Source organism: Anaerobacillus alkalilacustris (assembly GCF_001866005.1).
GTDB classification, from domain to species: domain Bacteria; phylum Bacillota; class Bacilli; order Bacillales; family Anaerobacillaceae; genus Anaerobacillus; species Anaerobacillus alkalilacustris.
On sequence record NZ_MLQR01000029.1, the window covers coordinates 173,015 to 230,685 of the forward strand.

63 protein-coding genes and 1 pseudogene (2 of these 64 running past the window's edge) are annotated in these 57,671 nt (G+C 34.8%); 2 read left to right on the forward strand and 62 right to left on the reverse strand.

Annotated elements, in window-relative coordinates; translation table 11 throughout:
* From rseP to hslU, 46 genes are all read right to left on the reverse strand, one after another.
* A protein-coding gene (gene rseP / locus BKP37_RS11480; RefSeq protein WP_071309729.1) for an RIP metalloprotease RseP crosses the window boundary here: on the reverse strand, positions 1 to 17 show its beginning. Its footprint begins 1,240 nt before the window's first position; 17 of the gene's 1,257 nt are visible here — the first part of the coding sequence; it begins with the start codon at positions 15 to 17; its stop codon lies beyond the left edge, outside the window.
* Positions 18 to 70: 53 nt separating this feature from the next.
* Positions 71 to 1,222, reverse strand: a complete 1,152-nt coding sequence (dxr, locus tag BKP37_RS11485) for a 1-deoxy-D-xylulose-5-phosphate reductoisomerase (protein WP_071309730.1) — start codon at positions 1,220 to 1,222, stop codon at positions 71 to 73.
* A gap of 85 nt (positions 1,223 to 1,307) precedes the next feature.
* On the reverse strand, positions 1,308 to 2,099 hold the full coding sequence (locus BKP37_RS11490) for a phosphatidate cytidylyltransferase (RefSeq protein WP_071309731.1): 792 nt from the start codon (positions 2,097 to 2,099) through the stop codon (positions 1,308 to 1,310).
* A gap of 17 nt (positions 2,100 to 2,116) precedes the next feature.
* Complete coding sequence (locus tag BKP37_RS11495; RefSeq protein ID WP_071309732.1) at positions 2,117 to 2,884, reverse strand: undecaprenyl pyrophosphate synthase; 768 nt, start codon at positions 2,882 to 2,884, stop codon at positions 2,117 to 2,119.
* 463 nt (positions 2,885 to 3,347) lie between these two features.
* Positions 3,348 to 3,905, reverse strand: coding sequence for a ribosome recycling factor (gene frr, locus BKP37_RS11500; RefSeq protein WP_071309733.1), 558 nt, complete (start codon positions 3,903 to 3,905; stop codon positions 3,348 to 3,350).
* A gap of 2 nt (positions 3,906 to 3,907) precedes the next feature.
* Positions 3,908 to 4,630, reverse strand: coding sequence for a UMP kinase (gene pyrH / locus BKP37_RS11505; RefSeq protein ID WP_071309734.1), 723 nt, complete (start codon positions 4,628 to 4,630; stop codon positions 3,908 to 3,910).
* Positions 4,631 to 4,865: 235 nt separating this feature from the next.
* Positions 4,866 to 5,744, reverse strand: coding sequence for a translation elongation factor Ts (gene tsf / locus BKP37_RS11510; protein WP_071309735.1), 879 nt, complete (start codon positions 5,742 to 5,744; stop codon positions 4,866 to 4,868).
* Between the two features lie 175 nt (positions 5,745 to 5,919).
* A complete protein-coding gene (rpsB, locus tag BKP37_RS11515; RefSeq protein ID WP_071309736.1) occupies positions 5,920 to 6,618 on the reverse strand; it encodes a 30S ribosomal protein S2 in 699 nt (232 codons plus the stop codon).
* Between the two features lie 158 nt (positions 6,619 to 6,776).
* Entirely contained in the window at positions 6,777 to 7,277 is a 501-nt protein-coding gene (locus BKP37_RS11520) for a DUF6115 domain-containing protein (RefSeq protein WP_071309737.1), read from the reverse strand.
* A 416-nt stretch (positions 7,278 to 7,693) separates the two neighbouring features.
* Entirely contained in the window at positions 7,694 to 8,008 is a 315-nt protein-coding gene (locus tag BKP37_RS11525; protein WP_071309738.1) for a hypothetical protein, read from the reverse strand.
* A 391-nt stretch (positions 8,009 to 8,399) separates the two neighbouring features.
* Positions 8,400 to 9,773: a flagellar assembly protein A gene (locus BKP37_RS11530; RefSeq protein ID WP_071309739.1), complete on the reverse strand. Its 1,374-nt coding sequence runs from the start codon at positions 9,771 to 9,773 to the stop codon at positions 8,400 to 8,402.
* 63 nt (positions 9,774 to 9,836) lie between these two features.
* Complete coding sequence (locus BKP37_RS11535) at positions 9,837 to 10,607, reverse strand: FliA/WhiG family RNA polymerase sigma factor (protein ID WP_071309740.1); 771 nt, start codon at positions 10,605 to 10,607, stop codon at positions 9,837 to 9,839.
* Between the two features lie 11 nt (positions 10,608 to 10,618).
* Positions 10,619 to 10,933 (reverse strand): hypothetical protein, encoded by a 315-nt coding sequence (locus BKP37_RS11540; protein WP_071309741.1) that lies wholly within the window; start codon positions 10,931 to 10,933, stop codon positions 10,619 to 10,621.
* A complete protein-coding gene (locus tag BKP37_RS11545) occupies positions 10,933 to 11,421 on the reverse strand; it encodes a chemotaxis protein CheD (protein ID WP_071309742.1) in 489 nt (162 codons plus the stop codon). The genes BKP37_RS11540 and BKP37_RS11545 overlap by 1 nt, the downstream gene beginning before the upstream one ends.
* The gene (locus BKP37_RS11550; protein ID WP_071309743.1) at positions 11,414 to 12,055 is read right to left on the reverse strand and encodes a chemotaxis protein CheC; all 642 of its coding nucleotides are present in this window, start codon (positions 12,053 to 12,055) and stop codon (positions 11,414 to 11,416) included. Before BKP37_RS11550 ends, BKP37_RS11545 begins: the two co-directional genes overlap by 8 nt.
* Positions 12,055 to 12,534 carry a chemotaxis protein CheW gene (locus BKP37_RS11555; protein ID WP_071309744.1) on the reverse strand — a complete coding sequence of 160 codons (480 nt, stop codon included), beginning with the start codon at positions 12,532 to 12,534 and terminating at the stop codon, positions 12,055 to 12,057. The genes BKP37_RS11550 and BKP37_RS11555 overlap by 1 nt, the downstream gene beginning before the upstream one ends.
* 44 nt (positions 12,535 to 12,578) lie before the next feature.
* Positions 12,579 to 14,630 carry a chemotaxis protein CheA gene (locus tag BKP37_RS11560; protein ID WP_071309745.1) on the reverse strand — a complete coding sequence of 684 codons (2,052 nt, stop codon included), beginning with the start codon at positions 14,628 to 14,630 and terminating at the stop codon, positions 12,579 to 12,581.
* A 15-nt stretch (positions 14,631 to 14,645) separates the two neighbouring features.
* Positions 14,646 to 15,671 carry a protein-glutamate methylesterase/protein-glutamine glutaminase gene (locus BKP37_RS11565; RefSeq protein WP_071309937.1) on the reverse strand — a complete coding sequence of 342 codons (1,026 nt, stop codon included), beginning with the start codon at positions 15,669 to 15,671 and terminating at the stop codon, positions 14,646 to 14,648.
* Positions 15,672 to 15,720: 49 nt separating this feature from the next.
* Entirely contained in the window at positions 15,721 to 16,590 is an 870-nt protein-coding gene (locus BKP37_RS11570; protein WP_071309746.1) for a MinD/ParA family protein, read from the reverse strand.
* Positions 16,583 to 17,761: a flagellar biosynthesis GTPase FlhF gene (gene flhF, locus BKP37_RS11575; protein ID WP_071309747.1), complete on the reverse strand. Its 1,179-nt coding sequence runs from the start codon at positions 17,759 to 17,761 to the stop codon at positions 16,583 to 16,585. The genes BKP37_RS11570 and flhF overlap by 8 nt, the downstream gene beginning before the upstream one ends.
* The gene (gene flhA / locus BKP37_RS11580) at positions 17,761 to 19,797 is read right to left on the reverse strand and encodes a flagellar biosynthesis protein FlhA (protein ID WP_071309748.1); all 2,037 of its coding nucleotides are present in this window, start codon (positions 19,795 to 19,797) and stop codon (positions 17,761 to 17,763) included. Before flhA ends, flhF begins: the two co-directional genes overlap by 1 nt.
* A gap of 62 nt (positions 19,798 to 19,859) precedes the next feature.
* Positions 19,860 to 20,942, reverse strand: a complete 1,083-nt coding sequence (gene flhB, locus BKP37_RS11585) for a flagellar biosynthesis protein FlhB (protein ID WP_071309749.1) — start codon at positions 20,940 to 20,942, stop codon at positions 19,860 to 19,862.
* A 1-nt stretch (position 20,943) separates the two neighbouring features.
* Positions 20,944 to 21,720, reverse strand: coding sequence for a flagellar biosynthetic protein FliR (gene fliR / locus BKP37_RS11590; RefSeq protein WP_071309750.1), 777 nt, complete (start codon positions 21,718 to 21,720; stop codon positions 20,944 to 20,946).
* Complete coding sequence (gene fliQ / locus BKP37_RS11595) at positions 21,720 to 21,989, reverse strand: flagellar biosynthesis protein FliQ (protein WP_071309751.1); 270 nt, start codon at positions 21,987 to 21,989, stop codon at positions 21,720 to 21,722. Before fliQ ends, fliR begins: the two co-directional genes overlap by 1 nt.
* 14 nt (positions 21,990 to 22,003) lie before the next feature.
* Entirely contained in the window at positions 22,004 to 22,681 is a 678-nt protein-coding gene (fliP, locus tag BKP37_RS11600) for a flagellar type III secretion system pore protein FliP (RefSeq protein WP_071309752.1), read from the reverse strand.
* Entirely contained in the window at positions 22,678 to 23,388 is a 711-nt protein-coding gene (locus BKP37_RS11605) for a flagellar biosynthetic protein FliO (protein WP_071309753.1), read from the reverse strand. The genes fliP and BKP37_RS11605 overlap by 4 nt, the downstream gene beginning before the upstream one ends.
* 5 nt (positions 23,389 to 23,393) lie before the next feature.
* Positions 23,394 to 23,756, reverse strand: coding sequence for a response regulator (locus BKP37_RS11610; protein WP_139193122.1), 363 nt, complete (start codon positions 23,754 to 23,756; stop codon positions 23,394 to 23,396).
* A 31-nt stretch (positions 23,757 to 23,787) separates the two neighbouring features.
* Complete coding sequence (fliY, locus tag BKP37_RS11615) at positions 23,788 to 25,005, reverse strand: flagellar motor switch phosphatase FliY (RefSeq protein ID WP_071309755.1); 1,218 nt, start codon at positions 25,003 to 25,005, stop codon at positions 23,788 to 23,790.
* A complete protein-coding gene (gene fliM / locus BKP37_RS11620; protein WP_071309756.1) occupies positions 24,998 to 25,990 on the reverse strand; it encodes a flagellar motor switch protein FliM in 993 nt (330 codons plus the stop codon). Before fliM ends, fliY begins: the two co-directional genes overlap by 8 nt.
* A 224-nt stretch (positions 25,991 to 26,214) precedes the next feature.
* On the reverse strand, positions 26,215 to 26,646 hold the full coding sequence (gene fliL, locus BKP37_RS11625) for a flagellar basal body-associated protein FliL (protein WP_071309757.1): 432 nt from the start codon (positions 26,644 to 26,646) through the stop codon (positions 26,215 to 26,217).
* A gap of 1 nt (position 26,647) precedes the next feature.
* A complete protein-coding gene (locus BKP37_RS11630) occupies positions 26,648 to 26,866 on the reverse strand; it encodes a flagellar FlbD family protein (protein WP_071309758.1) in 219 nt (72 codons plus the stop codon).
* A 123-nt stretch (positions 26,867 to 26,989) separates the two neighbouring features.
* Entirely contained in the window at positions 26,990 to 28,219 is a 1,230-nt protein-coding gene (locus BKP37_RS11635) for a flagellar hook protein FlgE (protein ID WP_071309759.1), read from the reverse strand.
* Positions 28,220 to 28,287: 68 nt separating this feature from the next.
* A complete protein-coding gene (locus BKP37_RS11640; RefSeq protein ID WP_071309760.1) occupies positions 28,288 to 28,668 on the reverse strand; it encodes a TIGR02530 family flagellar biosynthesis protein in 381 nt (126 codons plus the stop codon).
* Positions 28,669 to 28,670: 2 nt separating this feature from the next.
* Complete coding sequence (gene flgD / locus BKP37_RS11645) at positions 28,671 to 29,147, reverse strand: flagellar hook assembly protein FlgD (RefSeq protein ID WP_071309761.1); 477 nt, start codon at positions 29,145 to 29,147, stop codon at positions 28,671 to 28,673.
* Between the two features lie 9 nt (positions 29,148 to 29,156).
* Positions 29,157 to 30,308 carry a flagellar hook-length control protein FliK gene (locus BKP37_RS11650; RefSeq protein WP_071309762.1) on the reverse strand — a complete coding sequence of 384 codons (1,152 nt, stop codon included), beginning with the start codon at positions 30,306 to 30,308 and terminating at the stop codon, positions 29,157 to 29,159.
* A gap of 26 nt (positions 30,309 to 30,334) precedes the next feature.
* Positions 30,335 to 30,916, reverse strand: a complete 582-nt coding sequence (locus BKP37_RS11655; protein ID WP_139193114.1) for a MotE family protein — start codon at positions 30,914 to 30,916, stop codon at positions 30,335 to 30,337.
* Positions 30,917 to 30,922: 6 nt separating this feature from the next.
* The gene (gene fliJ / locus BKP37_RS11660; protein ID WP_071309763.1) at positions 30,923 to 31,360 is read right to left on the reverse strand and encodes a flagellar export protein FliJ; all 438 of its coding nucleotides are present in this window, start codon (positions 31,358 to 31,360) and stop codon (positions 30,923 to 30,925) included.
* Positions 31,360 to 32,679 (reverse strand): flagellar protein export ATPase FliI, encoded by a 1,320-nt coding sequence (fliI, locus tag BKP37_RS11665; protein WP_071309764.1) that lies wholly within the window; start codon positions 32,677 to 32,679, stop codon positions 31,360 to 31,362. The genes fliJ and fliI overlap by 1 nt, the downstream gene beginning before the upstream one ends.
* Positions 32,666 to 33,445, reverse strand: a complete 780-nt coding sequence (fliH, locus tag BKP37_RS11670) for a flagellar assembly protein FliH (protein WP_245712515.1) — start codon at positions 33,443 to 33,445, stop codon at positions 32,666 to 32,668. The genes fliI and fliH overlap by 14 nt, the downstream gene beginning before the upstream one ends.
* A gap of 1 nt (position 33,446) precedes the next feature.
* Positions 33,447 to 34,460: a flagellar motor switch protein FliG gene (gene fliG / locus BKP37_RS11675; protein WP_071309766.1), complete on the reverse strand. Its 1,014-nt coding sequence runs from the start codon at positions 34,458 to 34,460 to the stop codon at positions 33,447 to 33,449.
* Between the two features lie 12 nt (positions 34,461 to 34,472).
* Positions 34,473 to 36,056 (reverse strand): flagellar basal-body MS-ring/collar protein FliF, encoded by a 1,584-nt coding sequence (fliF, locus tag BKP37_RS11680; RefSeq protein ID WP_071309767.1) that lies wholly within the window; start codon positions 36,054 to 36,056, stop codon positions 34,473 to 34,475.
* A gap of 290 nt (positions 36,057 to 36,346) precedes the next feature.
* Positions 36,347 to 36,619, reverse strand: coding sequence for a flagellar hook-basal body complex protein FliE (fliE, locus tag BKP37_RS11685; RefSeq protein ID WP_071309939.1), 273 nt, complete (start codon positions 36,617 to 36,619; stop codon positions 36,347 to 36,349).
* Between the two features lie 47 nt (positions 36,620 to 36,666).
* A complete protein-coding gene (gene flgC / locus BKP37_RS11690; protein ID WP_071309768.1) occupies positions 36,667 to 37,122 on the reverse strand; it encodes a flagellar basal body rod protein FlgC in 456 nt (151 codons plus the stop codon).
* Positions 37,123 to 37,124: 2 nt separating this feature from the next.
* Positions 37,125 to 37,529: a flagellar basal body rod protein FlgB gene (gene flgB / locus BKP37_RS11695; RefSeq protein WP_071309769.1), complete on the reverse strand. Its 405-nt coding sequence runs from the start codon at positions 37,527 to 37,529 to the stop codon at positions 37,125 to 37,127.
* A gap of 846 nt (positions 37,530 to 38,375) precedes the next feature.
* On the reverse strand, positions 38,376 to 39,155 hold the full coding sequence (gene codY, locus BKP37_RS11700) for a GTP-sensing pleiotropic transcriptional regulator CodY (protein WP_071309770.1): 780 nt from the start codon (positions 39,153 to 39,155) through the stop codon (positions 38,376 to 38,378).
* Between the two features lie 28 nt (positions 39,156 to 39,183).
* Positions 39,184 to 40,581, reverse strand: a complete 1,398-nt coding sequence (gene hslU, locus BKP37_RS11705; protein WP_071309771.1) for an ATP-dependent protease ATPase subunit HslU — start codon at positions 40,579 to 40,581, stop codon at positions 39,184 to 39,186.
* A 204-nt stretch (positions 40,582 to 40,785) separates the two neighbouring features.
* On the opposite strand from hslU, the pseudogene BKP37_RS19695 reads away from it, so the two are divergent.
* Positions 40,786 to 40,899, forward strand: a pseudogene (locus BKP37_RS19695) (IS4 family transposase); the annotation flags it as partial.
* Between the two features lie 135 nt (positions 40,900 to 41,034).
* On the forward strand, positions 41,035 to 42,150 hold the full coding sequence (locus BKP37_RS11710; protein WP_071309772.1) for an IS4 family transposase: 1,116 nt from the start codon (positions 41,035 to 41,037) through the stop codon (positions 42,148 to 42,150).
* A gap of 461 nt (positions 42,151 to 42,611) precedes the next feature.
* On the opposite strand, the gene hslV is transcribed toward BKP37_RS11710, so the two are convergent.
* The 16 genes from hslV to trmD form a co-directional block, all read right to left on the reverse strand.
* Positions 42,612 to 43,154, reverse strand: coding sequence for an ATP-dependent protease subunit HslV (gene hslV, locus BKP37_RS11715; protein ID WP_281243051.1), 543 nt, complete (start codon positions 43,152 to 43,154; stop codon positions 42,612 to 42,614).
* A 40-nt stretch (positions 43,155 to 43,194) separates the two neighbouring features.
* The gene (gene xerC / locus BKP37_RS11720) at positions 43,195 to 44,100 is read right to left on the reverse strand and encodes a tyrosine recombinase XerC (RefSeq protein ID WP_425424990.1); all 906 of its coding nucleotides are present in this window, start codon (positions 44,098 to 44,100) and stop codon (positions 43,195 to 43,197) included.
* A 61-nt stretch (positions 44,101 to 44,161) separates the two neighbouring features.
* A complete protein-coding gene (gene trmFO / locus BKP37_RS11725) occupies positions 44,162 to 45,469 on the reverse strand; it encodes an FADH(2)-oxidizing methylenetetrahydrofolate--tRNA-(uracil(54)-C(5))-methyltransferase TrmFO (RefSeq protein ID WP_071309774.1) in 1,308 nt (435 codons plus the stop codon).
* Positions 45,470 to 45,725: 256 nt separating this feature from the next.
* Complete coding sequence (topA, locus tag BKP37_RS11730) at positions 45,726 to 47,795, reverse strand: type I DNA topoisomerase (protein ID WP_071309775.1); 2,070 nt, start codon at positions 47,793 to 47,795, stop codon at positions 45,726 to 45,728.
* Positions 47,796 to 47,986: 191 nt separating this feature from the next.
* Positions 47,987 to 48,853 (reverse strand): DNA-processing protein DprA, encoded by an 867-nt coding sequence (dprA, locus tag BKP37_RS11735; protein WP_071309776.1) that lies wholly within the window; start codon positions 48,851 to 48,853, stop codon positions 47,987 to 47,989.
* A 58-nt stretch (positions 48,854 to 48,911) separates the two neighbouring features.
* Positions 48,912 to 49,817, reverse strand: coding sequence for a succinate--CoA ligase subunit alpha (sucD, locus tag BKP37_RS11740; protein ID WP_071309777.1), 906 nt, complete (start codon positions 49,815 to 49,817; stop codon positions 48,912 to 48,914).
* 18 nt (positions 49,818 to 49,835) lie between these two features.
* Positions 49,836 to 50,996, reverse strand: coding sequence for an ADP-forming succinate--CoA ligase subunit beta (gene sucC, locus BKP37_RS11745; RefSeq protein WP_071309778.1), 1,161 nt, complete (start codon positions 50,994 to 50,996; stop codon positions 49,836 to 49,838).
* Between the two features lie 779 nt (positions 50,997 to 51,775).
* Complete coding sequence (locus BKP37_RS11750; protein WP_084034675.1) at positions 51,776 to 52,018, reverse strand: DUF3905 domain-containing protein; 243 nt, start codon at positions 52,016 to 52,018, stop codon at positions 51,776 to 51,778.
* Positions 51,969 to 52,154 carry a hypothetical protein gene (locus tag BKP37_RS20130; RefSeq protein ID WP_071309780.1) on the reverse strand — a complete coding sequence of 62 codons (186 nt, stop codon included), beginning with the start codon at positions 52,152 to 52,154 and terminating at the stop codon, positions 51,969 to 51,971. Before BKP37_RS20130 ends, BKP37_RS11750 begins: the two co-directional genes overlap by 50 nt.
* Before the next feature lie 442 nt (positions 52,155 to 52,596).
* A complete protein-coding gene (locus BKP37_RS11760) occupies positions 52,597 to 52,881 on the reverse strand; it encodes an EscU/YscU/HrcU family type III secretion system export apparatus switch protein (RefSeq protein WP_071309781.1) in 285 nt (94 codons plus the stop codon).
* A complete protein-coding gene (locus BKP37_RS11765) occupies positions 52,878 to 54,194 on the reverse strand; it encodes a hypothetical protein (RefSeq protein ID WP_071309782.1) in 1,317 nt (438 codons plus the stop codon). The genes BKP37_RS11760 and BKP37_RS11765 overlap by 4 nt, the downstream gene beginning before the upstream one ends.
* Before the next feature lie 167 nt (positions 54,195 to 54,361).
* Positions 54,362 to 55,144 carry a ribonuclease HII gene (locus tag BKP37_RS11770; RefSeq protein ID WP_071309783.1) on the reverse strand — a complete coding sequence of 261 codons (783 nt, stop codon included), beginning with the start codon at positions 55,142 to 55,144 and terminating at the stop codon, positions 54,362 to 54,364.
* 398 nt (positions 55,145 to 55,542) lie between these two features.
* Positions 55,543 to 56,406, reverse strand: coding sequence for a ribosome biogenesis GTPase YlqF (ylqF, locus tag BKP37_RS11775; RefSeq protein ID WP_071309784.1), 864 nt, complete (start codon positions 56,404 to 56,406; stop codon positions 55,543 to 55,545).
* 12 nt (positions 56,407 to 56,418) lie between these two features.
* Complete coding sequence (gene lepB, locus BKP37_RS11780; protein WP_071309785.1) at positions 56,419 to 56,970, reverse strand: signal peptidase I; 552 nt, start codon at positions 56,968 to 56,970, stop codon at positions 56,419 to 56,421.
* A gap of 75 nt (positions 56,971 to 57,045) precedes the next feature.
* Complete coding sequence (rplS, locus tag BKP37_RS11785) at positions 57,046 to 57,390, reverse strand: 50S ribosomal protein L19 (protein WP_071309786.1); 345 nt, start codon at positions 57,388 to 57,390, stop codon at positions 57,046 to 57,048.
* Positions 57,391 to 57,524: 134 nt separating this feature from the next.
* On the reverse strand, positions 57,525 to 57,671 hold the 3' portion of the coding sequence (gene trmD, locus BKP37_RS11790) for a tRNA (guanosine(37)-N1)-methyltransferase TrmD (RefSeq protein ID WP_071309787.1). It continues 591 nt past the right edge of the window; 147 of the gene's 738 nt are visible here — the last part of the coding sequence; its start codon lies beyond the right edge, outside the window; the stop codon is at positions 57,525 to 57,527.

Sequence of the window (57,671 nt, forward strand, 5' to 3'; positions counted from 1 at the left end):
GAAATTAAGGTGTTCATCCTGATCACAACCTTTACATTTATTTCACAATGATCTTCTTCATTGCGATCTATTATTTAACCATTACATTTCGAACAAACTTTCTTGTTTCTTCATCAATTTCTTGGATGACTTCTAAAGTCGGAGATATAATATTTTGATGTTGAAGTAATGCCCGTTCGATAGCTTCTTCTATTTGCAGGAAAGAAATTTTACCATCTAAAAATAATGAAACGGCTTCTTCATTTGCTGCATTTAATACAACGGGCATGGTCCCACCAGACTTTCCTGCATCATAAGCAAAACGTAGACAGCGATATCGGTCAAACGATGGTTTAGCAAAATGTAATTTCCCCACATCCCATAGCTTTAAACGATTAGATTCTTGAAATTTAATTCTATTAGGATAGGTTAACGCATATTGGATTGGTACTTTCATATCCGGAGTACCTAATTGAGCAATGACACTACTATCTACAAACTCCACCATAGAATGTATGATACTTTCTTTGTGAAGAATGACCTCAATTTTATCATAGGGAATCTGAAACAACCAAAAGGCTTCTATAACCTCAAGACCCTTGTTCATCATCGTTGCTGAATCAATGGTTATTTTTGCTCCCATTGACCAATTAGGATGATTTAGTGCGTCTTTAACAGTAACATCTTTCAACTCGGAGCGATCTCTATCTCGAAAACTACCGCCTGAGGCAGTAAGAATTAACTTCTCAACCTCTACTAGATTTTCTTGCTGTAAACATTGAAAAATAGCTGAATGTTCACTATCAATTGGTAAAAGCTGAACGTTGTATTTTTTTGCCTCGCTCGTTACAATATGTCCTGCAGTAACTAAGGTTTCTTTGTTAGCAATGGCAATCGTCTTACCTGCTTTAATAGCAGATAATGTAGGTTTTAACCCTACACTACCAAGTACAGCATTTACTAAAATATTAGCATCATTATTCGCTGCTACCTCTTCTAAACCTTCTGCCCCATAAAGTAACTGTACATCCTTTGGTATTTCTTTAAGAAGTTTATCGTAATCATCTTTAAATTGTACGGATACAAGCTTAGGCTTAAACTCATGTATTTGCTTTAAGCCCAAATCGATATTCTTTCCAATCGATAGCGCTTCAAGACTAAACTTGTCCGGGTGTTTTCTTATCACCTCTAATGTCTGGGTTCCTATTGAACCAGTTGACCCTAACAAACTTATTTTTTTCATTTATATACTCCTCATAACATTGTAATAGACAATCATATATTTATGTATTGTTTACTTATTAAAAATGAAATGTTTAGCCAAATTATTATATAAAATGGAATAAATATAGTATTGGCATAACAAATATTAAGCTATCAAAGCGGTCTAAAATGCCACCGTGACCTGGTAGAATATTGCCAGAATCCTTTACAGAATAATGTCTTTTTAATGCAGACTCAACTAGATCACCCAATTGTCCAACAATCGAAACAACTATGCTTATTAAGAGAACTGTAAATAAAGAATCAAAAATAGGAACAAGCCAATTAAAAATTAGACCAACTGCTAGAGCACATCCAATTCCACCGATTGAACCTTCAATCGTTTTTTTAGGACTAATATCAGGCCACAATTTTCTCTTTCCAATTGCTCTCCCAAAGAAGTAGGCTCCAGTATCTGTTGCCCATATTAAAAATAAAATAAAAAACACAAGCCATAACCCAAGTTCTGCAAGTCTAGTTTCAATCAAAAAGTGAAAACCAAATCCAACATAAACAGAAGAAATAATAACAAAGCCAACTTCATCAAACGTATAAGAGTTTTTGCTAATAACAGTTATTGCTAAAAAAATTAGAATAAAAGATAAAAACAATTCAGTTCTATTAATGTGAGGAATGTATGGTTCTATCCATTGATTTGGTACTAGGAGTACCCACATGAATAACAAACTTAATATACCCATAATTGAATATGGGGAGATATGCTTCATTCTTAACAATTCTATCATCGCAATTGAGGCTAATAGCATAATAAATAGTGTAAATGGTAACCCACCTATGATTATTAACAATATAAACGCTAAGCCAGCAATAACCCCTGTAATAATTCTCTCTTTCATTAGTATATTGCTCCTTTCTATATACCCCCAAAACGCCGAATTCGTTGCTGATACACATGAAGTGCTTCTAAAAAGTGTTCTTCTGAAAAATCTGGCCAAAGTATATCAGTAAACCAAAACTCAGTATAGGCAAGTTGCCATAACATAAAGTTACTAAGACGAATCTCTCCACTCGTTCGTATTAATAAGTCAGGATCTCTCAGTTCTTCTGTCATTAAATATTTTGAAACAAGCTCATGGTTTATAGAGTTTAGATCTAGATGACCACTTGCAGCTTCTTTGGCTATATTTTGTATAGCAAAAACGATTTCATCCCGACTCCCATAATTCAGCGCAAAATTTAAGATTAAACCAGTATTGCTTTTTGTTTGTTCAACTGCTTTTTCGATTGCTTGAATTGTATGGTTAGGGAGATTGTTCATACAGCCCATAAAACGGATCTGTACATTTTCCTCGATAAGTTTTGGTAACTCTACACTTAAATAACGTTCAGGTAACCGCATTAAAAAATCGACTTCATTTTTCGGTCGTTTCCAATTTTCGGTAGAAAAAGCATATAAAGTTAAAACTTCTATTCCTAATTGATTTGCTTTTTTAACAATTTTATTAATTACATTCATACCTTCACGGTGTCCAGCAATACGAGGTAAACCTCTTTTTTTAGCCCAACGGCCGTTGCCGTCCATTATTATCGCTACGTGCTTAGGTATATTTTCTAAATTTTTATTATCTGCCTTATTCTCTTTTTTTGATTTTACCTTCCAGTATGAGAACTTTTCAAGCATGTTCTTGTCCCCCAATAGAATACGTAATTCACGTCGCAAGTCATCCTTGCTAAATTTTTATACTTCCTAACGTGCTAGAAAAACATATATATTACTAAATCAAACACCTTAACAATTGTATATGATAAGCAAATATATCACAATGTTAATTGTAACCTAAGCTTGAAAAAAATTGACCTATGTAATAAGTGACAAAAAATTACTTCCAAAACTGAATAATGAAAAAATGTGAAGGTAGTTACCACTTAAGGTCAAGAATAAAGCACCTTTTCACAAATTGAATGATAAAAAACAACTAGATGTATATACAGATTTAATTACCATTCTTGAACGAAACGAAAGAAAATATAATCACTTCATAAAAATATTTCTTCAAGCCAAGTTAATTTTCATAAAGGTGTAAAAAAAACCCCCTGATTATGATAGAGGGTCTATTCATTATTCTATTTTACATTGAAAAAGTTTACACTTCCATGATTTCTTTTTCTTTATTAGCTGCAACTTCATCAATTTTTACAATTTCTTTATCAGTTAACTTTTGAACATCTTCAGTACTACGGCGTAACTCGTCTTCTGTAAGCTCACCATCTTTCTGAAGTTTCTTTAAATCGTCGTTTGCATCGCGACGAACATTTCGAATGGCAACCTTTGCATCTTCTGCAGATTTTTTTACTAATTTCACTAGTTCGCGTCGTCTTTCTTCAGTTAATGGTGGAATTGTAATACGGATAACTGAACCATCGTTAGACGGACTTAACCCTAGGTCAGATTTTTGGATAGCTCTCTCCACATCTGCTAATGCAGATTTGTCGTAAGGCTGTATTAATAATAACCTGGCTTCTGGTACAGTAATTGAAGCTAATTGGTTTAATGGTGTAGATGCACCGTAATAATCTACATGAATTTTATCCAAAATTGATGGGTTAGCACGGCCTGCACGTAATGTAGAAAGTTCACGACGTAGTGCTTCAATTGCCTTATTCATTTTTTCTTCAGAAAGCTTTAAAACTTCTTTACTCATTTTTAATTCCCCCTCACAATTGTACCAATATTTTCACCAAGAACGGCGCGTTTAATATTACCTTCTTCCATAATCGAAAACACAATAAGTGGGATGTCATTATCCATACATAAAGATGATGCCGTAGAATCCATTACCGCTAATCCCTCTTTTAGTACATCTAAATATGTTAATGTATCATATTTTTTAGCATTTGCATCAATTGACGGATCAGCACTATATACACCATCAACTTTATTTTTTGCCATTAAAATAACTTCTGCTTCGATTTCAGCAGCTCTTAGTGCAGCAGTAGTATCAGTTGAGAAATATGGGTTTCCTGTTCCTCCTGCAAAAATAACAACACGATTTTTTTCTAGGTGACGAATCGCCTTTCTTCTTATGTAAGGTTCAGCAACCTGTCTCATTTCAATTGACGTTTGAACTCTTGTGGGAACGTCTATATTCTCTAAACTATCCTGTAACGCTAAGGAATTCATTACTGTAGCAAGCATCCCCATGTAATCTGCGGTTGCCCGATCCATTCCTTTTGCACTCCCAGCCATTCCACGCCAAATATTTCCACCACCAACTATAATGGCAACTTCAACATCTAATGAAACAATTTCTTTAATTTGTTGAGCGATTGATTGAATAACTGTTGGATCAATTCCATATCCTTGTTCTCCAGCGAGGGCTTCACCGCTTAACTTTAGTACGATTCTTTTATATTTAGGTTTTTCCATGTTAACCTCCAGTGCGTTATATAAAGCTTAATAACAATAGTTTTGGAACTTACAACCCAACTAATTGTTATTTTTATTTATTCTACCTTTAAAGGCAATTTGTCCCTCACCAAAACTTACAGCTCCTGTAATTTTAGGTGAGGGAGGAATTTAATTACCTAATTTAACAGAGAATAAAAAATTATCAATAGGCTATTTGGAAAAAGGGACACCTAGTGCCCCTTAAATAGCTAGCTTACTTTTTAACTTGATTCATTACTTCTTCAGCAAAGTTTTCTTCACGTTTCTCCATACCTTCGCCTACTTCATAACGAACAAATGATTTAACCGTAGCACCTTTATTTGCAACATACTTACCAACCTTTTGATCTCCATCTTTTACAAATGGTTGATCTAATAGACAAATATCTTCAAAATATTTACTTAAACGCCCTTCTACCATTTTAGCAACGATATTTTCAGGTTTACCTTCATTTAAAGCTTGTTGAGTTAAAACTTCACGTTCACGAACTACTTCTTCTTCAGAAACTTGATCACGTGAAACGTAAAGTGGATTAATTGCAGCTACATGCATTGCTACGTCTTTAGCTAATTCTTCATCATTTTTACCTTCAAGAACTGTTAATACACCAATTCTTCCACCCATGTGTAAATATGCACCGAATGCATCATTATCAGTTTTTTCTACGATTTCAAATCGACGTAATGAAAGCTTTTCACCAATTTTTGCGATTTGTGTATTAATGTACTCTTGTAAAGTAGTTTCTTCATACGCTTGTCCTAAAGCTTCCTCTACTGTTGCTGGTGATTTAGAAAGAATACTTTGCGCTACATTAGCAACTAGCGCTTTAAAGTTTTCATTTTTTGCAACAAAGTCTGTTTCAGAGTTAACTTCAACAATCACAGCTTTATTCCCTTGAACTTCAACAAAAGTTAAACCTTCAGCTGCAATTCGGTCTGCTTTTTTCGCAGCCTTTGCAATACCCTTCTCACGAAGAAGGTCAATTGCTTTTTCCATATCCCCTTCAGTCTCTGTTAATGCTTTTTTACAATCCATCATACCTGCACCTGTTCTTTCGCGCAGTTCTTTAACCATACTTGCAGTAATTGCCATTTTATTTCCTCCTTAAATTATGTACATAAAAACTTGCATACTAAGTTTCCCATCTACTTAGTATTAACATTTTTTTACATTTTTAACTAGATTTTTTAAAGTAACAAAAGTAAAAAAAGTAAAAAAGGTGCTAAAGGGTAAGACCCTTTACCACCCTTTTTAGAGCAAAATGAAATTAAGCAGATGTTTCTTCGCCTTGGTTAGCTTCAATAATAGCATCTGCAATTTTTGCAGTAAGTAATTTTACCGCACGGATTGCATCATCATTACCAGGAATTACGTAATCAATTTCATCAGGATCACAGTTTGTATCAACGATTGCAACAATCGGAATGTTCAATTTACGAGCTTCCGCAATAGCAATACGCTCTTTGCGTGGATCAATAATGAATAAAGCATCAGGAATACCTTTCATATCTTTAATTCCACCAAGGAATTTTTCAAGACGTTCCATTTCCTTTTTAAGAATGATTACTTCTTTTTTAGGAAGAACTTCGAAAGTACCATCTTCTTGCATTTGCTCTAATTGCTTTAAACGAGAAATACGCTTTTGGATTGTTTCGAAGTTTGTTAGTGTACCACCTAACCAACGTTGGTTGATAAAGTACATTCCACAACGTTCTGCTTCTTCTTTTACTGAGTCTTGTGCTTGTTTTTTTGTACCAACAAATAGTACTTTACCACCTTGTGCAGCCAAGTCTCTTACGAAGTAGTAAGCTTCCTCAACTTTTTTGACCGTCTTTTGAAGATCAATAATATAAATTCCGTTTCTTTCGGTGAAGATGTAGCGATCCATTTTAGGGTTCCAACGGCGAGTTTGGTGACCGAAGTGAACTCCTGCTTCTAGTAATTGTTTCATAGAGATTACGCCCATTCTTCACACCTCCTTTTTGGTTTTATTTTTCCTCCGTTCGCATCCTCTTTAAGTAAGACTACACTGTAGCACCTTTACTTAAATTAACGAACGTGTGTGATTAACACCGAGATTTACTATACCATAATCATTTTTTTATATCAAGTCACTAGACAATTTTATTTATGAAATTTTAATAATAACTCTACCTCACCATCTCCCATATTTAACTTTTTAGCAATTTCCTTTGATGTATAGCCTTGTTTCGCGAACGACAGTACCTTTGCTGTATTCGATTGTTCTAAGCTATCTTCAGTAACGCTAACTAATGGTGGAGTATATGCATCATCTTCTTCTATAACTTTTTGCAACACATTTTTCTGAATATGTGGTGCCGAACTATTTACATGTAAATCATCTTTGTAATCATTTGACTTTATTGTCAGTTCACTTACTCCCTTTGTTATTCTTTTGCGCTCAATATCGCTAAGCAACTTTTCATTTTCTTCCTTCATTTCTGTTGTATAAGATATTAATAAATCTTCTATTTCTCGTTTGATCGACTCTAGTTCGTTTGTTTCAGTCAAGTCTTTTTTTGAATTTGTCTTTTGTATTAAAACAATTATAAGATAAAAGGAAACTAAGTGTAATAAGAAGCTAACTGCTAGTAAATATGCCATTTTGTTACCCCTTTACTGTTAATATAGAAAAACGTAAGCACCTTGCTATCCTAATTAAAGCAATTGTGCTTCTGCGTTTTCTAGCGTAGCTCTGAAGACTTTCTCGAAGCTGTGTTTTTGCGACGAGTAACCGCAGGAGCAAATCTGCATGAAGCTAATCAACGAAGGCTTTCAAGAGGTATTTGAAGTCCGTTGCTTGTCTAAAGTGATCGAGCTCGTACGCTGCTTGCGCTAAACATCTTTCTAGCTTCAAAAGTTTATACTTTTCTTATCTTGTAAAATCAAAGGAATTGACCATTTCGGACAATTCCTCCTGTACATAAACATATAATTAGACAGCTTTTCTATCGTAATTTCATTTATTCCAATAAACGAACTAAACATAAAGTAACGTGTTAAAGTTGGAAAAATAATAATTAACAAGACAAGTCTACAAAATTCCCTTTAAACGGATGTTTTGCAAGCGCGAGATCTTGATTATCACTTTTTTGTTTTTCTCCATTTTTCACATTCACAGAGTTATTACCACTTTCTTCGTCATTATGTATATGCTTTGGGTCACACTCTGTAGTTTCATATACTTGTTTTCGTTTTTTTTCGTCCTCTTTGTTTTGTTCCATAGAGATATGATCTTGGGCTACTTGAGCTCTTTGCTGAAGTTGATCTTGAATTTTCCCAACGTTTTGTGACCTAGGAATAGATACCTGCATTTCAACAGCTCTTAAACTCATGGAAATTACCTCCGTTTCTTTTTCGGCATGTCGTCCGCATTAGAAAAGCGCAAGGCTCTGGAGCTATACAGCCTCCAACTTCAAAAACTTTATACTTTCCTTGCAAGAAAAGCGCAAGCGCCTTGGTCACGAGCAGCTGCTCCTGTGCCACTCCGTTTGCTCAAGAGCATTTGTTTTCCGTGCGACGAGTAACCGCAGGAGCAAAGTAGCCTGGAGCATATTCAAGAAGTAATCCAAGAAGACATTGAAGTCAGTAACTTGACTGAAGTAACCGAGCTCGGCTGCTCGCGCTAGACAGTTTCCAGTTAGAAATTTATAAATTTTGAAACTATAAAAAAAACTTATCTAACATGTAGTGTTATCATACAAATCGGATAGAGTAGAAAATAGGTTAAACATGCGTCACCACAATCTCACCATTATCAATATGTACTTTTACAGATTTAAAAACAGTGATTATTTTTCTTCGATATTTACCAAAATGTAAATCAACATTAGGATAAATCTGTTGTTCAACAATCACCGAAGACTCTTCTTCGCTTGAAAATAAGTCTTCAAGTTCCTCAAGTTTCTCTTTTGCTTCTAACATTAGTTCAGTTGTAGAATTAATTGTATTACGTACTCGTAACTTTGTTATTTTTTCAATTGTAGAAAGAGATGATTTTATTTCTTTCTCTGTTAACTTCTCCAATAGTATAGTAAGCTTATTTAAATCATCTTCAGCTTTCTTTAAATTATTAGTATAGACCTTTTCTTTCTCCATAATTTCTTGTTGTACACCTAAATAAAGGGTTGTACGTGTATTATGGGCATTTCCAACTTCTTTAGCCACAATCCGCTTACCAGCTGAAATATCGCCACCAACAATATTCCCTTTCCCTTTTTGACAGAATACGCTACCATTAGCCATTATTTTACTATGCAAAATAGACTGTGTAACATGAACGTCACCCTCTACCTCAACTATGCCTTGATTAATAAAAGACGTATGAAGATCACCCTTTGCCTTAATTAAACCTTTCCCCTGCCCAACAATTCCGGTTGATACAAAAATAGACCCTTCTGATAAAAGGATTGCATTCTCGACAGTACCATGGATTTTAATATCTCCTTTTGACTTAATCTCAAATCCTGCAGGCACATTCCCTCTTATGATGACACTACCTATAAATGAAATATTACCTACCTTTAAATCTAAGTCTCCATTTACTTCATATACAGGGTAAACGTGAATAACCTTATTTTCAATCGACATTTGTCCATCGATCATTGAAAATAACCGTAATCCTTCATCATCGATACGAGTATTTTTTCCTACACGTAACCTGAAGTCCTTGCCTGGCTTTGGGAGTAGTTCCTCTCCAAATACGTTCATACCTGCCGTTCCACTCGTAGCTGTTATTTTTTCACCAATTAATTGTCCATGAGTAACCGAAGGAATATTTATGACTTGTTTTAAATCCACATTATGTAAATCTTTTACCGATTTTATTTCATTATCATTTGGTAAAATAGGCTTTAAAATAGCATCTTTTCCATTAATCGGACTTAGCCCCTCTGCTATGACTACTGGGCAAGTGATTTCATTTGCTGCAATTTTTGTAAGGAATTCTTTTTTTATACCAAATACTATACCATGTTCCATAATAAAACCTAAGATATCATTCTCTGTTATTACGCTGTTTTCGTTAATACGTACTTTTTGTAGTAGAGTGGCTTTTAATTTATCATTATCCAACTGAATTTCAAAATACTCGTCAAGCATTTAGATCTATTCTCCTTTATCAAGGCCTAACCATAAAAGAAAAATGAAAAAGCACATTAATATTTATTTAATATGTGATTTCTTGTTGAAGACTTGTTTTAATCGAAAAAGAGCTTTTGAATGAATTTGAGAAATTCTAGATGTTGAGAGACCTAAAATATGTCCAATTTCTGTTAATGTTAGTTCTTCAAAATAAAATAAACTAATAACAAGTTGCTCATTTTCATTTAAACTTCCAATAATTGTAACAAGTTCTTCGTGCATATTTTTTCTAAGTATTTGCTCTTCTGGTGTTAATGTGCTCTTATCTATTAGGGTATTTTTAAACGTTTCCTCACGCTCGGTATCATTTGTTTTTTCGTCAATTGATAATAAATTAGCAACGAAACTTTCATTCATAACTTGTAAAACTTCTTCCTCTGAAATCTCCAGAGTTTCAGCTACTTCCTTAGCAGTTACATAACGGCCATATTTTTGCTCCAATTTTTCAATCGTTATTTCTACTTTTTTTGTACGTTCCCTTAAAGATCGGGGTAACCAGTCTTCTTGTCTAAGTCCGTCAATAATTGAACCGCGGATTCGAAAAGAAGCATATGTATCAAATTTCAGTTCACGTGTGTAATCAAATTTTTCTAGTGCGTCATATAAACCCATCAGAGCATGACTTTTGAGGTCTTCTTTATTCACATTTTTGGGAAGGCCTACTGAAATTCTTTGAACGTGATAATCTACTAGGGGCATATATATACGAATAAGCTCATCACAAGCTTCAGTATCCCGTTCTTCCAACCATTTTTTCCAAATATACTCATCTCTTTGTTTGGTTTGAGGCATTTTCATCCTCCTTAATCATTTATAAGATCTTTGACATGTCGGCTTACTTTTTTAATCTCTTCTTCGGTATAGCCTTCGATAATTGTATCTTTTCCTATGTGGCTACCTTCTATTTGATTTTTTTCTTCATACTCTAACTTTATCCCTTTTGAAGCAATTAACCATATCCATCGAAAGAAATAAGTTACAATAAAAATGAAGAAAAAAGCATAGGTAGCTCGAACAAAAGAAGTTATCATCGTATTTGAGGTCACTGATCCTATAAATACAAATAAAAACGCAATAACACTAAAGATAATATTAATTACCCATGATCCGATAAACATTATATTTCTGAAACTCCTTGACTTACAGTCCGAATTGATAGTTTGCTAGTCTCTGGATCAAATTCAATAGTTCTCCCACTAGATCCACCAACATCTTCTGCAATAATATTAATTCTTAACTCCTTTAGCTTTTCTCTAACAGCATCTACATTTCGTGGACCTATTCTCATCATTTCACTTGATGTTGTAAACTTAAACATTTGTGATCCCCCTGCGAGCTTTGCACGGAAACGTGTAGGCTTTGCACCTTGCTTTACTAATTTTTCTACCAATACATCTAAAGCTGTATCTGCATATTTTGCTTTATTCATAGATACAGCTTTACCGATTGATGAAACAGGAAGCATAATATGCGCCATTCCACAAATTTTTGTTACCTCATCATAAATGACAACTCCCACACACGATCCAAGGCCTGAAGTACGAATTTTTTGAGGTGATTTAGCTACATTTAGATCAGCCATTCCAACTTTAATAACTTCATTCATCAATTGGTACCCCTAAAGCATGAAAGATTTTTTCGTATGAATCAGGGTCTGGTAATAAAAAGAAATGACCTTTTGTTTTATGTGAGCTTTCATCAACAATTTCCAAAATTTCCGTTTCTATTACAATGGCATAATCGCCTACTTGGGATAGTTCTAACAAACCGTAACTTAATATAGCTATTGCCATATCTACACTTAATGCTGGAACTGAAGGCTGTAATGTAAGCTTTGTAAAATCAGAAAGTGCAGATAAATACGAGCCTGCTAAAATATTTCCTACTTCTTGCAAAGCAGATAAACCTAATTCGGGATATGGTGGATGATTCAAGTTAAAATTTTTATCTACAATTAATTGTTGAATTAACGTATTTGCTTCATTTACCGGAAGCATAAAAAACATATTTCCTGGTACTTCCCCTTCAATTCTCAAATAAATAGCTGCAACTACGTTTTCTGAACCACCAACTAATTCAGTTATCTCATTAAATGACACAAGTCTAACAGCAGGAACCTTCATATCAATCGTCTTATTTAGAAGGTTTGATAAAGCTGTTGCCGCATGGCCAGCACCGATATTTCCAACTTCCTTTAATATATCTAGATGATAATCTTTAATTCGATTAACTAAATCCATTACGTAGTAGCCTCGAGCGATTTTAGTTCTTTAATTTCTTTAGGGTTTAGAACTTTATCTAAATTCAATAAGATAAGAAGGCGCTTGTCCAATTTGGCTACTCCTCGAAGGTAATCAGCTTCAATACCTCCGACTACTTCTGGTGGTGGTTCTACAATGTTAGTTGGAATGTCCACAACATCATTTGCCGCATCGACAATCAAACCAACTTCCATTTCTCCGACAGCTACAATAATAATTCTCGTACTATCTGTTGTTTCAATCTCTTCGATATCAAATCTATTTCTTAGGTTGATAATAGGAGTAACTACACCTCTTAGGTTTATTACCCCTTTTACAAAGTCTGGTGTTCTAGGAACTCTTGTAATATGTTGAATTCTTTCAATTGAGCGTACTTGACTAACCTCAACACCATATTCTTCATCCTTTAGTTGAAAAACAATAACTTTTATTTCATTCACTAAGCTCTCTTCATTCATTTGTTAAACCTCCTTCGTTTCCATTTAACATAAACAACAACATGTTATTTAATTAATGCATTACAATCAACAATTAAGGCAACCTGACCATCCCCTAAAATTGTAGCACCTGATATAGCAAAAACATTTGTTAAATAGTTTCCTAATGATTTAAGAACAATTTCTTGTTGTCCAATAAATGATTCGACTACTAACCCTGCCATCTTTTCACCTTTACGAACAATTACAACCGAATGGTAAGATTCTTCTTCACGTGTGATTGGAACCTCAAAAAAGTCTGTTAAATTTATTAACGGAACAACGCTTCCTCTAAAGTCGATTACTTTTTGATTATGAGCCCTCAGGATATCCTCTTCTTTCACTATCGCTGTTTCAATAATTGAAGATAATGGAATTGCGTATTTTTCATTTTGGACTTCAACTAACATGACTGAAATAATAGAAAGAGTTAATGGTAGTTGGATAGAAAAAGTCGTTCCTTCTCCTAAACTCGAATCAACAGAAACGTTTCCACCTAATGACTCAATTTTACTTTTAACAACATCTAAACCGACACCTCGACCTGATACATCTGTAATTTGATCAGCTGTACTTAAACCTGAAGAGAAAAGCAGTTCATAAACTTGTTTATCGGTTAAATTCTTTTCATTTTCTTTAGTAACTACTCCGCTTGCTATTGCTTTCTTTAAAACTTTTTCTCTATTAATACCAGCACCATTATCAGCTACCTCTATAAAAACATGGTTACCACTATGATACGCTTTTAAGGTAATGTTCCCCTCTTCACTTTTGCCAACACTTAATCGTTTTTCAGGGTTTTCTATTCCATGGTCAATTGAATTTCTTAACAAGTGAACGAGTGGGTCACCAATTTCATCAATTACAGTACGATCGAGCTCTGTCTCAGCACCGATAATTTCCAAATTCACTTTCTTCTTTAAATCTTTTGCTAAACCACGAACCATTCTCGGGAAACGGTTAAATACCTGTTCAACGGGTACCATTCTCATATTTAGTATAATATTTTGTAAGTCACCAGAAATTCTTGACATATGCTCAACAGTTTCTGTTAACTCGCCACTATTAAGATCACGTGCTATTTGTTCTAACCTACCACGATCAATGACAAGTTCTTCAAATAAATTCATCAATATATCAAGTCTTTCAATATTTACACGTATTGTTTTACTTGGAGAATTATTTGATTTCTCTTCTTTAGTAGGTGTTTGATCATCCTGCTCTACTGAGAGAACTGTCTCTTCATTTATTGAATTGTTATCAGTATCTACAGAAATAAGATCATTAGAAGCTTCAATAGAGTACGAATTTAAATCAACTTTTAACACATCAACAGTCTCGACTTCAGAAACCTTTAGAATACGATTTTTCACTTCATTCTCAGATACTTTTGTAATAAGAGTGACTGTAAAATCACGTTCAAAATTCTCTTCTTCAAGCGCTTCGACAGTTGGTGTCGATTTAATAATTTCTCCGATTTGCTCTAACACTTCAAAGACCATGAATACACGAGCTGCTTTTAAAATACAATCTTCTCTCAAGGATATATTTACTTGATTTGCGCTAAAGTCTTGCTCGATTGCCTGGGAGATAACAGTAACCTCGAAGTCGTCATATGACTCCGTTACTTTAGGCTTCTCCATTGTTAGTTCTTTAGTTGAAGCTGTTTCTTTTAAAGCAATTTCACTATCAAAATCTTTTCCCTTTTCAATCTTTTCTAATTTGGCTACTACTTTAGTAACATCACGTTTTCCATCGCCACCATTTGCAATAGATAAAACCATATCTTCTAGATCGTCAACAGCTTCAAAAACAACATCTAAAATATCACTTGTTACTATGATTTTATTATTTCTAACGCCATCAAGAACGTTCTCCATAATATGAGTTAAGCTAGCTAGATCCTCATAGCCCATCGTAGCAGCCATTCCTTTTAACGTATGAGCAGAACGAAAGATTTCATTAACAATATTCACATTTTTTGGGTCATTTTCGAGTTTTAATAAGTTGTCATTCATGGCTTGTAAATGTTCTTTACTTTCATCAATAAACATATCTAAATATTGATTTCTTTCCACGAGATATGCCCTCCTCTACCTACAGTATTTTTGTATGGTTTGTGCAATTTCATCTAGATGTACAATTTCGTCTATTTTATTTGTTTTTATTACAGACCTCGGCATTCCATAGACGATTGCTGTTTCTTCTGCTTCTGCTATTGCAACAACATTTCTACTTTCTTTTAACTTTAATAGTCCTTTTGTCCCATCGGAGCCCATACCGGTCATTATGACAGTTACAGTCGAATAATCTTTAATTTCTGCTATAGAATTCAACATAGTATCAACTGATGGTCGATGTCCATTTTCAGGTGGAGATTGATCTAACTTAATCGCGAGTGATGTACCAATACACCTTACTTTTAAATGGTATCCTCCAGGTGCAATATAGGCAATACCTTTTTTAACAACTTCACCATCTTCTGCCTCTTTCACGATAAGTTTCGACAATCGATTTAGGCGTTCAGCGAGAGATTTTGTGAAACCAACTGGCATATGCTGAACAATTAGAATAGGTGCATTGATATCGGCAGGCAAATCTGCTAAAACTTTTTGTAATGCCTTTGGCCCACCAGTAGATGTACCTATTGCAACTATTTTCTTATCTAGCAACTTTTTAGAGGAGTTATTAACTAAATGATCTTTCCTTACTATTAAATCTTTTTTCTTTTCCTGAGTTGTTGATAATAATTTAGATAATTTTACACTCGCAGCTAAATGTATTTTTTCAATAAGCTCATTTTGTACTTTATATAGATCAAGGGAAATTGCACCTGAGGGCTTTGCTATAAAATCGAGTGCTCCATAAGACATAGCAAGCACTGTATTTTCAGCACCTTCTTTTGTCGTACTACTTACCATGATCACTGGTTTGGGTGTTGACTTCATGATCTGTTGTAAAGCCTCTAACCCATTCATCACTGGCATTTCGACATCTAGGGTCACCACATCCGGATCGTGTATGCGAACTTTTTCGATAGCATCTGCTCCATTACGTGCTGTTGCAATAACTTTGATTCGGTTGTCCTCTTCTAACATGTCCGTTAACATTTTTCTCATGAATGCGGAGTCATCTACAATGAGTGCTCGAATCAAGTTATACACCCCCTTATTTATCTAGAAAGTATTTTTTAAATTTATTTAGAAACATTTGAAACGGTTCCTTCTTTTCTTCAAATGTATTTTCTCCTATATAGTCATTGGCAATTTTAATTACCGCCTTACTAGGCTTACTATCAGGTGAATAAAGTGAAAAAGGAACTTGAGCCTTTACGGCTTTAAGAACAATTGGGTCATTAGGAATAATCCCTAATAATGAAATATCCTTCTGCAAAAATTGTCCAGATACAACCTTTAAATTTTCAAATGTCTTTTTACCTTCTGAATTAGATTCTGCTCGATTTACTAAAACCGAAACAGGAATGTTTTGATCTTTTAATTGTATATACTTCAACATCGCATAAGCATCAGTAACCGAAGTAGGCTCTGGTGTGGTAACGACAATGACTTCAGTAGCTGATAAAATAAAGTTAAACCTATCTTTTGTAGCTCCTGCTCCCATATCAAAGATAATATAATCGAACTCTCCATTAATTAATTCTAACTGCTGCAGAAATCTAGATAGCTTTCTTGGGTTTAATTGAAACATAGAAGAAAGCCCAGTTCCACCTGCAATAAATGAAAGGTTGTTAGACCCTTCTTCTATTATATCCCAGATGGATAGCTCATGTTCTATCATATCAACGAATGTATATTTGCTAGAAAACCCCATCAAAATATCAGCATTGGCCATACCGATATCTAAATCAAATAAAATAACTTTTTTTCCAGCTTTTTTTAATTGAAGGGCAAAGTTTAAGCTAAAGTTAGATTTTCCAACTCCACCTTTACCACTAACAACTGCTATTACTTTTGTACCCCTCTTTCCGTCACTAGCCATATGCAGCATTCGACGTAAATTATTTGCTTGATCATTCATAGTCATCAACCTCGAGTATACTATTTACTATTTCTTTAGCTGAAGCTTCAACAATATCATCTGGAACACTTTGACCATTTGTAATATAGGATACGCCTACTTTATTTTCATGGATTAAATTAATCATTGCTCCTCTTGAAAATGTTTCATCTTTTTTAGTAAAAACAATTTTGTTAATATTTATTTTGGAAAATTGTTCGAAGATTGTAACCATGTCACGATACTTAGAAGTTAATGATAACACTAAGTAAGTTTCCATTTCTTCGTCAAAATCTATCACTTTTTTTAATTCATTAATATACAGTTCATTCAAATAATTTCTTCCTGCAGAATCAACCAAAACTACGTCATAATCAGATAATTTTTCTTTTGCATTTTTAAAATCTTCTACAGTATATGCTACTTCAATTGGGACATTTAATATCTTAGCATACGTTTTTAGTTGCTCAATTGCAGCAATACGAAAGGTATCAGTTGTAATAAATGCAACTCGCTTATGATGTTTTAATACACAATAGGCAGCAATTTTAGCAATTGTGGTTGTTTTTCCAACACCAGTAGGACCTACTAAATTTAAATACTTTTTATTAAATGTAAATCCACCCATCTCTTTCCAATCTACAGTTTCCGTTAATATTTCTTTAGTCCAATTTATTACTTCATCCTTCGTATAGTGTTCCTGATCTAATACATACCATTTTTTTAATAATTTTTTCATCACTTCTATCCGAAGGTTAGGGACAACATCTTGATCAATTAATAGCTGATTGACATATCTTATCGGTTCAGGATAATCATCGAATTGAGTAACAATAGAACTAGATATTCCATTAACAATATTTTTTAATTCTTTTACTTCATTTGCTAATGACTCTTCTTTATGTGAAGGCGAGTGTATACTCTCCTGTTTCTCTTCGTTATTTATTGACTTAAATGGAGTTTTTGGACTAGTATTGTGCGACGGTGTATTCCTCTTAGGTAAAGTCCTACCCACTTGCGGTGCAGTATCAACTGCAGCAATAACTTCAATATTTTTCTTCGTAAAGAAACCCAAAAAACCACCTGTTTCAATTTCTTTTGAGTTTAAAATAACTGCATCGCTACCTAATTCAAGACGGATTTTCTTCATTGCCTCTGCCATTGAATTAGCAACAAACTTTTTCACCTTCATTATACGTTCACCACCCCTACACTTTGAACCTCGATGGTTGGCTCTAATTCATTATAAGATAAAACAGGAACATGAGGTAAATATCTCTCAACTAAATGTCTAATATACATTCTAACAGCTGGAGAGCATAATAAAATTGGCATCTGTCCCATTTCACTCATTCGTTCTACCTCATATATAATGGCATCAACCACGGATTGAGAATCGTTAGGATCCATAGCTAGGAAATTCCCATGTTCTGTTTGTTGAACACCTTCAGCAACAATTTTTTCTACTGACCCACTCACAGTAATAACATAAAGTGGATCATTAACATTCGTATATTGCTTTGTTATTTGCCTTGATAGAGCTTGTCTTACATATTCCGTTATTAAATCGGTATCTTTTGTCATCTGTCCGTAGTCAGCTAAAGTTTCAAAGATCGTTGGTAAGTTACGAATCGATACTTTTTCTTTTAACAAATTAGCTAATACCTTCTGTACTTCTCCAACTGAGAGAGGGTTTGGTGTAACATCATCTACTAACGTTGGATAGGCTTCTTTTAAGTGATCAACTAACTGCTTTGTTTCCTGACGTCCAATTAGTTCATGGGCATGACGTTTAATAACTTCTGTTAAATGAGTCGATACTACTGAAGGAGGATCAACAACTGTATATCCAGATAACTCCGCTTGTTCCTTCATATCCTCACCAATCCATAGAGCGGGCATACCAAAAGCTGGTTCCATTGTATCAATTCCAACGATGCTCTCATCGTCAACCCCAGGGCTCATTGCCATAAAATGATCTAATAATAATTCGCCTTTAGCTACTTCATTACCTTTTATTTTAATGCAATATTCATTTGGTTGTAATTGAATATTGTCTCGTATTCGAATAACAGGAACTATTAAACCTAATTCTAATGCTAATTGTCTCCTTATCATAACAACTCGGTCTAATAAATCCCCGCCCTGATTAGCGTCTGCTAGAGGGATAAGCCCATACCCGAATTCAAATTCTATTGGATCAACTTGTAGAAGATTTACAACACTTTCTGGAGATTTCATATCCTCTTGAGTATCCTCGCTACTAGCAACTTCGTCAATTTGCTCCAGTCTCTTATCATTAGATTTCAGTAGAAAGTAACCACCTATAATTAATAGAGCAGCGACCGGTGTAGTTAATCCAAGGTTTATAGGAGTAAAGAAACCTAGTAAAGCTATAGTTCCACCTGCTATATATAACATCTTTGGATAAGCAAGTAATTGTCTTGATATATCATCTCCTAAATTACCTTCAGAAGCGGCACGAGTAACAACTATTCCGGTAGCAGTTGAAATTAATAGGGCTGGAATTTGACTCACCAGGCCATCACCAACAGTTAAAAGGGTATATTTTGAGGCTGAGGTAGTTAGATCTAACCCCTGTTGCATCATACCAATAATAAGACCAAAAATAATATTAATAATGACAATAACAATTCCAGCTATTGCATCCCCTTTAACGAATTTACTCGCACCATCCATCGCACCGTAAAAGTCAGCTTCTCTCTCGATCTTTAAACGACGCTCTTTAGCTTCTGTATCTGAAATCATCCCTGCATTTAAATCAGCATCAATACTCATCTGCTTTCCTGGCATAGCATCTAATGTAAATCGAGCACCAACTTCAGAAACACGCTCTGCCCCTTTTGTTATTACAACGAATTGAATAATAATTAATATTAAAAAAACAACAAAACCAACTAAAGCATTTCCACCAACAACGAAAGAACCAAACGTGTCGATAACATTACCTGCTTCACCTTTTCCTAAAATCGAACGAGTAGTAGATACATTTAGACCTAAGCGAAATAATGTTACAAGTAATAAAAGAGTAGGAAAAATTGAAAATTGGAGTGGTTCCTTCGTGTTCATTGCAACCAAAATGATAAGTAAGGCAAGAGAAATATTTATTATAATTAAAAAATCCAACATGACAGGTGGCAATGGAATAATTAGCATAACAACGATTAAAATTACTCCAAGTAATACACTTAAATCTCTTACTGACATTGGTTTCTCTCCTTCTTATCTTCAAAAATTACTAAAATATTAAGATCTATTCAGATAAACTATTAAACTTTGTTTTTTATACGGTATACATATGCTAAAACCTCTGCAACTGCCTTAAATAAATCTTCTGGCACTTGATCGCCAATATCAGCTTGATCGTATAAGGCTCTAGCTAGTGGTCTATTTTCGACTGTAATAATCTCATGATGTTTCGCGATTGCTTTTATTTTTTGGGCTAAAAAATCAACCCCTTTTGCAACTACAACTGGTGCATCCATTTTATCGCCGTCATATTTCAGAGCGATCGCATAATGAGTAGGATTTGTAATAACTACATCGGCTTTTGGTACTTCTTGCATCATCCGCTTCATCGCCATTTGCCGTTGTTTTTCTTTTATTTTTGATTTAATTAGAGGGTCTCCCTCTGTTTTTTTGTATTCATCTTTAATATCTTGCTTTGACATTTTAATGTTCTTTTCATGATCATAACGTTGGTACATATAATCTAAAACCGCTAAAAATATTAACAAAATTGAAACCGCAACACCCATTGTTACAGTTAAACTCCCAACAAAAACTAACGAGTCAGCAATAGGAACTAACGATAAAAATAAAATTTGATCAATACTATACCACAGTATTGTAAATGTAACTAATCCAACAAGACATATTTTTAAAAGAGACTTTAATAACTCTACTATCGCTCTAATCGAATAAATCCTTTTAAATCCTTGTATTGGGTTTAACTTACTAAGTTTCATCTTTATTGCTTCAGGTGCAAAAAGAAAACCGACCTGTAGATAATTACTAAGTATTCCTGCTAACATTGCTATTAGCATAATCGGTGCAACAATCATAACCGCCTGTGTTGTTAATTCAAGAAATAAACTTTCTACATTTTCACTTGATAGAGTATATAACAAATATTCTTGGAACATATATTGAGTAAATATAAAAATTCTTTTTCCAACATAGTCACCTAGTAGCCACAAAATAATAAAAACTAACAATAAAATTATAGCTGTATTTATATCAGTACTTTTAGCAACTTGTCCTTTTTTTCTTGTTTCTTGCCGCTTTTTTTGGGTAGCTTTTTCTGTTTTTTCTTGTGAAAAAAATTGCAAATTAATAGGTAATAAAGGCATTCTATAATCCCCCATATAATTGCATCAAAGTACGCATAGTAATAATCATTTGCTCGACTAAATACTTAGTAACGACAAAAAAGGCAGGCATGACAAGAACAAGAATAATAAAACCAACAAGAATTTTCAAAGGAAAACCTATTACAAAGACATTTACTTGGGGTACAGTCCTTGCAATCATACCTAATGCAACATCGACTAAAAACAAACAACCGACTACGGGCATTGCCATTTGAAAAGCAATAATAAACATTGTATTAAACGTTTTAACAACAAACAACAAAATGTTTTCATTTCCAAAATGAATAGCCCATTGCTCTAGTGGTATAAATTGATAACTGTAATAAACTCCATCTAATAACAAGTGATGTCCATCAATAGCTAATAAAAAAAGTAAGGCTAACGTATACAAATAGCCCCCCATTAATGGGCTTTGAGCCCCGGTTTGGGGATCCACTACGTTCGCCATCATAAAACCCATTTTAATATCAATAAAACCGCCCGCAACTTGTATACCATACATCATCACCATCGCAACTAATCCGACAGTTAAACCGACAATCACCTCTTTCATAATTAACATAAAAAAGATGGAATCAATCTCGATAACTGGTGGATCAATTGAAAAGAACATTAGCCAAGATAGAAATAATCCCAGTCCAACTTTATACATTGCGGGTATAGTCCGGTAAGAAAATAAAGGTAACGTTACAAAAAAGGCAGTTACTCGTGAAAGAATAAGTAAAAATGCTGGAACAAAATCTAATATTTCAAGCATTATCCAACAAACCTATGCAAGTTACTAAAAATTTGCTGTGCAAAATTTAACATATTTGATAACATCCAAGATCCGAACATAATTAGACCAACTAATACAGCAACAATTTTCGGTATAAAAGCTAATGTTTGTTCTTGAATTTGCGTAGTCGCTTGAAATATGCTTACCATTAGTCCAACACCTAACGCAATAGCGAGGAGCGGACCAGCGATCACTAGTACTGTAAATACCCCTTTTTCAGCAATCGAAATGACAAATTCTTGATTCAATCAAAATCACCCTTTTAAAAGCTTAATAGAAGAGATCTCACTACCAAATACCAACCATCAATCATAACAAAAAGTAAGATTTTAAACGGTAAAGCAATCATTACAGGTGGTAGCATCATCATCCCCATAGACATCAGAATACTTGCAACAACCATATCTATAACCAGAAACGGTATAAATATCATAAAACCGATTTGAAAGGCCGTTTTTAGTTCACTAATAGCAAAGGCAGGAACTAAGGCGGTTAGTGGGATTTCTTCAATCGAATTTGGTCGGTCTATACCAGCATAGCCCATAAATAATGCCAAATCCTTCTCCCTTGTATGTTCAGCCATAAAATACTTAAAGGGCGTAGCAGCTTGTTCAAAGGCTTCCTCTTGGGTTAATTCATCATTAAAAAGAGGCTGTAATGCCGTTTCATTGACCTCAGAAAAAACTGGGGCCATGACAAAGAAAGTAATAAATAATGCTAGAGCAACTAACACTTGATTCGGTGGCATTTGTTGTGTAGCAAGGCCAGAACGTACAAAAGATAATACGATAATAATCCTCGTAAAACAGGTCATTAAGATTAAAATACTCGGAGCAAGAGTCAATACTGTCAATAGTAACAATAATTGAATAGTAGCCGCTAAGTTTTGCGTATCTTCACTAAAAATATCTAAAGCAGGAATAAATCCAAGTGATATCATAGATGTTCTTTCTCCTTAATTGTGTTGTGTACCTGCTTCTGAGCATTTTTCACATCATTTAACTGCCGCTCTAGTAAACTTTTAAACTGTATTTTCGAATGATTATTATTCACATTTTCTCTTTTTAACTTTGTTTGAATTAGTTGAAACACAGAAGATAACTGTTCTGTGTTTTCTTTGATTTCATAATCTTCTATAATTTTTTTCACTTCAGTTTCGTTATCAATTTCTTTTAAAAGTTGGATAGAATCTCCTATACCAACGACTAAAATTCTTTCGCCTACTCTAATTAACTGAATAGAACGATTTGTTCCAACAGGAACACCACCAATATTTTGCAACGTTCGATGGTTTTGATATGATTGTGTACGTTTTCCAATAAACTTAAATAATGCGTAGATCATAAATACAATTACGGCTAATGCTAAAAATAATTGAAAAAACATTCCAAATAAACTTTGATCTTGCAAAATATCATCTGTGTTAGAAATTACAGGCTCCTCTTTTGCACCAATTTGTTCATTTTCTTTAGCCGTTTCTTCAGTAAGTGGTTGCTCTTGGACATCTATAAATCCATCTAAAACCGACCTATTATCTTCTTGCTCCGCCTGAACAAAAGAAACTTCAAGCGAAGCAAACATTATGATAGCAAAGACAAAGGAAACAAAAAATTTAAAATAATAAAGAGGTCCCCATTTTTTAGCCATATTACCTACCCAATCGTCTTCTTTATTGCTTCAAGTACGCGATCCGCCTGAAACGGCTTAACGATGAAATCTTTAGCACCTGCTTGAATTGCATCAATAACCATCGCTTGTTGTCCCATTGCTGAACACATAATAACTTTAGCGTTAGGATCAATTTTTTTAATTTCCTTTAAAGCGGTAATACCATCCATTTCTGGCATCGTAATATCCATTGTAACAAGGTCCGGGGATAACTCTTTATATTTTTCTATTGCTTGAGCTCCGTCATTTGCCTCACCTGCAATTTCAAAGCCATTTTTTGATAATATATCTTTAATCATCATTCTCATAAATGCCGCATCGTCTACAATTAATATTTTTGCCATCAGTAGGGCCTCCTCTAATATCAATAATTTATTTTTATTGTAAGTTTTTCAAACGATCTGTCTGACTAATAATGTCAGTTACTCTGACACCAAAATTCTCATCAATAACAACTACTTCACCTTTTGCGATAAGCTTACTATTTACTAAAATATCAACAGGCTCACCCGCAAGCTTGTCTAACTCCACAATAGATCCTTGAGAGAGCTCTAATATCTCTTTAATTGAACGTTTTGTTCTCCCTAATTCAACAGTTACCTGTAGGGGAATATCTAGGAGCATGTTTAAGTTTTTCGCTTCTACCTCATTTAAGCTTGGTGTATCAAAACTTGAAAATGCAACTGGTTGTACATTTGCAGATCGATTTGGTTGTCCAACGTTAGATGGCCCTCCGAAACTTTGAGGTTGCCTTGGCGTTGGTTGTTGTTGAGTATTATAATTGGCTATCGGTTGTTGAGAATGGTATTGAGGTACTTTTTGATCTGCTTGCTCATACATTTCAATAGGTGCCTGCTCAGGTTGATAACTAGGTTCTGGAATGATCTCTTCCTCAATGCCAATCGGATTCATTAATTCATTAACCAAATCTCTAGCAAAAGTCACTGTTACTAGTTGCATAATTTGTGAATCAATTAAAGTCCCAATTTTCAAACTAAAAGATATTTTCACTAAAATAGGCTCGTTTGGTATATTACTTGTTCCTTGACCTTCCTTTACATCCATCAAGTCAATTCCCGGTGGAGAAATGTCAACCTTTTTGTTAAAGATTGTAGACATTGAAGTAGAAGCAGATCCCATCATTTGGTTCATGGCTTCTTGTACGGCGCTTATTTCCATTTCACCTAGTTCTTCTTCATTTATTCCTGTACCATCGCCACCCAACATTAAATTGGCAATAATTGCGGCATCATTGGTTTTGATCACTAACAAATTCATACCTTCGAATCCTTCAGTATACTTCACATGAACACCTACATGCGGTTTCGGAAACTGTTCATGTAATTCGGACTTATCAATGACTGATACTTTCGGTGTTGTTATGTCAACTTTTTGATTTAGTAAAGTTGACAAGGCGGTTGCTGCACTACCAAAAGATATATTTCCAATTTCACCTAGAGCATCTTGCTCTATACTACTAAGATAGTCTTCAATATTTAAGCTTAAACTATCATCATCACTATTGCTATCATCAGTGTCGCTATTAAGACCGCTCAACAAAGCGTTAATTTCATCTTGAGAAAGCATGTCACTCATTATTTTCACCCTCCTCAAATAATTCTGTTACCTGAACAGCAAGTTTATTTTTCACTTTACCAGGTTGTCCCAAAAATTTTGGTGTATCTTCTACCTTTATTATTAGTTGATCATCTATTAAACTATTTAACTCTATTGTATCTCCAATATCCAATTGCAAAAACTCTTGAACAGTAATTTCAGAGTTACCTAATTCTGCTTTCATAACTAATGGTGCATTACGTACATTTCTCTCAAGTCCCTCCACTTCCTCAGGGAGACGACTTTTCTTTTTCGTTTGCATCCAGTAATGAACAGATAACTTAGGCAAGATTTCTTCTAAAACGACATGCGGTAAACATATGTTAATCATCCCGCTTGCCTCTCCAATTACAGTTGATAAAGAAATTACTACAACAGTTTCATTAGGAGAAACCATTTGTAGAAATTGTGGGTTAACCTCTAATTCTTCCATTTGTGGCTCCAACTCAACAACAGAACTCCATGCCTCTTGAAAGCTTTCAAGAGTTCGTTGAAACAATTGAGTCATGATTCTCGTTTCAATTTCAGTTAAATTATCAACTTTATTAACAGCTTCCCCCTTACCACCTAAAAGACGGTCAAGCATTGCATAAGCAATATTTGGGTTAACCTCAATTAAAAACCGACCATCCAATGGATAAGGTTCAAAAACATTTAAAATCGTCATTTTAGGAACAGAACGAATAAATTCATCATATGGTAGTTGATCTACAGATGCAACCGATATTTGAACAAACGTTCGAAGTTGTGCTGAAAAATAGGTTGTTAATAATCTTGAAAAATTCTCATGTATTCTTGTCAGACTTCGGATCTGATCCTTCGAGAAGCGCAGAGCTCGTTTAAAGTCATAAACTTTAACTTTTTTCTGACTCTCTTCTTTTTTTAATTCATTTGCATCCATTTCTCCAGTTGAAATTGCAGAAAGTAGCGCATCAATTTCACTTTGTGATAAAACTTCAGCCAAGAGCCTCACCTCTATTATTTTAGAAAAGTGAAAGCACCTTGTTAACGGGCATCTGGTCCTGGGCCACCTTGTATTGACTTCAATAGAAGACCTGTAATATAGAAGTGAAATTTAAAGGTCTAAAGTGACCGTAACCGAGCTCGTAAACGATGGAGCTAAACATCTTTCCAACTTTCAAAATTATACGTACCTTTTAAAAACTACATTTTTATTAATTAAGCTTCTTATTGGATAACAAAGCCTGTTGTATACACATTAACAACTTCGCCACCCTCCATATATTCATTGATTTTTTTCCGTAGTTGGTTTTCAAGATTTTCTATACCCTCAGAACCGGTAAAATCACTTGATCTCATCCCTGAAAGCTCCCTTATGATAATATTCCTAACCTGAAAATCTCGCTTAACAAACTCTCGTTTGGCTTTGTTATTATCAACTTGAACTTTAAAGGTAACACGAATAAAATCATTTGTTACTAAATTCGTTGTAATTTCATTAACATCGACTGAAAGTGCAATAATTTCATCTATTGTCGGCTCTCGATTTGGGTCTTCATTTTTAGTAAAATGATTAAACAAAACTAGTGTGAGTACTCCGATTATGGTTAGTGCGATCAAAATTATTAACATAATATTTACTAACTTATTTTTAAACAAATTAGTCAACCTCCCTCGAGTCGTCGTTGACTAGTTTAGCAATCCCAACTTTTTGATAAAAATTTGTCACTTTCAGCATAACATCTTCCTCTGAATCTAGCACAACAATTTTTTTACCATTTGTTAGAGTTATTGTCGTGTCTGGAAAAGACTGGATTTGCTCAATGTATATACAATTTAATAAAAACGAATGACCATTTAATCTAGTTAGCTTTATCATCGAATTATTTAAAGGCTAGCAATCATTATTCTAGCCCTATTCCTCCTTAATAAAATATGTACTAACATGTAGAAAGAAGAAGGTTGAACAAAAGATTTTTTCCTTCTACATGGCTAGTTTCATTTATCGTTTTAAGTTAACAAGCTCCTGGAGGATTTCATCTGAGGTTGTAATAATTCTCGTATTTGCTTGGAAACCACGTTGAGCCACGATCATTTCAGTAAACTCTTCTGATAAGTCTACATTGGACATTTCAAGGGTACTTCCTGCAATTATCCCTCTTGCTTCTCCAGCAACCCCAACATTTGGTATACCCGAGTTATTAGAAACTTGGTATAGATTATCACCTGACTTTGTTAATCCCCCGGGATTATTGAAAATCGCTGTAGCAATTTGTCCCAATACTCTTACCTCGCCGTTTGTAAAGACTCCATTTATTTCACCTGTTTGTGAAATGTTAAAACTTTCTAAAAATCCTTCAGAATTACCATTAATTTCAGCTAAATCAACTGTATTAGATCCTGCAAACTGAGTGACCATTGATAGATCTAAAGTAAAGTTAATTGGATTTGCACCATTTCCTGGTTGAACGGTAATATTAGTAGGATCTAACGGATTTGTTACTGCCCCATTTTCATTGAATTGGATATCTAGTTCACCGGCTGGTTGAGTAACATTCGCCATACCAGGAGCATTTATTGAGTAAGTCCATTCGTTAGTATCTACCTTATTAAAAATCACTTCGATTTGATGTACACTTCCTAGAGAATCGATTACATTGTATTTTACTTCAACTGGTCGAGTAGTACCATCAGCCTCCGAATTTAAATTCCCATTAAAACTTGCTGCTGTAGTAGCTTCAGGTGGAATAACATTTCCAGCTTGGATTTGTAGATCCCCAAAATCATTGTAATCAACATCGCCAGTAACCGGATCAGGACGATACCCCTGAACCTTTAATCCATCAGCAGTCACTAATGTACCTTGACGGTCTAAATAAAAGTTTCCGGCACGAGTATAGTACGACATGTTCCCGTTAGTCACAATGAAAAAGCCGTCTCCTGAAATCCCTAAGTCTAGTGCTCTTCCTGTTGTTTGTAGGCTTCCTTGTGTGTGTACTGTATCTACTGTAGCTAGCGTGCCACCTAATCCAATTTGCCTAGGGTTTGTTCCCCCTCTATTATCAGTTGGGTTACTAGCACCAGACAATTGCTGACTAACTAAATCTTTAAACGTAGTTCTACCTTTTTTAAATCCAAATGTATTTACATTGGCAATATTATTACCAATAACATCAAGCTTTGTTTGAAAGTTTTTCATTCCACCGATACCAGAGTACATTGAACGTATCATCTTTTTTCTCCTCTCATAAATGACTGCTTCAATCGGTCCACAGTCTAAGGCTTCCTTTTCGGTCCAGCCTATTCAATAATAATTGTGCCATTAATATTCGTGAAAATCTGTGATTTTGATTCATCACGATCTAAAGCGGTGATAACTGTATTATTTTTAGTACTAACCACTAATGTTGCATCTTTTAATATAACTAGTGATTCATGAACCCCTTTTGCCTTTGCTTCTTCGACCTTAGCTGAAATTTGTGACCATTTTGATGGTTCGATCGTAATTTCTCGATCCTGTAATCTTTTTTCGGCATGCTTACTAATTTTAAGTTTTCCTTCACTATTAATTTGGGCATTAAGCATATCTTTAAAAGATTTTGTAGTCGGTCCTTGCCCTTTTGTCATAACTCTAGGTTTTGGAAGTTGGTGTAGGTGATGAGATTGAATACGTTTATCCATCTTTACGCCTCCGAATTATTTTTACTCTTTTCATTAGGGCTAGCAATGTGAATAACTTGGATCGTATCTATTACTTCTCCACCTTCTAAAATTAATCTAGACTTCCCGTTTTGAAATTTTATCGCAGTTACGAGGCTTTCATGAACCCTAACAGTCGATTCTCCATGTGTATCCGCTACAACTTGCTCCCACTTAATTTCCTTACCAATTAACTGGCTATGAGAAAGAAAATGACTGTCTTTTTGCATCTCAATAAAATTGGTTAAAGTTTTATTCATCTGAGTCATTTGTTCTAGACTTGAAAAATTAGCCATTTGTGAAATGAATTCTTTATCCTCCATCGGATTAGACGGATCTTGGTTCTGTAATTGTGTTATTAAAATTTTCAAAAAAGCGTCTTGATCTAGCGTTCCTTGTCCTGTTTTTCTTTCATTTTGTCGATCAGATAAGAATAAGCTCTGGTTTACGGAATTTATCATACAACCACCTTAAATTTTCATATTAAAGACTTCATCTTCAAGATAATCTTGAAAGACGTTCTCTTCTTCATTATTATCATTCTCTTCTCGTTGACGACTTTGTTGTTGATTGTTTCTTTCTTCATGTGTTTCTCTGTCCGATTGATTAAGAGACTGCTGTTGATGCTGTGTAGTTATTTCAATTTTTTCTACTTGGATATTTTGTGCTAAGAAAGCTTGTCTTAAATGATGTAATTGAGAATCAAGTGCTTGTTTAGCCGCTTGGGTTGTAGTCATTAATTGAGCCACTATGCTACCGTTTTGTTGAATTAATTTTACATCAAGTCTTCCTAAATGCTCAGGAAAAAGCTTAATTGATAATTGGTTTAGCCCGTTTGGAAACTGTGACAACGTACTTTTTCCTACTACCTTTTGAAATTGACGTATAAACTGATCTACAGTTTGTTGATCTCCACGATTTTCTCCGACATGTAAAACAAATTGCTGTAAAGGATTAAGTGTCCCTTGGCCTAATATGCCAAGTCCAATTGAGCTAGACGATAATCCATCTATAGATGCTCTTGAAAATGCAGACGAAAGCAACTGCTTCTTATCAAAGTTATACTTTTCCCCCTGTAACAATCTCATTAATTCTTCTTTATCCCTTGCAGACATTGCATGCAAAGAATTCGGTAATTTTTCCATTTGCAAAAGTTTATCTAATTGAGAATGTAGCCTTGAGATGATCTGATCAGATGTATTAACGTCGGAACGATCTAAACTCATAAGAAGCAACAAAATATGGGCTGGGTTTTGTATATGCTCATCAGTTGCTAAAAGGTCATTTAATGTGACGTTAAGTTCAAGTAATTGTTCAATTTCAAACTGCAATTCAATAGGTAAAGTTTCCATTAGCTCAAGAAAGGAGGGATGGGATAGTTTGTCTATGTCCAAAATTTTGTTATCTAAACCGAGACCTTCTATGATTTTTGCTAAAGAATTATTATTCAAGTTTGAATTTCCTTCATCTATTTTAGTATGTTTAACATCTTTTTTACCTAAAGCGCCATTTAATGAATCAACAAACGACGATGCTTTATTCTGGTTCTTATCGAATACATTCTGTCTACTTTGTGTAGACTGAGAATTAACCCGTTGTTGTAAAAAGTTAATAGCGTTCATTTTTTCACCTCCTTTCAAAGGCCTAACTAGTTATTACTTAATAGACTAATTAATTCAGCAGCTTTATCCGGAGTCATTTTTGCTAATATCGCTGCCCTTGCATCAATTTTAATAAAAGATAAATGAATTGCTGCTTCATCATCAGAAAGTTGGGTTAGTATATTTGCTGCATTTTTCGCAGACATAGTTTCGTATAACTTTGCAATTTCTGTATATTCTGTCTTTACTTCTAGGTGTATATCTTTTTTTTCTTCAAGTTGGTCCATTAGTATCTCAATTTCATTTAATAATGATTGTACTTCTTCTTCTTTTGTTAATAATTTTTGTTCCAATAGAGCCAACTCAGTTTCACGGGCATTAATGATAGCCATTAATTCATCTATATTACCTTTTTCTTCATCAGCAATTATTTGTTCTTCTGTTTTTACATAATTAGATAAAACAGGGATATTCGAAGCCACTTGTTTTGCTTGATCTACAACGCTAATTCCCATAAAACTTAAAATAATACTGAATAACAAGATAGCAAACATAATTGGAATAAATATTACCATAACAAACCATTGAAATTTACTATATTTTTGTTCAGTGTTCTTCAATGTTTTCACCTAATTTCACCGTTTCACAAACAGTTGAATGGAGATTTCATCCATCAATGTGTTTTCTAAACGTTTTTCTTCTTCTAAATACTCTTCATATTTTATTTGTTTCATTTTTTCATATTTTTTTAGTTCAATAGACTTTTCTACTAATAGATTTTGCTTTCTATTCATATTTTCCCTCGCTTTTTGTGTCGTATACTGCAATTGATCAATTTGTTCTTGCAGTCGTGTTAAGAGAGAATAGGACTGTTGGATTTGAAAAATAGGAATTCCTGCTTCGATCCGATTATTATAATGATTTTCATAATCTTCCTTTTTTTTAAGCAACTCATACAATCGAGTTGCTACTTCTTCAAACTGCCTTGTAGCTATAGCAAACTCTTTTTCAGCGACTAATTTATCGTTTTCTCTAACTTCTAAAACTTTTTGCAGCGTGTATTGAAAGGACATCATTGATCTCCTTTCTTAAATTCATTTAGTAACACATGAACAGCTTCATTAAAGGATACCTTTTCTTCGGTTGATTGTTTAATAAATGAAATAATTTTTGGGTAAGCAAGAATAGCTTCATCTACATCTCGGGACGTCCCACGCTTATATGCCCCGATATTTATTAAATCTTCGGCGTCTACATAGGTAGCTAATAATTGACGTAGTCGATCAGCTGCGAGACGATGGTCTTGTCCAATAATATCATTCATTACACGACTAATACTCTTTAATGGGTTTATAGCCGGAAATTGACCTTTATTAGCCAACTTGCGATCGAGAACTAAATGTCCATCTAAGATCCCACGTACTGCATCAGCAATTGGTTCATTCATGTCATCTCCATCTACGAGAACTGTATAAAAAGCGGTAATTGTACCATGTTCATCTGTACCTGAACGTTCTAATAATTTTGGCAAATACGCAAAAACACTTGGTGTGTAACCTTTTGTCGTTGGAGGCTCACCGATTGCTAAGCCAATCTCTCGCTGTGCCATAGCAAAGCGAGTTACTGAATCCATCATTAAGGTAACATTCTGTCCTTGATTTCTAAAATACTCAGCAATAGCAGTCGCTGTCATCGCACCTTTAATTCTCATCAAAGCTGGTTGATCCGAGGTCGCAACAACTACAATTGTTCTACTAAGACCTTCTTTTCCTAAGTCTCTTTCGATAAAATCTCGTACCTCTCGCCCACGTTCACCTATTAATGCAATAACATTTATATCTGCATCGGAATTCTTAGCAATCATAGCCATTAACGTACTCTTACCTACACCACTTCCAGCAAAGATACCCATTCTCTGTCCTTTACCAACTGTAAATAAACTATCTATAGCACGAACTCCTAAACTTAATGGGTCTTTTATCCTTGGCCGTTGTAGTGGGTTTGGTGGGTTATTATCCGTTGGAAACGCTGTTAAACCTTTAGGAAGTTGCTTACCATCCAAAGGTTGGCCTAATCCATCGACAACTTGTCCGATTAGTTCAGTACCAACCTTCACCTGTAAAGGCTTTTTTGTGGCCTCTACAAGACTCCCTGGACTAATCTCATGTACAGTCGTAAACGGCATTAGAAGTACTTTCTCATCACGAAAACCTACAACCTCAGCCATTACTTTTCGTTTTGGTGATTTTCCAATAATAATATAGCAAAGTTCACCAATAGAAACTTGTGGTCCTTTTGATTCGATGGTTAACCCAACAACACGTGATACCTTACCAAAATGTTTGTAGGAGTTAATTGTAGTTACTTCACTTATTAAGCTAGCTGCTTTCATAACCACCCATCTCCTTTAGTTTTTCAAGCAGTGCATATTTAATTTCACTTAACTGACTGTCTATTGATGCATCTATTTTTCCATAAGGTGTTTCAATTGTACAACCATTCTCTCCAAGATGGAGATCAGGATAAATTGATAAATTCTCACAATTAGGTAATAACAGGCGCAGTTCTTCTTTATGATTAACAGTTAATTCGAACCATTGTGGATGAACATAGATTTTCACATGTTCCTGTTCTCTAACTTCATTTATGACATCCTTAACGATTGAAAGCCAAATCTCTTCATTGTTTTCAAGAGAATCGAAAATCATTTTTTCAGCAACTTTTATGGCTAATTGAACAATAACTGGCTCTGCTTCCTCAAGACGATGGAAATAATCTTTCCTTGAAGAAGTAACTATATCTTTTGCTTCTTCTATAGCAGTCTCGTATTGTCTTTGCCCTTCATGAAGTCCATGTTGGAATCCTTCATTATAACCTCTTTCTTCAGCTTGTTTAAATAAATCCTCTGCCCTTTTTTGGCTCTCGATAATTTCATCATTGATCTTTTGCTGAACACGCTCATATTCTAACTGAGCATCACTTATTAGCTTTTCAGCTTCCAACCTTACTTTTTCAAGTTCATCCTCTGCTGATTTAGCACTTATAGTATGGTCTTCAGATTCAACAATAGCACCATCGTTTTCATTTGTAATAACCTTTTTTAAGCCAATCGTTTTTTTTTCTGACTTCATATTATTGACAAAAGATGACTTAATCACTCTAGACAATAATATCATCTCCTCCACCACGAGCAATGACAATTTCACCAGCTTCTTCAAGTCTACGGATTACTGAAACGATTCTTGTTTGAGCTTCTTCAACATCACGTAAACGTACAGGTCCCATAAACTCCATTTCCTCTTTAAACGTTTCGGACATTCGTTGTGACATGTTTTTAAAGACAACTTCCTTGACCTCATCGTTAGCAACTTTCAATGCAAGTTGTAAGTCTTCATTCTCAACCTCTCTAATGACACGTTGAATTGAACGATTGTCAAGTGTAACAATGTCTTCGAATACAAACATTCGTTTTTTGATTTCTTCTGCAAGTTCCGGATCTTGAATTTCTAGTGCATCTAAAATCGTTCTTTCTGTGCTTCTATCTACACTATTTAATACTTCCACTACTGTTTCAATTCCACCAGTTTTTGTATAGTCTTGCGTTACTGTAGCTGAAAGCTTTCTCTCTAATATGTTTTCTACTTCATTAATAATTTCTGGTGAGGTACTGTCCATTAACGCAATCCGCTTTGCAATATCAGCTTGCATTTCTTGAGGTAGCTCAGATAAAATTTGTGCAGCTTGGACAGACTCTAAATAAGACAATATTAACGCAATTGTTTGTGGGTGTTCATTTTGAATAAAATTTAATATTTGGCCAGCGTCAGCTTTTCTTGCAAAATCAAAAGGTTTTACTTGAAGAGTTGATGTTAAGCGGCTAATGATTTCCATCGCTTGTTGTTCACCAAGCGCTTTCTCTAAAACATTTTTTGCATACCCGATTCCGCCCTGGGTAATATAATCTTGAGCCATTGCTAATTGGTGGAATTGTTCAATAATTTCTTCCTTCATTGTTGACTCTACCTTACGGACGCTAGCAATTTCTAGGGTTAATTTTTCAATTTCTTCTTCTGATAAATGTTTATAAACTTGAGCAGATACATCAGGCCCTAAGGAGATGAGAAGAATCGCTGCCTTTTCTCTACCAGTTAACTCTTTTCTTTTGCTAACCATACAGTTGCCTCCTTAATCTTCAGATAGCCAAGTTCGAACAAGTTTTGAGAATTCTTCAGGCCTTTCCCTTGCCATTTTTTCAAGTTGTTTTTTACGGGCTTTTTCTTCTGTTTCTTGTTCTTCATTAATATTTGGGATATCAAAACTCGCCATTTCTGGCTCTGATTCAATTACTGGATCTTCTTTTTTATTTTTACGTACTAATAAATAGATTAATAGAATAATTAAAAGAATAAGTGCGCCAACAACGTAGTACCAAAACGGAATTTCAGTCTCAATTATCTCTTCAAATACAATTTTACCGTCAAAACTTTGCGATGAAACAAATACTTTTTCGTTTATTTGCTCTGGTGTCAGTTGTTCAACAACATCTTTTGAAATACTTGTTCTAACTATAGTGCTTAAAATTTGTTGTATATCATTTATTAGTTCAGGAGGCAATGAGTTTGGATCCTCCGGAATAGGTGGTTCTACCATAACTTGAATTCCGATATCTCTAACTTGATACGGACTACTTACAATATCACGACGAATTCTATTTACATCATTATTAATCCGCTCTTCAACTCGTTCGTAATCTCCAACTCCAGCTCCAGCTATACCTGGATAACCCGGAATATCTGTTTCACCTGTACCGGCAATTCCACCTTCTTGAAAATCTTCACCACTATAAGTCTCTGTTATTCGTTCAATACTTACTGCTAAACCAGACATGTTTTCTTCATCTACTGGCGCAACTAAATCTTCAGCTCTATTTTCTTTCGTAAAATCAATATCAGTTGTAACCGTAACTACTACTTTATCCCTTCCTACTAGCGTACCTAACATTTGTTGTACTTGCCGTTGGAGATCACGCTCAATTTCTCGTTGAATAGATCGTTGTTGTTCAAATGTTGTAAGTGTCGAATCAATCATATTTTCATTTTTTAACTCTAAATACTCAAACATTTGATTCATAATGACGATATTATCAATAGGGAGTTTAGGAACACTCTTTGAAATAAGGTGATGCAATGCTCGAATCTGTGATTGATCTAGTTGATATCCAGGTCGAATATTTAACAGTACAGAAGCTGAAGCTGTTTGATCACTACTAGAAACCCAAATACTTTCTTCTGGTAATGTGATCATAACTTGGGCATGTTGAACACCGTCAATACTTTTTATCAAATTAGCTAGTTCTGTTTGCATTGCCGCGCGTTCCATAATATTAAATTCATTATCAGTCATTCCAAAGCCCATTCGATCTCTAAATGTCGTATAGTCGATACTACCACTTTTAGGAATTCCCTCTGCTGCTAATTCGACTTTTAAAGTATCAACAAGTGTCTCCGGAACTAATATACTCGTTCCATTAGCAGAGATTTCTGAAGGAATCCCCCTAGAATCCAATTGTGCTTTGATTTCTCCAGTTTCTTGAAATGATAAGTTTGTATACAACGGTACTAAGTTGGTACGTGAACCTAGCATAGAGACAAGGATAAGTAGAACTATAAGTAGTAGGAAAGAACCGACAATCATCCCTTTTTGGACATTGGTTCGTCCGGTCCAGTAATTAATTATTTTTTCTTTATAAAGTGTGATTTTCTCGTCCATGCGCCCTCCTACTTCACTAATCCCATCTTTCTTATATTTAATAGAGTAATAATATTAAACATTTTATCGCCAAGTGTTTCTGGCGAATTCCTAGGCTGTTACTCTATATTTAACAATTTGTTTACTACTTTTTACTTTAATACATTTCATATTTCATTATTTATCTCACCAATAAGTTACTATATTTTTTAGTGGTAAATTGTTCTTAATTCAATATAGATTTATGCGCAGCGGTTTTGGGATTAATGATTTACACTCATTTAATAAAAATTTTTATCGTCTTACTTTAATTAAACTTGCATTCTCATAATCTCTTGATATGCTTCTACAATTTTATTCCGCACTTCTACTGTTGTTTGTAAGGTGATACTGGCTTTTTGAGCAGTAATCATTACTTCGTGTAAGTCAATACTTTCTCCTCGAGCTAACTTATCCGTTGCCTTTTGCGATGCGTGTTGAGCATCATTTACTTTATGTAGCGCTTCATTTAAGGCCGTTTTAAAGCTATTTTGCGCTTCATGAGGTGTAAGTTTCCTTTGTGTTTCAGCTCTGTGAATATCCATCACATAATTAGGTCTTACAGAAATCGGATCCAATTACTTTTCCCCCTTTACCCTTTCCCTATTTCTAGAGCTTTCATTAACATATTTTTTGTGGCATTTAACGTTGTTACATTCGCCTCGTAAGAGCGAGTCGCACTCATCATATCAACCATTTCTTTTAATGGATCAACATTTGGTAATCTGACATAGCCCTCTGCGTCAGCATCTGGATGATCTGGTTGATAAGCAAGCTTAAAAGGTGTTTGATCCTCAACAATTTGCCTCACCTTTACACCATTTCCAGGTTGACTCTGTCTCCCCATCGCCTTTGATAAATGTGAAGAAAACCGATTTTCGTTCGGTTCCATTACAACCATTTTCCTTCGATATGGTTCCCATTCGCCATTAACAAATCTACCTCTAGTTGTATCTACATTTGCCATATTCGAAGCGACAACATCCATTCTTAAGCGCTGTGCAGTTAGAGCAGAAGCTGTCGTATTAAATCCATGAAAAATTGTCATTGTTATCTCCCACCTCCAATAACTGTTTTAATACTATTAAACCTTCCATTTATACGTTCAATTACAGCATTGTAATAAATTTGATTTTTAGCCATTTCTGCCATTTCATGTTCAATATCTACATTATTACCGTTGTGATTAAAAACGGATTGATTACGAGCGACAACTGCAGCTTTGCTGGTGTTTTTCTGTGAACCAAACTCAAAATGTCTCTCATCATTTCGGTAAGCTTGCAAGCGCTGCCCTTCAATTGCCTGGTCCAATTGATGTTTAAAAACTGTTTTTTGCGCTTTATAATTTGGTGTGTCTACATTCGCTATATTTTGAGAAATCGTTTTTTGCCGCAAGGAAGCAGCATGTAGCGATTGTTCTAGCAGTTGTTGTTGTGGATTAGAAAAAAGCTTCATATTCTCCTCCCAGTTAATATACGCTTATTATATAATAAAACTGTTATCATAAAACCTACTCAAATCGTATTGTATATAAATAATCATTTTTTGTCTAACGTTGTTTTGTTTTGTCTGATTTTTCCAACCAAAGACCTACGAGATCTCGAGCAAATAGTACCAGTAATCTTACATACCCTTACACTCATTATACTTCTCATTAACATATTAATTAAGGAAAACAATTTTCCATTTATATAGTCGAACTTCAAACAGTGGGGACTCACTGCCTTTGTAAGAGTGGGATAAAATAATTGTAAAGAAAACACAAAAAAAAAACACAAAAAAATTTGTATTAATTTGACAGAACACGCCTAAAGATAGTCACTATTTACTATAAATGAAAATAAATAAATTGGCTACAAAAAATCCTACTTTTTTCTAACTAACAAACTTCTATTATATAAAGTTATTAGTTAGAGCTTCATTAAACCAGAAAAGCTTTCCCTACTTGTGAATGTATAAGATATATCTACAATCCTACATTTTTTCTCATCTATATTCTGCAATTTGGGTGCGAATTACAATTGCCTCTAATGGGTATAATAAAACTATCCTATTTAAATTAACTAACAATAACGATTCGACACGATTAAAATACTAATAGTTGAAACCGCTCTGTTCCAACTAAATATAGTTTGATTTCTAAGTTAATGAATTACTCAATTAGACCCTCAAAAATATTTAAAATCAAAACAAAAAAAGGCGCCAACATCTTTATTAGATCATTGAACTTAAAAAAAGGACAATGATCTTCACTTATCGATGTTGACCCCATTTTTTTGATAGCAGTTCTATTTTGACTTGCTATTTCGACTTTAATTTCTCTAGTTCAAATAAGAATTTATCATTTAGAACTTTAATATACGTCCCTTTCATTCCTAATGAACGAGATTCAATAACACCCGCACTTTCGAGTTTACGTAAAGCATTAACAATGACAGAACGAGTAATACCAACACGATCAGCAATTTTCGAAGCTACTAGTAACCCTTCATTTCCTTCTAGCTCATCAAATATATGTTCAACCGCCTCTAATTCACTATAAGATAAAGACCCAATTGCCATCTGAACTACCGCTTTACTTCGTGCTTCTTGTTCGATTTCCACTGTTTTTTCATGTAGAATTTCCATCCCAACTACCGTAGCACCGTATTCAGCAAGAATTAAATCATCATCGTTAAACGAATCAGTTAATCTCGCTAAAATCAGTGTTCCAATTCTATTTCCCCCACCGTTAATTGGAACGATTGTGGTTAAACCCGTATTAAAAAGGTCCTTACTTTCAATTGGAAAAGCGGTGAATTCACTATTGATATCTAAATTTGAAGATGTTTCTGTAATCTTAAATAAGTTTGTCGTATATACTTCAGGAAATTGACGATCTTCTAACATTTTTTTTATTCTTTCATTTTCGATTTCCTGTTTGATAGAAAATCCTAATAATTTCCCACGACGACTTACAATAAATATATTTGCTTGAATGACGTCACATAGTGTTTCAGCCATATCCTTAAAGTTAACTGGTTGCCCAGCAGTGTTCTGCAACATATCATTAATTCTTCTTGTTTTCGTTAATAAATCCATTTACTAAATCCTCCTAATTGATTGTCTATTATAAGATGTATTGGCTCAAGTCTCGGTTTTTCGCAATAGTTGCTAGCTTCTCATCAACATATACAGGAGTGATTACAATTTCTTGTAAATTAATATCAGGCGCTTCAAAAGACAAGTCTTCTAGAAGTCGTTCTAGAATAGTATGAAGTCTTCTAGCACCAATGTTTTCTGTATCTTGATTTACTTCTGTTGCAATTTTTGCAATTCTTTCAATAGCATCGTCAGAAAATACAACTTGTATACCTTCAGTCGCAAGTAATGCTTGATATTGTTTAATTAAGGCATTATTTGGTTCTACTAATATTTTTATAAAATCTTTCTCAGATAAATTAGCTAGTTCGACTCTAATCGGAAATCGTCCTTGTAATTCTGGAATTAAATCCGACGGCTTAGCCAAGTGGAAAGCTCCTGCTGCAATAAAGAGCATATGATCTGTGCGAACAGGACCATACTTTGTAACTACCGTTGAACCTTCTACAATTGGTAATATATCTCTTTGAACACCTTCCCTTGAAACATCTGCTGTTGACTGGTTCCCTTTACCAGCAACTTTATCAATTTCATCTATAAAGATAATACCCAATTGCTCCGCACGTGAAACCGCTTCCTGAGAAACTTCATCCATATCAATAAGTTTTGCAGCCTCATCCTCAGTTAGAACTTTTCTCGCTTCTCTAACAGTTAGCTTACGCTTCTTTTTCTTCTTAGGTATCATACTACCAAGCATTTCTTGCATATTCATTCCCATTTGTTCCATTCCTGAACCTTGGAACATGTCAAGAAAACCAGCAGTTTGCTCTTCTAGCTCAACTGTTACGAAATTGTCTTCAAGTTCCCCAAGTGCTAGTTGATGTTCAATTCTTCTCTTCCGATCCCTAATAGCAACTTCTTCGCTATTATCGAGAGGTTCTGATTGATCTTGATTCTGAGCTCCAAAAATCATTTCAAAAGGATTTTTGTAGTTTGTCTCTTTCTTTTTCGAAGGAACAAGTAAACTTACGATACGCTTGTTTGCATTTTCTTCTGCTTTACCTTTTACTTTTTTCATACGGGCTTCTTTAACTAAACGAATTGAAGTTTCCACCAGATCCCGAACCATCGATTCTACATCACGACCAACATATCCTACCTCAGTAAATTTCGTAGCCTCAACTTTTACGAACGGTGCACCAACGAGCTTAGCAAGTCTTCTAGCAATTTCCGTTTTACCTACTCCGGTGGGACCAATCATTAAAATGTTTTTCGGGGTTACTTCATCTCGAAGCTTTTCATCTAATTGACTTCTTCGATATCGATTTCTTAGAGCAATAGCAACCGAACGCTTCGCCTTTTCTTGGCCAACTATATATTGATCTAACTTTTCTACAATTTGTCGAGGTGTTAAATGATTTTCCATACCATCGCTCCTCTTTCTATTTTTTCAAAAAATCAAAAATGAAACTTGTATGTAAACAATGAATCACTAGTGTTGCACTAATTTTGTTTTACTATTAAAAACATTCGAAATCTTCAATAAATTATTTTATGCAAAGAAAAAGTCCTTTATAATGGATAAGTCAGGTGGTAACCCGTCCAAATCCACTAATAAAGGACACATCTCATGGACAAGATTACACGAAAAACTTCATTTGGACAATGGTTTTCACCAATAAATCTTGAATTATTTGAAGAACAGGTGAAAACACTGAAATTAGATTTTTATACGAAANCACTAGTGTTGCACTAATTTTGTTTTACTATTAAAAACATTCGAAATCTTCAATAAATTATTTTATGCAAAGAAAAAGTCCTTTATAATGGATAAGTCAGGTGGTAACCCGTCCAAATCCACTAATAAAGGACACATCTCATGGACAAGATTACACGAAAAACTTCATTTGGACAATGGTTTTCACCAATAAATCTTGAATTATTTGAAGAACAGGTGAAAACACTGAAATTAGATTTTTATACGAAAAAATTAACGACTGAATCATTTTTAAAATTATTTCTTTATGCCCAGTTACAAGAAGTCGAGAGTCTCCATGCGCTAAGTGATTGTCTTTTTGATGACCAACTTCAAAAGGCGATTGACCTTGATTCAATCAGTATTTCACAGCTGTCACGGCGCTTAAATGGTATGAACCCAGATCTATTTCAACGTCTATTCCTTGATTTAGTCTCACAAATTCATGTCAAAACGCACTATACAAAACTGATCATGCCTTTAAAAATCATTGATTCGAGCACATTGCCACTTAATTTAACCAACCATAGGTGGGCAAAATTCCGCAAAACAAAAGCGGGAGTGAAATTGCATCTACGCCTTGTGTTTATGGAAAAAGGGATTTCCTATCCAGAAAAAGCCATCATGACAACCGCAAAAGAACATGATCGTGGCCAGCTTGAAATCATGGTCGATGACAAAGAATGCATGTATGTGTTTGACCGTGGCTATTTAGATTACGAGCGCTTTGATCGCATGACAGATGATGGCTACTTTTTTCTCTCTAGGCTAAGGAAAAACGCTATCGTACGGGAAGTTTATGATTTTAAGCTACCTGAGAATTCGTCTGTTTTGTCGGATCAAATGGTGTTAATTGGTACGACTCAAAACCGTGCTGAAAATTACTTTCGCCTTTTAAAAGTGATAGATTCAAAAGGAAATATCCTTCANCTCATCACAAACCGTTTTGACTTAAGTGCAGAAGAAATTTCAGAGATGTATAAGTCACGATGGGCAATAGAACTGTTTTTCAAATGGATCAAGCAACATCTCAACATCAAAAAGTTCTATGGTCAAAGCGAATGGGCTATTCAAAATCAAGTGTTTATCGCACTTATTGTTTTTTGCCTGCATGTACTTGCACAGATGGAAACAAAAAGTAAGCGAAAAACATTGCAAATTAGCCGATATTTAAAGGCTACTTTGTGGAAACCAGCGCATATCTGGCTTCGAAAGATTGAAGGGAAAGCCCTCCCTTAATACGCAATTTGTCGTCGTTGCACCAGTCTAATTGTAAATAAATTTCCAAATGGATGGAGCCATCTTTAGTTGGGTATTAACTTTTTTGGCTCTAAACAAAGAANTAAGCGAAAAACATTGCAAATTAGCCGATATTTAAAGGCTACTTTGTGGAAACCAGCGCATATCTGGCTTCGAAAGATTGAAGGGAAAGCCCTCCCTTAATACGCAATTTGTCGTCGTTGCACCAGTCTAATTGTAAATAAATTTCCAAATGGATGGAGCCATCTTTAGTTGGGTATTAACTTTTTTGGCTCTAAACAAAGAAAATAATTAAACTGAAAATTATGACAATATTTATACAACGCTAGTGACAATGAATAGAACAATATTAAATATTTTAACATCCAAAGATTTGTACATATTAAAGTGCTAGTAAGCATCCTTATTAATCGAAAGCAGCTAACTCTCTACATACTGACTTAAAGCTCTTCTAATACAATGTTATTATTTGTGTATACACAAATTTCTGCAGCTGTTTGTAAAGCTGCCATAGCAATTTCCTTAGCTTGTAATTGAGGAGCATGTTTTTTTAACGCTCGCCCTGCTGATAAAGCATAATTCCCACCTGAACCTATAGCTAAAATTCCATCATCCGGCTCGATCACTTCACCAGTTCCTGAAACTAAGTACAGATTATCAGCATTAGCAACAATTAACATTGCTTCTAAACGTCTAAGTACTTTATCACTCCGCCATTCTTTCGCTAATTCAACTGCTGCCCTTTGCAAATTCCCATTATACTCTTCTAATTTCGCCTCAAACTTTTCAAACAATGTAAAAGCATCAGCAACTGATCCTGCAAATCCAGCCAACACTTTCCCATTATATAATTTACGAACTTTCCTAGCTGTATGTTTCATTACAACAGCGTTTCCAAATGTTACTTGCCCATCGCCACTCATAGCACATTTCCCATTATGGTGAATAGCAAATATAGTTGTAGCATGAAAGCTATGTTCCACTAGAATCCCTCCATATACTAGAAAACTAACTGTTTGTTTATCATTTCGCTCTTGGATGAGTATTATTATACACATGCTTTAAATGCTCTTTTGTTACGTGTGTATAAATTTGGGTAGATGATAGATGAGTATGCCCTAATAATTCTTGCACGCTTCGCATATCTGCACCTTCATTTAATAAATGCGTTGCAAAGGTGTGTCTTAAAACATGGGGACTAATTTTTATCTTAGAGGCAGTCTTATCAACAATACTTTGTAAAATTTTCCTAACTCCACTTCTTGTAAGATTCCCACCAGAATAGTTTAAAAACAGGGTCTTACCTTCGTGTTTATCGCCTTTCAATAATTTCATCCTACCATCATTCATATACATATGTATAGCATCTATTGCATAACTTCCTAACGGAATAATGCGTTCTTTCCTTCCTTTCCCAACAACCGAAATAATACCTATTTGAAAATCAATATCTTGAATACGTAAGCTACAACACTCACTAACTCGTATTCCCGTCCCATACAGAAGTTCTAATAACGCCTGATTTCTTTGACCTAACGGTGTTGAAATGTCAGAGACTGAAAATAACTCATTTAGTTGATCTTCATAAAGGAAGGTTGGTAACCTTTTTTCTTGTTTTGGAACGGAAGCAGACGCAAACGGATTTTCGCCAACTATTTCTTCTACCAATAAAAAATTATAAAAGCTACGTAGACTTGAAATTTTTCTTGCAACCGTTTTTCTTTTCCACTTTAATGCATACAATTCAGTTAAATACAGACGAACAAATCCATAAGAAACAGCAGCGTAACTAGAAATGCTATGCTGCTTCATGAAAGATGAGAAATGTTCAATATCTTTTTTATAATTGTATACAGTGTGTTCCGAATAATTCTTCTCTATTTGCAAGAACCGAATAAACGTTTTCAACTGGTCTACTTGATTTGACACATGACTCACCTCACTATAGCCTTTAAATAATACCATAACTTTATTTGGAACACAAGGAAATTTACAATCTTTTCGAAAAATTCTGAATTGTGTCTAAAGCTCTAGTAGCTAATTGTTCATATCGTTCCTTTTTATTTTTTATTCTTGGTTCAATAGGTGGTAGCAATCCAAAGTTTGCATTCATTGGTTGAAAGTTTTTTTCATTTGCTGTAGTAATGTAATTGGCCATACTACCTAATATCGTTTCAGGTGGTAATACTATTTGCTCTCTCCCAGTTACATACCTAACAGCATTCATCCCTGCTAATAATCCACTAGCTGCAGATTCTACATATCCTTCTACTCCAGTAATTTGCCCAGCAAAGAAAAGATCCTCCCTACCTTTATATTGATATGTTGGTAAGAGAAACTTTGGTGAATTAATAAACGTATTTCGATGCATAACACCGTATCTTACAATTTCAGCTTGTTCAAGACCAGGAATAAGTTGAAGTACTTCTTTTTGTGGGCCCCATTTTAAATGAGTTTGGAAACCTACAATATTATAGAGTGTTCCTGATTGGTTATCTTGCCTAAGCTGTACTACAGCATATGGACGTTTACCCGTTTTTGGATCTTCCAAACCAACTGGTTTCATCGGTCCAAATAAAAGCGTTTTCTTCCCTCTTTTTGCTAGTACTTCAATTGGCATACAACCCTCAAAGAAGATTTCCTTTTCAAACTCTTTTAAAGGAACCGTTTCTGCACTTATCAGCGCCTCGTAAAATCGATCAAATTCTTCTTCATTCATCGGACAATTTAAATAAGCTGCGTCACCTTTATCATAACGTGATTTTAAATACACTTTTTCGCGATCAATGCTTTCTACTTCAATAATCGGGGCTGCTGCATCGTAAAAATATAAATATTCTTCACCAGTAAGCTCCTTTAGTTGTTTAGATAACGCTTCTGATGTTAAAGGTCCAGATGCTATGACTGTGGGCCCTTCTGGGATTTCAGTTACTTCTTCTGCGATCACTTCTACTAACGGGTGATTCTTTACTCGCTCTGTTACTAGATTGGCAAATTCATGGCGATCAACAGCTAAAGCTCCACCTGCGGGTACAGCACAATCATCAGCTGATTGAATGATGACAGAGTCTAATTTCCTCATTTCCTCCTTTAATACACCAACTGCATTTGATAATGCATTCGATCTTAGAGAATTACTACATACTAGTTCTGCAAATTTATCTGTATGATGAGCAGGCGTATTCTTTACAGGCCTCATTTCAAATAAACGAACCGGGATATTGGCTTTAGCAATTTGCCAAGCTGCTTCACTTCCTGCTAATCCAGCACCAACTACATTTACTTTAGTTTCTGACAAAATTAATTCCTCCATTATATGATAGTAAAACTTAGAATTACAGGTCTTACTAGCGAAAAACATTTAATATCTATACTTGACTTGATCAATTAAACGAAATGAGAACTCGTTCTAGCTTCGCTAGAACATCGGAAATTCAGATGGAGTCTCAACTCCACCTGAATGGAAGTTCCCACCTACGCTACGCTTAGAGGTGGGGGTCTATGACCCTTAAGTACAAATCAGTTGATTAAATAACTGACGAAGAAGAACCAAATTAATTGGCTTCTTCCTCGTAATCACACTTTGTACAATGAACCTGTACCCCTTTTTTCGATTTTTTTTCAACTAGCATGGAACTACATTTCGGACAAGGTCTTGAAATTGGTTTATCCCATGATAGAAAATCACACTCAGGGTATTGGTCGCAACCAAAAAACGTTCTACGTTTCTTGCTCTTTCGCTCAACTATATTGCCATCCTTACAAGTTGGGCATTTAACCCCTATCTCTTTTACGATAGCTTTCGTATTTCGACAGTCTGGAAAATTCGAACAAGCCATAAACTTTCCATACCTACCCATTTTATAGACCATTTCATGACCACATAACTCACAATCTTCACCGGCAGGTTCATCCTTAATTTCAACTTCCTTCATTTCCTCTTCAGCAATTTTAAGATTCTTTTCAAAACTGCTATAAAAGTGACCAATGATATTTACCCAATCGGTCTGACCTTCCTCAATAGCATCTAAATCACTTTCCATTTTTGCTGTAAACTCAACGTTTAATATTTCCGGAAAAAATTCTTCTATTAATTCCAGAACAATTTCACCTAGTTCGGTGGGTACAAATCGTTTATCTTCAAGAGCCACATAACCTCTTCGTTGAATTGTATCTAACGTCGGGGCAAATGTAGATGGTCTACCAATCCCTAACTCTTCCAATGTTTTTACTAACCTAGCCTCTGTATAACGTGGTGGTGGCTGCGTAAAGTGCTGATTCGGTTCAATCGCTTCTTTTGAAACGACCATTCCTTCTTCAAGAAGGGGTAATAGACGATCTTCTTCTTTTTTCCCATCATCATTACCTTCAATATATACCTTCATAAAACCAGGAAATTTAATCTTTGACCCTGTAGCACGAAATAGAACGCCTTCATTGGCTATATCTACACTCATTGTGTCTAGAACCGCTGGTGCCATTTGACTGGCCACTAAGCGTTCCCAAATTAATTTGTATAGCCGTAATTGGTCTCTACTTAAATAACCCTTGAGTGTTTTTGGGTCTTTGAACACAGATGTAGGCCTGATCGCTTCATGTGCATCTTGGGCTTTCTTATCCTTTTTTACTTGCCTTTTGTCTTTCAAAAGATATTCTTTTCCGTAGCTAGCTTCAATGTACTCAGCAGTCTCTTTTTCAGCTGTTTCTGAAACTCTAGTAGAATCTGTTCTCATGTATGTAATTAAACCAATTGTACCTTCTTTGCCTATATCAATACCTTCATAAAGTTGTTGAGCGATCATCATTGTTTTTTTCGCTCTAAAGTTTAATTTTCTTGCAGCTTCTTGCTGAAGTGAAGATGTAGTGAATGGCAATACCGGATTTCGCTTACGTTCTCTCTTTTTTACATTTTCTACGCTAAATGATCCTTTTAACTTATTAAGAATCTCGTTTACATCAGCCTCTGAATTTAACTCTACTTTTTTATTGTCTACCCCATAAAACTTTGCTTCAAAAATTTCTTCTTCAGTTTTAAATTTAGCAGTTATTGACCAATACTCTTCAGGAACGAAAGATTGAACCTCTTTTTCACGGTCGATAATCATTTTAACTGCAACGGATTGAACTCTTCCAGCACTTAATCCTTTTTTTACTTTCTTCCATAACAATGGGCTGATATTGTAACCAACTAGCCGATCTAGAACACGTCTAGCTTGTTGCGCATCAACTAAATCCATGTTTATTGGCCTAGGTGTTTTAAAAGCATCTTTAATTGCTTGCTGTGTAATTTCGTTGAATACTACTCGACAGTCTGATTTTTCATCAATTTTTAAACTGTTTGCTAAGTGCCAAGCAATTGCTTCTCCTTCTCGGTCAGGGTCAGCCGCTAAGTAAACTTTCTTTACTTTTTTTGCAGCTGCTTTCAAATCTTTTAAAATTGGCCCTTTTCCGCGGATCGTAATATATTTAGGACGATAATTTTCTTCGATATCGACTCCCATTTGACTTTTTGGTAAGTCAATCACATGCCCCATAGAAGCTTTTACCGTATATTTTTTCCCTAAATACTTCCCAATTGTTTTTGCTTTAGCGGGAGATTCAACGATTACTAAGTAATCTGCCATCTATTGTTTCCTCCCCCTTCTGAGGTAATTTAAATCTTCCCTATTATCAACCACTATTTTGCTTTTTGTCAAATATAATTATGACAAAACTTCCATCTTTTTCGAAAAATAAGGAAATTTTATTACATAATAATATGTTTTAATTTATCGAAATTGATTTTTTTAACACATTTTTACTTTATTATACTCGCTTACCATTCATTTAAAACATCATTACTACATTTTGTCAACTTAGCACCTTGTTGAATTAACAAATGTGCACCTTCTGACCGCTCGTCTAAAATAGATCCTGGAACAGCAAATACTTCTCTTCCTTGTTGGAGTGCTAAATCAGCAGTTATTAGAGATCCGCTTCTTTCTCGGGCTTCAATAATCAATGTTCCTTTTGATAATCCACTGATAATACGATTTCTCATAGGAAAGTTCCATTTTTGAGGTAGGTTGTTAGGCGGAAATTCAGAAATTAAAAGATGTTCCTTAGAAATAATTGAGGCTAATTTTTGATGACAACGAGGATAAATATAGTTAAAACCTGAACCTAGTACAGCAATTGTCTTTCCTTTACCATGAAGTGTTAATGCATGTGCTCTAGCATCAATACCAACAGCTAAACCACTGACAATCACCCAATTTTCTTTTATTAATGGCAGAACAATTTTATCTAGACTTAACAATCCGTTTTTGGATGGATCCCTCGTCCCTACTACACTTATTTTATTCTCTGCATGAAAAAGGGATAAATCACCTTTACAGTAAAGCACCCAAGGCGGATCATAAATTTGTTTTAATAAGTCTGGGTACGTTTGGTCAAAAATGGTGACAACATGGACATCTGTTTGATGAAATTCTTCTATTCTTTTTACTAGTTCTCTTGAATGCAAATCTTTATATAGACTCTCTACTTGGTAATTTCTCAATGAAAATATTTGTTTTAGCTGCTCTTTATTAAGCCGATAAATTTTTTCTAATGAAGAGTCATATTGTAAAAATTTATTTAGCGTCTGCCATGTCACACCCTTACATGAATGAAGATGAATTAGACGTTTTCTCACACTCATACATATCACAACCTTTTCATAATAAAAATACGGCTCCAAATAAGAGGAGCCGTTTATCTTACTTATGAGCTATACATTTTTCTAACAAGTTGTTTTTTTCTAATGCAGTAATCAATGTTTGCCCCATAACGGCGGGAGTTTCAGCTACTAATACACCGCAACTCTGAAGTGTTTTAATCTTTTCAACTGCAGTACCTTCTCCCCCTGAAATAATGGCACCAGCATGGCCCATCCTTTTTCCGGGTGGTGCAGTTTGACCACCAATAAAACCTACAACTGGCTTTGTCATATTCTCTTTAATCCATTCGGCAGCTTCTTCTTCTGCTGTACCACCAATTTCGCCAATCAAAATTACAGCATACGTTTCTTCATCTTCATTAAATAATTTTAACACATCAATAAAATTTGTGCCATTTACTGGGTCACCACCAATTCCTACAGCTGTAGACTGTCCAATCCCCTTTGTGGACAACTGATGTACTGCCTCATAGGTTAGTGTTCCAGAACGTGACACAACACCAACATGACCTTTTTTATGAATGTAACCAGGCATAATCCCAATTTTACACTCATCAGGGGTAATAACTCCAGGGCAGTTCGGCCCTATCAAACGACTATTTTTTCCTTCCATAAAACGTTTTACCTTTATCATATCTAACACTGGAATTCCTTCAGTTATACAAATAACTAAATCTAGACTGCAATCAACTGCTTCCATTATAGCATCTGCCGCAAATGCTGGTGGAACATAAATAACAGAAGCATTCGCATTGGTTACTTTAACGGCATCAGATACCGTATCAAATACTGGAATTCCTTCAATTTCTGTCCCACCCTTACCAGGTGTAACGCCACCTACAATATTAGTTCCGTACTCAATTGCCTGCTTTGTATGAAATAAACCAGTAGCACCAGTAATCCCTTGAACAATGACTTTTGTATCTTTATTAATTAGAATACTCATGCGCTCCTCCAACTCCTTCTATTTAACTAGAGATACAATTTTTTTTGCTCCATCAGCCATCGAATTTGCTGATGTGATGTTTAAACCTGACTCATTCAAAATTTTCTTTCCAGCTTCTACGTTTGTTCCTTCTAAGCGAACAACTAACGGAAGATTTAAATCAACTTGTTTGGTTGCTTCTACTATCCCTTCAGCAATTACATCACATTTCATAATTCCACCAAAAATGTTAACAAAAATACCTTTCACATTTTCATCTGACAAAATTAATTTAAATGCTTCCGTTACTTTTTTTGTTGTTGCTCCACCACCAACATCAAGAAAGTTTGCAGGTTCTCCATGATAATGTTTAATAATATCCATTGTAGCCATTGCAAGGCCGGCACCATTTACCATGCAACCAATATTACCGTCTAATGAAATGTAGCTTAAATCGCTCTTCGATGCTTCAATTTCCTTTTCATCTTCCTCATCTAAATCACGATATGCTAATATATCTTTATTTCGATAAAGTGCATTTGAATCAAAGTTAAATTTCGCATCTAAAGCCATAACATTCCCATCTTTAGTAATAACTAGTGGATTTATTTCCGCGATTGAACAATCTTTTTCTATAAAAACCTTATAAAGTCCTAGCATACATTTTACAGTTTGACCGATCAGTTCATTTGGTATATTTATGTTAAATGCTAACCTTCTTGCTTGGAACGCTTGTAAGCCAACAACTGGATCAATAATCTCCTTAAAAATTTTCTCAGGCGAACACTTTGCGACTACTTCTATTTCCGTACCACCTTCTTCAGAAGCCATCATAACAACCTTAGATGTAACTCTATCTATAACCAATCCAATATAATATTCATTTTTAATGTCGCAACCTTCTTCGATAAGTAGGCGTTTAACTACTTTACCTTCCGAACCCGTTTGGTGAGTAATTAACGTTTTACCTAGTATTTCACTAGCATATCTATGAACTTCATCAACACTTTTTGCTACTTTCACTCCACCTGCTTTGCCTCTTCCCCCCGCGTGGATTTGTGCTTTAATAACCGTTACCGTTGACCTAAGCTCAGTTGCGGCTTTAACTGCCTCATCCACTGTAAAAGCCACTTTTCCATTGGGTACCCTAACACCGTAACTACGTAGAATTTCTTTTCCTTGATATTCGTGGATATTCATCTCCAGCCTCCTATCAAATCCGATTAATAATATGTTGATTATACTCAATTCTACCACTAAAATTAAAGATTAAAACGAAGTCTATATTAATCTGTAGCAATCTTCACTTAATCTTATTCTAGTACGGTGAATAAAAACCCTCTTTCCCATAAAAAAGTTGCGAAATTTTTTAAAAGTAAGTATTGATTCCGAGGGAAAAGTATGTTCTGAAGAGGATGCCTTTTATGCTCAACGCCCTCTTACCGAGAATGTATGTTCTTATCATATTATAAAGAGAACGTTTTGGGCTAACACCCAACCGAAATTCACCTCCCCCTTGACTACACATTCACACATCTGAAGTGATCGAGCCCATGGCGCCTGGAGCTAGACAGTTTCCAAGTTAGAAATTTATAAATTCTGATACTGTAAGAAAAGCGCAAGCGCCTTGGTCACGAGCGAAAGGCACTGGAAGGTCAGTAAGTAGCGGTCTGCTCTTTGACCGCACTATGTGCTTCTGCGTCTGACAGCAATACTTCGAAGTAGGCTTCCTCGAAGCAGTGTTTTGTGCGACGAGTAATCGCAGGAGCAATTGTTTTTCGTGCGACGAGTAATCGCAGGAGCAAAGCTGCATGAAGCTATTCAGAGACGTTAATCAAGTAGTTATTGAAGTCAGTAGCTTGACTTAAGTGACCGAGCTCGTAGGCTGCTTGCGCTAGACAGTTTCTAAGTTAGAAATTTATAAATTCTGATTATATTAAAAAAGTAGGATTTCTCCTACTTTTTAAGATGAAAAGTTTCTATTCTTTTTTAAAATTTCCATAACTAACATTTATTGTCGGGTGCATAAACATATGATAAGGATGTTCTTTTTTTACACTTATTTCTTCACATTGGTGTTCTTCAAAAAAATCTAATTGTTCAAGAGGAGCGTTTTCTTCCTGAGCCCAATGATCTCCAGACATAATAGCAGGATCTACATTCACACTCCAGTTATCTAGGGGAGTCTTTGGATTTGGATCGAACTTTCTTCTTTTCTTCATCTTTCTTCACCTCTCTTTCATTATTTTTCTTTTTCCCTATACTTGCACTGATTTCCCGTTCCATTATCGGACGATGAATACCAAATTCCTCGGCGATTTCCTCATCAGAAAAGTTCTGTAGATTTGTAAAAAGCACAAAAAACACCTCTTTCATAAACAATGTTTTCGGTGATATCTTTCCCAAAAACATTAATTATTAAGATAAGGTGTTGACATATTTGTTATCTAAACATTATAAAGCTAAACTATTTTCAGTGTCGATTTTCCTTCGTCCCCATTGGTAGTTAGTTTAATTTATACCATAGTTATTCCATATCCGACTTTAGGGATAGAATTCCCCCACCTAAACTTTTCAATTTTTCTTAAGTATTGAGGCGGGGGTCTACTGAATCTTAAGTGGGGATAAATTGACTCTTCCTTCTTTCCACTACTAAACGAAAAACTTAATGAATTATATAGAGTAATTCCATAATTACCAAAATCGATCCGAACAAATCTATACCTAGGTGAGAACTCAATAAATTCAGTAACTTGTAAGTGTGAAATTTATATAATTCAAATTCATTAGATAGTCAATGTTATTTCGATGTATCTTTTACACTTTTATCAATTTGATATACAAAAGCAAATATCTCTGCAACTACTTCGTATAATTCCTTAGGAATTGTTTCATTTATTTCTAATTGACTTAATAATTCAACAAGACTTGCATCTTCTTGAACGGGGACGTTATGCTTTTTCGCTTCATTTAATAGCTCTTTTGCTACATACCCTTTTCCTTTCGCAAGAACACTTGGAGCTATATCATTATCAACATTATACTTTAAAGCAACAGCTAACCTTATATCAGTTTTTTCGTTCATATTCGTATATCCACTCCCTGGTACACTTTCGAGGTTTGAACATATGTGCTTTCTTGACGTAAAACATTTCCTTTATCCTTCGCCTTTGATTGAATAGATTGTGACCATTTTATAGAAGAAAGTTGATAATCTAAATTTAATAATCCTTCTTTCAATAAAGGCTGTAAATAGGAAATTAACTTTATTGGTTTTTCATTTTCATTTATTATATGAAGTGAAACAATTCGATTTTGAATTTGGACATCGATAACCGTTTCTTTCAAATGCTCTAAATTAATATAAAATAAAATTCTACAATGATCAGGGTTTAGCTCACCATTCCTCTGCTTTTTGCCCTGCCATTGGATAGATAAATCTGTTGGTATTCCGCTTAATACCAACGGAATCGCAACTGCATAATTCGAAATTGGACCTTCATGATTTACTGATAACAATTGTTGTGCTGTGATTCGATGTAAAATTGAATTAATTTTTTCCTCCAGTTTTCCAGGTAGATATATCTGTTGTGATTTAATAAGTAATGATTTTAATTGCAAAAGAACCCCTTCTCTATTTTCCTCATTTTGATTTATAGATTGAAGGACATCACGTTCGTATTGTAATCCAATACGAGTAATAAGCGTTGCGATTGTAGTAGGGAAATGCTTCACTTCATTCTGGTCATCTTTAATAGTTGATTCTTTTAAGATTATTTGAATAGTATGATGAAGTTGTTGTAAGACAGGATGATTTCCTTTAATCACTTGTAGCATTTCAGAAAACTCATGTAACTGAATAGATAATCCCTTCCCTTCAATAACACTTTTTACTGCAAGGAAAGAATCTGATGTAATTGGCAAATCTCTTTCTATTAATACCTTTAGAATTGCTAGTCCATCTTCCTTAGGTATTTTGACATTTTGTAAAATCTCAACTCCATGCTTCATTTGAGCTACCGAAAAAGCAATCTCTTCTTTTGCTAAGTAATTTATAACCATTTCGGTTAATCTATTACTTGACACACCAATTCTACTAAATAAATTTTCACTAGCTCTACTATCACTTTTTCCGTTTTCTCTAACACTTTCTATCACTTTTAATTTGGATATTCCATCTCCAGGCTCAACTTGGAACCAGTACCGCTTATCTACTGTTAGTGCCGCTTCTAACCTTGCCGTTAGTGTTACTCCATTCATTTTTAAAGTCGCTAGTTGCCCAGGGTATATTTTAATAATTTTACCGTTAAAAATTTGTCCAGAAGTTAAAGAAATAGATTTTTGATGGATTGGGTCTAAACCATTTATAAACGAATCAACCATAATAGACTGAAACACGCTTTACACCACCTGAAGAAAACTTTTATTAATGAGTAAATCTCTTAATTGCCAAAACAGATCCGCATAAAGCTATATATAGTTACGGACGATGTAACGTGACTAGATTTAATACTTCGTTGCAAGAATAACGAATGATGAAATTCATTTTAAAACTATTAATCAACTTAAAATAATGTATTTGATAGACAACGCTCACGAACTGGGGCAAAGGATTTACGATGCTCGTGACAAACACCATGTTGATCTATTGCTGCTAAATGTTCTTTCGTCCCATATCCCATATGGTTTTCAAATCCGTACTGTGGAAACTTTTCCGCTAATTGCTCCATATAACGATCTCTTGTAACTTTTGCAATAATTGAACTTGCTGCAATGGAGATACTTTTACTATCACCTTTAATAATAGATGTTTGTTTAATAGATACAGGAAGTTTCATGGCGTCAATCAATAAGTGGTCCGGAGCAATTTTCAACTCAGATATCGCTTTTTGCATAGCCAATTTAGTAGCTTCATAAATATTCAACTGGTCGATTTTATCAGCACTAACAATTCCAAGTCCAACAGCAAGTGCTTCTTTTTGAATCACTTGAAAATAATCCTCACGATTTTTTTTGCTGATTTTTTTCGAATCCGTAAGTCCAAGTAAAATGAAATTCTCCGGTAAAATAACAGCCGCAGCAACAACCGGTCCTGCTAACGGTCCTCTTCCAACTTCATCAATACCTGCTATGAAGGTATGACCATTATTTCTGAGCTCGATTTCATATTTAGACATCTCATTAAATTGACAAAGTAATTGCTGATTTTTTTCTTTAGTAGCTATCCATTTTGAATAGGCCTTTTGAACGCCTTTCCTTTCATCGTTAATTATAGCTTTTAATGTATCATTATCAATATTCATATTAGAACGAAGTAAATCTTCTAATTCTTTAATTGTTTTTCTCATAGTTCACACTCTTTCATTCTAAAAGTTTACTATTTTTATTATCGTCAAAAAAAGTAAAATCTTAAGTTTTTCCGTTAATAGAACCCTCAAGTCTCGTGATCACTACTGTCTATTCCTATGCCACTCCGTTTGCTCGTTAATAATCAGCTTCGCATATAAGCATTACCTTAACTGCGAGACTTTGACAGAGCCCCATTTAGTTTCCACGCCTTCTAAAAGCCTGCCTCAAGTCCGTTTCTTATGACGAGCAACACGGCGAGCAAAGCACCACGAAGATATTTAATTAGTATTTTTGGGTAGTAATTGGGTGAAATGATAGAACCCTTAGGCTTTGGTGAGCCAGTATATTGCTTTTCAAACAGGAATTCAATAGTTTCTAATCGTAGAGAAAAAGCACGCTACAACTGCGTGCTTTTCTCTGGTCTTTCCAATGAAATTTTTCCAATTTTACAAGAACGAAACTCACGAAGGATTAATTCTGCTGCTTTATCATAATCAATGTATCCACCACTAATTAGTAATCCTCTATTTTTACCTATCTCGTCAAAAATTTCAACAATGTCTTCACTTATTTCTGAGAGCTTAAAGCGTTCGGATAATTGTTTCGGATATTCTTCCTTTAAATATTTTAACAAAAATACTGCAACATCTTGAAAATCAAGGATCTCATCTTTTATAGCACCTGTTGCCGCTAGGCGATAACCGACCAATTTGTCTTCAAATTTAGGCCATAAAATTCCTGGTGTGTCTAGTAGTTCTAGCTCGCCCCCAACTTTTATCCATTGTTGTTGTTTAGTAATTCCAGGTCTATCGCCTGTTTTGGCAATTTTCTTTTTAGCTAACCTATTTATTAAGGTAGATTTACCAACGTTTGGAATCCCCAATATTAATGCTCTTATAGCTCTAGGTTTCATTCCTTTAGCTCTTAATTTTTCTAACAGATCGACTGCTAGTTCTTTGGCAAGAGAAGGTATCTTTTCTGTTCCTTTTCCCGTTTGAGAATCAATAGCTTGGACTTTGAAGCCACGAGCTTGAAAGTATTCGCTCCACTCTTTCGTAATTATCGGATCGGCTAGATCGGCCTTATTCAAAAGAATAAGTCTTGGCTTGTGACTGACAAGCTCATCAATCATTGGATTCCTTGAAGCTAAAGGTACTCTGGCATCAACTAATTCCATTACAATATCAATTTGCTTTAATTTTTCTGTAACTTCTCGACGAGCTTTTGCCATATGGCCTGGAAACCATTGTATCGTCGTCATAAAGTCCACCACCTACTTTGCTATTCTAATTTCAGAAAATGGCCAAAATACAACGTTCGCACTTCCCACAATACGTTCATATGGAATAAAACCGATATTTCGACTATCTTTACTATGTTGTCTATTATCACCCAAAACAAATATATGTCCATCCGGTACAACTTCATGGCCAGTATATTCACTTAATGAAAAGTCGCCAGTGAAAGGTAAATTATATGTATTTCCCTTATATTCATTTAAATAAGGCTCAGCCACTGGTTCACCATTAATATATAATACATCATTTTCATAAGAGATTGAATCACCTGGTAAACCAATTACCCGTTTAATATAATCTTTTTCTTCAGTAGCATGAAAAACAACAATATCAAAACGCTTTGGTTTACCTATTGTATAACCAATTTTATTTACAATTAAACGATCGTTATTTTGTAGTGTAGGCATCATAGATTGCCCGTCCACAACGATGGGAGCAAACAAAAAATAACGAATCACAAAAGCAAGTAATAATGCTATGAGAACTGCCTTCAGCCATTCCCAAGTTTCACTTTTTGCATTAGACATTTATGTATCCCCCATTACCATAAATTATTGTGAAAAAAAGGAGCTTGAAAACCAAGCTCCTTTTTTACTAATTGATTATCGAATTTCTTTAATACGAGCCGCTTTTCCACGAAGAGCACGTAAGTAGTACAATTTCGCACGGCGAACTTTACCACGACGCATCACTTCGATCTTATCGATCTTCGGCGAATGTAATGGGAATGTACGTTCAACACCTACACCGTAAGAAATCTTACGCGCAGTGAAAGTTTCACTAATACCTGAGCCACGGCGTTTAATAATAACACCTTCAAATACCTGAATACGCTCACGAGTTCCCTCAACAACTTTTACGTGTACACGTACAGTGTCTCCAGGACGGAAAGCTGGAATATCAGATTTTAATTGCTCTTTAGTAATTTCTCTAATAATGTTGTTCATCGTATCGTTCCCTCCTTCCCTAACAGATGCTCTTACTAAAAATATCCTTGCAGCGGAACATCTTGAATACTGGCACAAGCCACAAGGAATATAATAACATAACGAAACAATAGATACAAGGTTTGAAACTAATTTTATTTATCTTTTTTAATAGACTGTATCCAATCTCTTTCTTTCTCTGAGAGTTTACGTTCATTAAGAAGATCAGGCCTTCTCTCAAACGTTCTTTTTAAAGCTTGTTTGTGTCGCCACTGTTCAATATTTTCATGATGACCACTTAA

Bases quoted from the DNA above. Each gene is read 5' to 3' on its own strand.
- dxr (WP_071309730.1), bottom strand. From the start codon at position 1,222: ATGAAAAAAATAAGTTTGTTAGGGTCAACTGGTTCAATAGGAACCCAG.
- BKP37_RS11490 (WP_071309731.1), bottom strand. From the start codon at position 2,099: ATGAAAGAGAGAATTATTACAGGGGTTATTGCTGGCTTAGCGTTTATA.
- BKP37_RS11495 (WP_071309732.1), bottom strand. From the start codon at position 2,884: ATGCTTGAAAAGTTCTCATACTGGAAGGTAAAATCAAAAAAAGAGAAT.
- frr (WP_071309733.1), bottom strand. From the start codon at position 3,905: ATGAGTAAAGAAGTTTTAAAGCTTTCTGAAGAAAAAATGAATAAGGCA.
- pyrH (WP_071309734.1), bottom strand. From the start codon at position 4,630: ATGGAAAAACCTAAATATAAAAGAATCGTACTAAAGTTAAGCGGTGAA.
- tsf (WP_071309735.1), bottom strand. From the start codon at position 5,744: ATGGCAATTACTGCAAGTATGGTTAAAGAACTGCGCGAAAGAACAGGT.
- rpsB (WP_071309736.1), bottom strand. From the start codon at position 6,618: ATGGGCGTAATCTCTATGAAACAATTACTAGAAGCAGGAGTTCACTTC.
- BKP37_RS11520 (WP_071309737.1), bottom strand. From the start codon at position 7,277: ATGGCATATTTACTAGCAGTTAGCTTCTTATTACACTTAGTTTCCTTT.
- BKP37_RS11525 (WP_071309738.1), bottom strand. From the start codon at position 8,008: ATGAGTTTAAGAGCTGTTGAAATGCAGGTATCTATTCCTAGGTCACAA.
- BKP37_RS11530 (WP_071309739.1), bottom strand. From the start codon at position 9,773: ATGCTTGACGAGTATTTTGAAATTCAGTTGGATAATGATAAATTAAAA.
- BKP37_RS11535 (WP_071309740.1), bottom strand. From the start codon at position 10,607: ATGCCTCAAACCAAACAAAGAGATGAGTATATTTGGAAAAAATGGTTG.
- BKP37_RS11540 (WP_071309741.1), bottom strand. From the start codon at position 10,933: ATGTTTATCGGATCATGGGTAATTAATATTATCTTTAGTGTTATTGCG.
- BKP37_RS11545 (WP_071309742.1), bottom strand. From the start codon at position 11,421: ATGAATGAAGTTATTAAAGTTGGAATGGCTGATCTAAATGTAGCTAAA.
- BKP37_RS11550 (WP_071309743.1), bottom strand. From the start codon at position 12,055: ATGGATTTAGTTAATCGAATTAAAGATTATCATCTAGATATATTAAAG.
- BKP37_RS11555 (WP_071309744.1), bottom strand. From the start codon at position 12,534: ATGAATGAAGAGAGCTTAGTGAATGAAATAAAAGTTATTGTTTTTCAA.
- BKP37_RS11565 (WP_071309937.1), bottom strand. From the start codon at position 15,671: ATGAGAAAAATGTTAACGGACATGTTAGAAGAGGACAACCGAATCAAA.
- BKP37_RS11570 (WP_071309746.1), bottom strand. From the start codon at position 16,590: ATGAATGATCAAGCAAATAATTTACGTCGAATGCTGCATATGGCTAGT.
- flhF (WP_071309747.1), bottom strand. From the start codon at position 17,761: ATGAAGGTGAAAAAGTTTGTTGCTAATTCAATGGCAGAGGCAATGAAG.
- flhA (WP_071309748.1), bottom strand. From the start codon at position 19,797: ATGTCAGTAAGAGATTTAAGTGTATTACTTGGAGTAATTTTAATCGTT.
- flhB (WP_071309749.1), bottom strand. From the start codon at position 20,942: ATGCCTTTATTACCTATTAATTTGCAATTTTTTTCACAAGAAAAAACA.
- fliR (WP_071309750.1), bottom strand. From the start codon at position 21,720: ATGCTTGAAATATTAGATTTTGTTCCAGCATTTTTACTTATTCTTTCA.
- fliP (WP_071309752.1), bottom strand. From the start codon at position 22,681: ATGATATCACTTGGATTTATTCCTGCTTTAGATATTTTTAGTGAAGAT.
- BKP37_RS11605 (WP_071309753.1), bottom strand. From the start codon at position 23,388: ATGGCTAAAAAATGGGGACCTCTTTATTATTTTAAATTTTTTGTTTCC.
- fliY (WP_071309755.1), bottom strand. From the start codon at position 25,005: ATGAGTGACATGCTTTCTCAAGATGAAATTAACGCTTTGTTGAGCGGT.
- BKP37_RS11630 (WP_071309758.1), bottom strand. From the start codon at position 26,866: ATGATAAAGCTAACTAGATTAAATGGTCATTCGTTTTTATTAAATTGT.
- BKP37_RS11635 (WP_071309759.1), bottom strand. From the start codon at position 28,219: ATGATACGTTCAATGTACTCTGGTATCGGTGGAATGAAAAACTTTCAA.
- BKP37_RS11640 (WP_071309760.1), bottom strand. From the start codon at position 28,668: ATGGATAAACGTATTCAATCTCATCACCTACACCAACTTCCAAAACCT.
- flgD (WP_071309761.1), bottom strand. From the start codon at position 29,147: ATGATAAATTCCGTAAACCAGAGCTTATTCTTATCTGATCGACAAAAT.
- BKP37_RS11650 (WP_071309762.1), bottom strand. From the start codon at position 30,308: ATGAACGCTATTAACTTTTTACAACAACGGGTTAATTCTCAGTCTACA.
- fliJ (WP_071309763.1), bottom strand. From the start codon at position 31,360: ATGTCCTTTCAATACACGCTGCAAAAAGTTTTAGAAGTTAGAGAAAAC.
- fliI (WP_071309764.1), bottom strand. From the start codon at position 32,679: ATGAAAGCAGCTAGCTTAATAAGTGAAGTAACTACAATTAACTCCTAC.
- fliG (WP_071309766.1), bottom strand. From the start codon at position 34,460: ATGGTTAGCAAAAGAAAAGAGTTAACTGGTAGAGAAAAGGCAGCGATT.
- fliF (WP_071309767.1), bottom strand. From the start codon at position 36,056: ATGGACGAGAAAATCACACTTTATAAAGAAAAAATAATTAATTACTGG.
- fliE (WP_071309939.1), bottom strand. From the start codon at position 36,619: ATGGATATTCACAGAGCTGAAACACAAAGGAAACTTACACCTCATGAA.
- flgC (WP_071309768.1), bottom strand. From the start codon at position 37,122: ATGACAATTTTTCATGGATTTAATACGACAGCTTCTGCTCTAACTGCA.
- flgB (WP_071309769.1), bottom strand. From the start codon at position 37,529: ATGAAGCTTTTTTCTAATCCACAACAACAACTGCTAGAACAATCGCTA.
- codY (WP_071309770.1), bottom strand. From the start codon at position 39,155: ATGGATTTATTAACGAAAACAAGAAGAATTAATGATATGTTGCAGAAC.
- hslU (WP_071309771.1), bottom strand. From the start codon at position 40,581: ATGGAAAATCATTTAACACCTCGACAAATTGTAGAAAAGTTAGATCAA.
- topA (WP_071309775.1), bottom strand. From the start codon at position 47,795: ATGGCAGATTACTTAGTAATCGTTGAATCTCCCGCTAAAGCAAAAACA.
- dprA (WP_071309776.1), bottom strand. From the start codon at position 48,853: ATGAGTGTGAGAAAACGTCTAATTCATCTTCATTCATGTAAGGGTGTG.
- sucD (WP_071309777.1), bottom strand. From the start codon at position 49,817: ATGAGTATTCTAATTAATAAAGATACAAAAGTCATTGTTCAAGGGATT.
- sucC (WP_071309778.1), bottom strand. From the start codon at position 50,996: ATGAATATCCACGAATATCAAGGAAAAGAAATTCTACGTAGTTACGGT.
- BKP37_RS11750 (WP_084034675.1), bottom strand. From the start codon at position 52,018: ATGAAGAAAAGAAGAAAGTTCGATCCAAATCCAAAGACTCCCCTAGAT.
- BKP37_RS11760 (WP_071309781.1), bottom strand. From the start codon at position 52,881: ATGAACGAAAAAACTGATATAAGGTTAGCTGTTGCTTTAAAGTATAAT.
- BKP37_RS11770 (WP_071309783.1), bottom strand. From the start codon at position 55,144: ATGAGAAAAACAATTAAAGAATTAGAAGATTTACTTCGTTCTAATATG.
- ylqF (WP_071309784.1), bottom strand. From the start codon at position 56,406: ATGACGACGATACAATGGTTTCCAGGCCATATGGCAAAAGCTCGTCGA.
- lepB (WP_071309785.1), bottom strand. From the start codon at position 56,970: ATGTCTAATGCAAAAAGTGAAACTTGGGAATGGCTGAAGGCAGTTCTC.
- rplS (WP_071309786.1), bottom strand. From the start codon at position 57,390: ATGAACAACATTATTAGAGAAATTACTAAAGAGCAATTAAAATCTGAT.